The sequence below is a fragment of the Sphingobacterium ginsenosidimutans genome (assembly GCF_039536865.1).
Taxonomy (GTDB): domain Bacteria; phylum Bacteroidota; class Bacteroidia; order Sphingobacteriales; family Sphingobacteriaceae; genus Sphingobacterium; species Sphingobacterium detergens.
Window position 1 is genome coordinate 589,686 of record NZ_BAAAZK010000002.1, and the last position, 57,671, is coordinate 647,356.

The window sequence follows — 57,671 nt, forward strand, 5'->3', positions numbered from 1 at the left end:
ACAAAAGCGGAAAAATTGGCCTGCTCTTCCTGTTGATATAAAGCAAAGTTCACGCTGGCGGGGATTTTACCCGTTGCTGTAACACCAGGATATTTTGATGCTGGGCTACCATTGACTTTGTGTATATAATAGAATTTTGGATGGTTATTCTCATCTACGGGTACTGCATATCCTGAAGGTTTGACAACAAAAATGATATTATCATTTCCAACTGGTAATTTATAGTTACCTTCTTTATCTGTGGCAACAACTTCGCGACCGTTACTAACCGAAACAGATGGTATCCCCTTCTCATTCTTATCTAGTTTTCCATTTCTGTTTACATCTAGAAAAACTTTTCCCTTTGCAAATTCTTGTGCTTGTACTGTCTGGGCCAGCGCCAAAGAAATGGTCAATGCCATAAATGTTTTCATATCGAACGTTAGTTTTGCCGCTAAAGTACCCTATTAGCATTAAGACAATATCAATTGAATATAAAGGATTCGTAAATATAAACGCGTATCAAAGAGTGATCAACTTGACAAATAATACCTAATTAGTTTTTATATAATAGGGATTTAAATCGGGCTTTATACGTGTTTATACGAATGAGGTCCGAGTGAGGTCCGTATCAAGTCCCTGTTAGTCTACTATTTATTATGAATTTGTCACCCACTTGATATAAGGTTTTCCGACATCATTTCATTCCAATTTTAGGATTATAATGGCACGAAATTATTTGATTAGTTTGGCTTATCGATAAAGGACCCCATTAAATCGGAAAAAGCGTTGAAAAAAGAAGGAGAAACCAAATGCTTGGTCTCTCCTTCTTTCAATAAATATAATTATTGTTATTATCTTGCTTGGGCAGTCGCTAACATACGATTTACTTCGTCTATCATCGATTTGGCGGCATCATGCATTCGTGGATTGCCTGCAAAGTCCGCATCTAAAGTGACTCGTTTTGATTTATCTTTGTAATTATATTCCAGATAAAAACGAGGTACTTTAGAATTTGTGGAGTCCTTTTTCCATTCTGGACCTGTCATATCGGTATCTAAATTCCAAAACCCTAATTCCATTGCTTTGCGGTGCAAATACAATAAATCATCTTTTGTGAACTTTACAGTATCCGTAATTAATGAATCTTGTTTGTCTAAATATTTATAGATACGCGTTTTCGAATTGTATTCATTGACCATATGATTCGGTTCACCATATTTGAATTCAATGGATTCAAAATCAGCAAAACGGAAGGGTGCGTTTTTAATCATATTGCTATAATAATAAACACAATACATTAAAAATGGCACAATAATACAAAGGCCTAAAAAAATCTTTTTACTCTTTATTGTCATTTCTATAAAATTTTGACAAAAATAAGGATTTATATAGGGTATAAAAGTTTATGTCAAGATATGACATAAAACCTACATGGATTTCACCTGCTTAGATCTTTGGGGAACCAGCATCAACGAAAGTTTTGGCGTACCAGCTATCCGTCAGATCTGATATAATAACCCCTTTGCGCGTTGAGACATGAACAAATTTATTGTTGTGTAAGTATACGCCCACATGGTCAATTCCTTTTTTACCGAAAGAAAAAAACACCAAATCACCTTCTTCCAATTTCTCAGGCTTCTTTCTTTTCACAATGCCTTCCATATCTCGTGATGTCCGCGGAAGATTGCCTTTGTAGACTTCGATATATAACAGATTAACGAAACCCGAACAGTCCACTCCGCTTTTGGTCTGTCCACCCATTCGATGCGGTATCCCCATCCAGTCATCGATAAATGAATAGAGCTGTGCGTTTAGCTTCTTCGTACTTACATTCAGTAAGGAAGCATAATTATCAAGACGAGATCCCGAAAAGGTTTTTCCCCGCGCCGAACTTGCATCTGTCAATACCGAACCACTGGATGAACGTGAACCGGAGGTAAGTACCTTTTTCTTCGTTGAACAACTGCTCAAGAATAGTAGTGCGCTTAAACAGAAGATAAAATAAGACTTAGCAATCATTATGTTCGATTTACTTTCCTGTAAGACAAACTTAAATAAATTGCCCCTGATATACAACCTATTTACCCCCTTCCTAAAAAACAATTTATTCATTCTCCTTATTTTATTGATAAGCTATTCGTCATAAAGGATTATTTCCACGCACTGAGTAGTTAGGATTGATTGATCTTCATTGAAGCTTTTAGTTCAACTATCCCCAACAGCCGCGGATCTATCCTTTTTCCCTACCAAGAACGAAGGATCGGAAAAAGAATTGTCCAGAAATCGTAACTTTGCCGCCTAATTTATTTGAGAATGGAAAAATTAAAAGGTGCATTAGCCGTCTTTTTAGGTGCGAGTAGTTTTGGGATACTATCAACGTTTGTAAAAAAAGCATATGGTCAGGGGCTTACTTTGGGAGAGGTAACAGGGATTCAGGTATTATTTGGCATGCTTATGCTTTGGCTTATCTTTATCGTGATCAAACTATTTTCTGGAAAATCCTTTCAATCTTCAACTAAAAAATCATCTTGGGTCAAAATATTGATCAGTGGTACATCAACGGGGCTCGTGAGTGTCTTATACTATAAATGTGTGCAGCTGGTTCCGGCATCTCTTGCTATTGTCCTACTGATGCAATATATATGGATCGGTGTGGTCATTGAATTTATCTTTTTCAAAACAAAACCATCAAAAAACAACTTGATCGGTATTGGTATCGTATTGATTGCAACATTATTGGCAACAGGGCTCATTGAGAAGGGATTGGAGGATCTCAACTTAACAGGTCTATTATTTGGGTTCTTGGCAGCTACCGCTTATTCGGTTTTTATGATCGTGAATGGCCGTGTGGGCAATGATTACCATCCAATACAAAAAAGTGCAATCATGGTAACAGGTTCCTGCATTTTGATTTTCACGTTATTTCCACCGAACTATTTATTTAATGGCCAATTTGATGCTAATTTTCTCCATTTTGGACTGATCCTATCTTTATTTGGCACCGTCATTCCACCATTGCTATTCGCTTATGGTTTACCAAAAACGGGCTTCTCTTTAGGTGGAATATTAAGTTCTGCAGAATTACCTGTAGCTACTTGTATGTCTTATTTTATATTACATGAATCCGTTTCGTTGGTACAATGGATCGGTGTTCTTTTGATTTTAGGTACAGTGATCTGGTTAAATGCCGCAAAAAGCAGTGCGCACTAATCAAAAGCATACACTTAGGATCGAAAGATCTCGAAATGAAACTTTTCTTTAGTAAAAAAGGGCAATCTTATAGAAGATTGCCCTTTTTATGAATGTATAATTCTTAAAAAATTAATGCGCTAATGTTTCAGGAACCTCCTCGACTTCTACTTCACACGTATCTGTTACTTCCATAAATTTGACTGGTACAACCTCGTTCACCAATAACGGATCATACAAAGTCCTCACCTTGACATAATTCTTGGAGAAACCATGCATATAACCGTCTTTTTCATCTGCTTCGAACAGGACATCACCTTGGGCTCCAAGCTGTGATTCATAAAAAGCGCGACGTTTCTTCTCTGAAAGAATATGCAACATCTTACTTCTATCACTACGTTGTGCTCCGGGTACAGCTCCTTCCATTTGGGCAGCAATGGTATTTTCACGTTCTGAATAGGTAAAAACGTGCAAATAGGAAATATCCATATCGTTCAGAAAATTATAGGTGTCTATAAAGTCTTCACGCTTTTCTCCAGGAAATCCAACAATCACGTCAACACCTATACAACAGTTCGGCATTAATGACTTGATGAATTCCACACGTTCTGTATACAATTCCCGTTTATACCTCCGGCGCATCAGACCCAAAATCTTGTTGCTTCCTGACTGTAATGGCATATGAAAATGCGGAACAAATCTTTTGGATTGTGCGACAAACTCGATGATGTCATTGGAGAGTAAATTAGGTTCAATTGAAGATATACGTATTCGGTCAATACCATCCACCTCATCCAGTGCTTTTACCAAATCCAGGAAGCGGTCTTCACGCTTACCATCCCGAATACCAAAATCCCCAATATTCACCCCGGTCAGTACGATTTCTTTTACACCCGAAGCAGCAATTTCTTCCGCTTGCTTGACAATTTCTTCAATCTTTCCTGAGCGGCTTCCACCACGTGCCAAAGGGATTGTACAGAAAGTACATGAATAGTCACATCCATCCTGTACTTTTAAAAAGGTACGCGTACGGTCGCCTATGGAATAAGCCGACACAAATTGATTGGTTTCATCAATCGGGCCGTTATAAACAATTGTTTTTTCCTGTTTGGTCAGGTCATTGATATGTTCAATGATATTAAATTTCTCAGCAGCTCCCAATACCATATCTACACCAGGAATCTCCGCGATCTCCTTTGGTTTTAGTTGAGCATAACAACCAACAATGGTAATATAGGCATTCGGAGAGTGCTTTAAAGCTTCTTTGACCACTTTTCTACACTTCTTGTCAGCATTGTCCGTTACAGAACATGTATTGATTACATAGACGTCCGCACGGCTATTGAACGCTGTTGTATCATAGCCCGCATCCTTAAATAAACGTCCTATGGATGATGTCTCCGAATAATTCAGTTTACATCCAAGTGTATAAAAAGCTACTTTTTTATTCTCCATAATATTTTGCAAAATTACATTTTTTTTCAGTAACCCCTCTTATCATTTTAAGTTTTGACTTTCTCGTTATAAGGATTTTCCTTAGTTTTGACTATCTTGAAAGGTTGGATGCACTAGAGAATTTAAATTTTATAGCTAAAGGCAGATACAGCATCCATTGGCTATGGTTTAATGCAATTTTGATATAGGAGGCTATGTAAAAAAGCACACACCTATCATATAAGCAGCAGAACATACATATTCAAACCTCAAATATTAAGCGTTTAATAAATAAATTACAGATGAAACAATATTTAGATTTACTCAGACACGTATATACGAATGGTGTTGTAAAAACGGATCGTACCGGGACAGGTACCAAAAGTGTCTTTGGATATCAGATGCGTTTCAACCTTCAGGAAGGATTTCCGCTAGTAACAACAAAAAAATTGCACTTGCGATCAATTCTTCACGAGTTAATCTGGTTTTTAAAAGGTGAAACCAATATTCAGTATTTAAAAGAAAATGGGGTGAGTATCTGGGACGAATGGGCTGACGAACAGGGAAACCTAGGCCCTGTCTATGGTTCGCAATGGCGCTCTTGGCCAACACCTGATGGTCGTCATATCGATCAGATCACACAGGTTATCAACCAGTTGAAAAATTCACCTGATTCCCGTCGCATTATTGTATCGGCATGGAATGTTGCTGAAATCGAAAACATGGCCTTGCCCCCTTGTCATGCTTTTTTTCAATTTTATGTAGCACCAGCACAGCCTGAGAAGGGGATTATGAAGCCGCAATTATCCTGTCAGCTTTATCAACGTAGCGCCGACATATTTTTAGGTGTTCCTTTCAATATTGCCTCTTATGCGCTGTTGACGATGATGGTGGCACAAGTCTGTGATATGGAAGCCGCTGAATTTATCCATACATTGGGCGATGCACATATCTATAGCAATCACTTTGAACAAACGGAACTACAGTTGAGCCGTGATCCAAAGCCATTGCCACAAATGAAGATAAACCCAGAGGTGAAAGATATTTTTGATTTCAAATTCGAAGACTTCGAATTGCTGAATTATGAATCTCATGCTCATATAAAAGCCCCTGTTGCAGTTTAGGAAAACCTTTAAGAAGCTGTCCTAATACGCAACATCATTTTACACAACAGAACTAATCTACACAACACAAAAATGAGTAACCCAACGATCACATTAATCGTAGCTGCCTCGGAAAACAATGCGATCGGCATCAATAATCAGATGCCTTGGCATTTACCAAATGACTTTAAATATTTTAAAAGAAACACCATTGAGCATTCTGTCCTGATGGGCAGAAAGACCTTTGAAGCCATCGGTAAGGCATTGCCCGATCGAAGAAATATCGTCATCACGCGTAATGCTAATTTTCAGGGAGAGGATATTGATGTTGCCAACAGTATCCAGGAGGCTCTTTTATATTGCCGTGACGAGCGTGAAATATTTATCATCGGTGGAGCAAATATCTATCAACAGGCTTTACCATTGGCAAACAAGATACTTTTGACACGTGTACACACAACGATTCAAGGAGATGCTTTCTTTCCCGAACTATCATCGGACGAATGGGAACTGGTTTCCGCAGAACCGCATCAGGCAGATGATAAACATGCATTCAACTATACCTTTGAAGTGTATACAAGAAAATAATCATTGAAATGTTAAAATATTTATCTCTTGTTTTTATTTTACTTATGTCCAAGACATACGCTCAAAAGATAGATACCATATACTTGGAAAAATTACTTCAGAGTCGTCCTGATCTATTCCAACAAATATTAAATCATCCGACAAAGAATGAAGTACAGATCCTCTACACTCAAATTGATCGTGATAAATCCAATATCCCACACTTCAGGTCTTATAGTTATCGACTGAATCCCAATTGGTATTTCTATCCGGCGAGTACCGTGAAACTGCCGACTGCGATTTTGGCTCTGGAAAAAATCAATGATTTACATATTAAGGGCCTTACAAAAGAAACACCTCTACGCATTGACTCTGCTTTTGAAAAACAAACCAAAGTATCCGTGGACGAATCTGCCGTTAATGGTCTTCCGTCAATTGCTCAGTATGTAAAAAAAATATTATTGACCAGTGACAATGATGCCCAAAACAGGCTGTTCGAATTTATTGGCCGTGCTGAACTAAATGCAAAACTCAAAAAATATGGCACCAAGTACAGTCGAATTGTCAACCGCCTTGCTATAGGTGACAAGGGAATCTGGGCTAAACATACCAATCCCTTCACCTTCTATAACGGTGACCATATTATCTATCAGCAAAAAGAACAATTCGATCCCAAAGACTATGATATCAAGTTAGCCAATATACTTCAAGGGAAAGGTTACATGAATGATAAAGATGAACTCATCCACGAACCATGGAGTTTTGAAGGGCTAAACGTTTATGCACTAGCGGATCAACAGCTGATCTTGAAGAAATTACTTTTTCCAGAAGCATTCAAAAGCAAAGACAGGTTTAATTTACAAAAAGAGGATTATACCCTACTCTATGATTATATGTCACGTTATCCATTTGAATCGGATTTCCCAAAATATGATTCGACAGAATTTTGGCCAACATATAGCAAATTACTTTTCTATGGACGCGAAAAAAGTGCAAAGCTAAACCCCAATATCCGTATTTTCAATAAGTATGGTGACTCCTATGGTTATAATATTGATAACGCTTATATTGTAGATTTTGAACATGGCGTAGAGTTTCTCCTTGCCGTCGTTGTCCAGTCTAATGAAAACGGTATTTATAATGACGGTATTTATGAATATGAGGCGGTCACCTATCCATTTTTGAAAAACATTGGACAGCTTATCTATCAGGAAGAATTAAAGAGAACAAAGAAAATCAAACCTGATTTATCCAAGTTTGATTTCAGAAAATAACAAAGGGGCTTTCAAAAAATTGAAAGCCCCTTTGTGTTAGAAATGATCTATTTTATTTAGCGGATAATAAAGCGCTTTCGATCAATTCACCATAGAAATCACCTTCTTTCATACCAAAGGCACGCACCTGCTGCGGGATAAAACTCTGTGCTGTCTGCCCAGGAATTGTATTGATCTCTATAAAGTAAAACTTATCGGTATCATTTTCGAGGAAAAAGTCCACGCGTACCATACCTTTGCAATTCAACCTAACATAAATTTCCTTCAGAATACGGGCAGCACGTTCTTGTTGCTCTGTCGTCAGGTCTGCGGGTGTAATTTCCTCAGTCAAGCCAGGGATATATTTCGCTTCAAAATCAAAAAATTCACGTGTTGTACGAACCTCTGTTGCGGGCAACACGACCAACTCGCCTTTCGCATTACGGAAAATCCCTTCGGAAAACTCACGTCCGGTAACAAATTCTTCAACGATCACTTGCTTCCCCGTATTCTCGGCATCGAACGCTTTGTCAATAGCCTCCTGCAGTTGAGCCGATTCTTTCACCTTTGTCATTCCGATACTACTTCCACCAGCGTTAGGCTTCACAAAATACGGAAGGGAAAGGTTACTTTCTACGGTATTGATTGCTTCCGCTCGTTGTGATTCAAATAATAAAACAGACTTGGCCAGATACAATTCAGGAATATCACTTAATATCGCCTTTGTATAGCCCTTGTTCATCGTCAAAGCTGAAGTCAGTGCATCGCATGAAGTATAAGGAATATCCAGCAAATCAAAGTAGCTCTGTAGTCTTCCATCCTCTCCGGGTACGCCATGAACCATAATAAAGGCTAAGTCAAAACTTATTGTTTCTCCATTTAATGGTAAGGTAAAGCTTTCGCGCAGGATCGGATACTGCCGTCCATCTTTATCTGTATAAAACCATGTGTCTTTTGATATGGTAATCAGGTACACATCGTATTTGTCATGATCGAGTTGGGAATTGACAAAGGCAGAACTTTTAAAAGAAACTTCGGCCTCCCCTGTATAACCTCCAGTTATTAATGCTATTTTTGCTTTCATAAATTTTAGCGATTCGAATAGCAAATATAATTTGCTATACACGGAAAAACGAATAATTTTGTGAGGAATAATTTTATTTAACCATTCTGCAAAATTGGCTTCAATATTGCGGTTCTATGCAGAATTCATTTTTATCAAACACAGTAATGTCCAAAGTCGTACAATATCTTCAGACACCCACGTTCAGAAAAAATCTCATTGCCGCATTCATCGCGATAGTCTGCCTATTTCTTGCCGTATATGTGGGGCTGAAAATATATACTAAGCATGATGAATCTATTGCGGTTCCGAAAATAAAGGGACTTCATATCAACGCAGCCATCCAAGCCTTGGAGGATGCCGGATTAGAATATCAAATTGACTCCGTTTATCAGATGGATGCCAAACCCGGTCTGGTGATCGAACAAGATCCCGAGCAGGGATTTCACGTGAAATCTGCCCGAACAATTTATCTGACCATTATCACACAGGTGGCTCCAGAAGTCTCTTTCCCAAATATTAAAGATAAGACCCTGATCGAAGCAACAGCTATCCTGAAAAATCATAATCTTAAAATAGGAGACACTTCTTATGTTGCTGATATTGCTAGAGATATTGTTCTGGATGCCCAATTTGCGGGTCAGTCCATCCGAAATGGCCGAATGATTCCAAAAGGTTCACGGATAGATCTTGTCCTCGGTAATGGTCTTGGGGCGAATGAAGTTGAAATCCCCAATCTGATCGGACTGCCTTTGAACGAAGCTAAATTTGCGCTCTCTGGTGCCGGACTTGGCTTGGGAACAGTAACCTACGATCCCAACGTAACCGATACAACAACAGCGGTGATCAGTGTGCAATCTCCGGGGGTAGAAAAGGGATTAACGAGCTTAGGCGCCAAAATAGACGTGACACTTTCGTTGACAGCGCCTTCACCGACAACAGGTACACCGGGATCTACAACTGTACCCAAACCCCAGGTAACTCCGACGCAGTCGAACCCACCTGCCGCAAAGCCCGTTGCGCCGAAGCCCGCTACTACGACAAAAACGACAACAAACACCCCTCCCGCCAAGTCTTCAAATACAGCGCCTACAGCGGGGCAAAAAAAGGAAAATAAAGCAAATAGTCTAGGCTTTTAAAGCTATTATGAAACCTTCATGAGCCATAGATCATTTGTATAAAAGATGAGTCATAGGTTCATGAAGGTTTCATCACAGATATAAAAAAGTAATTCTGATGGAAAATAAAAAAGGAATACCAAGTTGGTTAAAAATTATTGCATTAATCGTCATCCTCGTCGGTGGGTATTTTGCATGGACATTTTATAAGGCTTTCTTTGCCTCAAACGTTTCTGGAGAGAAGAAGTACCTCTATATCCATGAGGGCGCAAAGTATGAAGATGTCCTCAAATCAATTCAAGACTCTAGTCTTTTGGATGATATCGCTTCATTCGAACGTGCTGCCCAATATAAGAAATACGAACAAAGTGTAAAACCGGGTCGCTACCTATTAACTCCCGGAATGAACAACCGACGTTTGATCGGTAACTTAATCGGTGGCTATCAGGAACCTGTGAAATTTAGATTTGCCAATGTAAGGCTAAAAGAAAATATGGCTGCATTATTGGGCAAAAGCTTTGAGGCTGATTCAGCACAATTTATTGCAGTACTGAATGATGAAGCTACAGCCCAAAAGTTTGGATTTACCAAAGAAAACCTGATTTCAATTTTCATTCCAAATACCTATGAAATTTACTGGAACACGAGTCCAGAAAAGGTTATTGCCCGCTTTGATGATGAGTGGAAAAAATTCTGGAATGCAGATCGTATTGCTAAAGCAAAAGCACTGAACCTAAGCCCACAACAGGTGAGTACATTGGCTTCCATCGTTAAAGGCGAGGCTTTGCACCAAGACGAAATGCCCATGATCGCTGGCTTATATTTAAATCGTCTAAAAAAAGGCATGCTCCTACAAGCTGATCCAACAGTAATCTTTGCGAACAATGATTTTACGATCAGAAGGGTCTTAAATAAGCATTTAAGAATGGATAACCCTTACAATACCTACATCTATAGAGGCTTGCCTCCGGGACCTATTTCTATCCCGAGTATTGCTGCTATTGATGCGGTTCTGAATTTTAAGCAACATGATTATATCTATATGTGTGCAAAAGATGATTTCTCAGGTTATCATAATTTTGCAAAAACAGAAGTAGAACATCTAGTGAATGCGCGAAAATTCCAACAAGCCCTAGACGCCAGAAATATCAAGAAATAATGTTTGTATTTGACCATCAGATTCGTGTTCGCTATGCAGAAACAGACCAAATGGGTTATGTCTATTATGGCAATTACGCTGCCTTTTATGAGATAGCAAGGACTGAGATGCTGAGAAGTACAGGGATATCTTATAAAGAACTGGAAGAAATGGGCGTTATGCTCCCTGTCACAGAGTTGAAAACAAAATATCTCAAACCAGGTAAATATGATGATCTGATAACGATCCGGGTAACGATTCGTAAGAAACCTGCGATCCGTATTATTTTTGAATATGAACTTTTTAACGAAAGTGGTGAGTTACTCAATCAAGGAGAGACAACGTTGGTATTTGTCAATATGGAAAAGAACAAACCATGTATGCCGCCACAGATCTTTCAGGATAAGATGAGTAAATATTTTAATTGATATGGGGAAATTCCACCAATGGCTATTAAATTTTGAACCTTATTTTAGATTAATCGAATGGAGTAAACGGGTTGTGTTACCAGGATTTGGTTCACTTCCCCTTTATACTGTAGCGGTGTTTTTCTTTCAGGAGCTCGCCAGAGATTCAATCGTCAGCAAGGCCTCATCATTATCATATAGTTTTTTATTGGCTATATTTCCTGGCATCATCTTTCTATTTACATTAATTCCCTATATTCCAATCAACAACTTTCAGGAGCAATTATTGGATTTTTTAGCGGTTGTCATTCCTAAAAATGCATTCCTTGTCGTTGAAACCACCCTCGAGGATATTATTAAAAACCAGAATGGAGGGCTCCTTTCCTTCGGTTTTCTTTTCGCAGCATATTTTGCGACAAATGGCATGGCCTCATTAATGAATGCTTTCAATAAAGCTTCCTTAATGACAGAGAAAAGACCTTGGATAAGAAAAAGGTTCGTTGCACTGACGTTAGCCTTTCTTATTATTTTTGCCCTCACCGTCGGGATGACTGTATTTACAATTGCTGGTGTAACGATTGATTATCTAAAGGAAACTACGGGCATTAAATCCAGTATGTGGGCGACTTTGTTAAAGCTCTCTCGATGGATTATTATTTTCGCAATTTATTTCTTTACAGTGAGCTGTATTTATAAGTTTGGTCCATCTACATCAAACAAGTGGAAGTTATTTAGCCCCGGAGCCTCCATGGCCACTATATTAGCGATTTTGACTTTCTCGATTTTCACATTCTATATTAACCATTTTGGTGCATATAATAAATTATATGGTTCGATCGGAACGCTGATCGTCATTATGCTCTGGATCTACCTCAATACCCTAATATTATTATTGGGCTATGAGTTAAATGCTGCAATAGCATTATCCAAGCAAACTATTGTGATCGCCAAGCCGCGGATCTTCAACTCCTTTAAAAAAGATAACGAATAGCACGACAAGTCACAACGAACAGTCAAAAAGAATACAATAAGGGTTGCCCCGCTCCTATTCTGACCATTGAAAGATCCTGTCCTGAGCCCACTCAGAACAAAGTTGTTCGGCAGCAACCTATGCCTAGGGGATAACTGAAAGTCTTTCAATAAAATAAGAAAAATAAAATTTTGCATTAAAAGTTTTTTTGTACCTTTGCAACTCCTACAACGTAGGAAAAAGGAGAAAATTAATTAATGGCAAAAAAACAAGAAGCAGAAAAAGAATTAGCAGCGAAAAACGCAGAGCTACAAGGTGCTGACACTAAAGTAGTGAAAGACACTGAAAAAATTGAATCAGAAGCTGATTCAAACTTAATCGACGAAATCAAATCAAACACTTGGATCACACCAGAAGGTGAATTTGACTGGGATGCAAATGATAAAGGTTTCGGAAATTATAGCGAAGCTGAACGCGCTAAACTTGAAGCACAATACGCAGATACTTTCAACCAAGTTAACCAAGGTGAAATTATTGAAGGTACTGTCGTTTCTATCAACAACAAAGACGTTGTCTTAAATGTTGGTTTCAAATCTGACGGTTTAGTTTCTTTATCCGAATTCCGTGACTTACCAGAATTAAAAATTGGTGACAAAGTTGACGTATTCGTTGAATCTCAAGAAGATGCTAACGGTCAATTAGTACTTTCTCGCAAACGTGCTAAAACTCAAAAATCTTGGGAAGCTATCAATGAGGCATTGGAAAATGATGCAATCATTACTGGTTTCGTTAAGAGCCGTACTAAAGGTGGTCTTATCGTTGACATCAAAGGTGTTGAAGCTTTCTTACCTGGATCTCAAATCGATATCAAACCGATCCGTGATTACGATGTATACGTAGGTAAAACAATGGAATTCAAAGTTGTAAAAATCAACCACGAATTCAAAAACGTTGTCGTATCACACAAAGTGTTAATTGAGAACGACTTAGAAAACCAAAAATCTGAGATCGTTGCTAAATTAGAAAAAGGTCAAGTATTAGAAGGAACTGTTAAAAATATCACTGACTTCGGTGTATTCATCGACTTAGGTGGTGTTGACGGTTTGTTGCATATCACAGATATCTCTTGGGGTCGTATCGAGCATCCAAAAGAAGTTTTAGCTTTAGATCAAACAATCAACGTTGTTGTATTAGACTTTGACGATGAGAAAAAACGTATCGCTTTAGGCTTGAAACAATTATCTGAACACCCTTGGGAATCTTTAGATACAGCATTAGAAGTTGGTTCTAAAGTTAAAGGTAAAATCGTAACAGTTGCTGATTACGGTGCTTTCTTAGAAATCATCCCAGGTGTTGAAGGTTTGATCCACGTTTCTGAAATGTCTTGGTCTCAAAACTTACGTTCTCCACAAGAGTTCTTAAAAGTTGGTGACGAGATCGAAGCTCAAATCTTAACTTTAGATCGTGATGAGCGTAAAATGAGCTTAGGTATCAAACAATTGACTCCAGATCCTTGGAAAAACATCACTGAGCGTTACCCTGTTGGTTCTAAACAATCAGCTGTTGTTAAAAACATGACTAACTTCGGTGTATTTGTTGAGTTAGAAGAAGGTATCGACGGTTTGATCCACATCTCTGATTTATCTTGGTCTAAAAAAATCAACCACCCTAACGAATTCACTAAAGTTGGTGAGACATTAGAAGTAGTTGTATTAGAATTAGATGAAGAAAACCGTAAATTATCTTTAGGTCACAAACAATTGGAAGAAAATCCTTGGGATACTTTCGAGACAATCTTCACTGAAGGTTCTATCCACGAAGGTACTGTGATCAAAGTTGGTGATAAAGGTGATATCGTTGCGCTACAATATGGTGTTGAAGGTTTCTGTCCTTCTAAACACTCTGTTAAAGAAGACGGTTCTTCATTGAAAGTTGATGAAGTAACTTCATTCAAAATCATCGAGTTCAACAAAGAGAACAAACGTTTGGTAATTTCTCACTCTCGTATTTGGGAAGAAGAGAAAGAAGAAGCTCGCAAAGAAGAGTCTAGCAACCGTAAAAAAGACGCTAAAGCTGAGTCTTCAGCTGTTAAAAAAGTAAAAGATTCTGTTGAAAAATCTACTTTAGGCGACTTAGACGTGTTAGCTCAATTGAAAGAGCAAATGGAAAATGACAAAAACGCTAAGTAATTAGCATTTTCAATCCATAAAAAGAGGCTGTTCCCAAAGAACAGCCTCTTTGTTTTTAAAGGTCTGCTTTGTAATTTTGTATACATAAGATCATTGTTATGTTATTCAAATCAGCCTTAATTAGTCCATCCGAACTTCAGGATACATTGGTCCAAAATGGAAATGTAATCCTACTAGACTGCACCATCGATAAGGTCGGTCAATCTTTAAAAGACGCAAAGTTAGAATTACTTCCAAATTCATTATTTTTTGATATCGAAGGGAAATTCTCTGACCACGCTGCTAAATTGCCACATACTTTAGTATCTGAACAGGTGTTTGAAACAGAAGCTCAAGCATTGGGAATTGATCAGAACAGTATTGTTGTTTTATATGACAGATGGGGAGTTTATTCCAGTCCACGCGCTTGGTGGATGTTTAAAGTAATGGGGTTTGATCAGGTCTATATTTTAAATGGAGGAGTTCCTGCCTGGAAAAAAAATAAATTTGAACTAACAGACAGTTACAAGCAGCAGCACAATACGGGAAATTATAAAGCACATTTTCAAAAAAACCTTTACGCTGACAAAGAGTATATCTTAGCACATTATAAGGCGCCAGAAGTAAGTATTTTTGACGCTAGAAGTAAAGGAAGATTTATCGGCTTAGTTGCGGAGCCCCGAAAAGGCCTTAATGGTGGACATATTCCCCATTCTAAAAACCTGCCTTTCGAAGATTTGCTTGATGGTATTTATTATAAACAAGTTGATGAACTTAAGCAGCAGTTTGATCAATTTAAAACACCAGGAAATGAATACATATTTTCCTGTGGTTCAGGGGTAACAGCCTCTATCCTCGCCTTTGCATCGTATATCTCAGGTCACACCAACATACGTGTATACGATGGTTCCTGGTCTGAATGGGGCAGAGAAGAACTTAACCTCCCAATAGAAAAATAATCAAAATAAAGTATTCCAGGAATAGAGCTTGTCCTCCAGACGAATTACTTCGGCATCCAGTAGGTCACGGACAATCTCTATTCTTCTTTTTTCAGTTCCAAGAGTCAAACTGTCAATCAGATCGTGAAGACTTTTAGGTCCCAACAACAGGCTGTTTTTTATCTCTTCCTTAATTTTAGCCCGCTGGCTTTCTTTATGGATACGCATTAAACAGAGATCACATACCTGACAAAAGCCCGCATTCTTTTCGCCAAAATAAAGCAGCAGGGACTGGCTGCGACAATGGGATTTTTCGATATAATCTATCATTCCATTGACTTGTTCCCCTTTGACTTGATGGCGGTCGCGAATAAAGATATGATCGATGTACAGGTGTTTGTAGTCAACACGATTTTGCAAAAACGTCAGCTGTGGTGCATCCGTAGAAGGAAGGTAACTCGCAATTTCCAATGTTTCCAATGATTTTAGCAGTTCTACCACCCGACCGTATGGAACGCCAAGCTTGTTTGCAAATTCATATTCATTAATTAGTATATAATTCTCAAAAACACCACCATAGGTACGTAAAATCGCCTTAATCAATTTATCATATTTCACATATTGCACTTGAACCTTGTACAATTCTGTACTATCAATTTCAAATTTGAAACGTGAGGGTATCGTTAACGCTTCTGACAATGTCAACCAACCATCGCGTTCCAAAAATTTCAATGCATTCATGACCGGTACCAAAGGCAATTGATATTTTTTGGCAAACGTAACCACATCAAAATCTATCGTAAGACCTTCGCCCGCTCCATAGGGAATCTGGAAATGATTACAGAGATAATGATAAGTCTGTTGGATGAAAGTGACATCCGGAAAACTGGCTTCCAAGCTATCAACAAGTTTCTTTTCATCATTCTTTTGATAAAGAATAACTGGATAAGCTTTTTTACCATCACGTCCGGCCCTACCAGCTTCCTGGTAATAAGCTTCCAGCGAATCAGGCAGATCCAGGTGAATGACAAAACGAACATCAGGTTTATCGATTCCCATACCAAAAGCATTTGTAGCAACGATAACACGAACAGCATTAGTCATCCAGCCATTCTGCTTCTGATCACGCTCCTGTCCAGGCAGCCCCGCATGATAGTAGTCTGATGCTATTCCATTGTTAATTAAAATACGTGCTATCTCCTGCGTTTCTCTCCGATTTCGAACATACACGATACCTGATCCACCCAGTTTATGAATAATACGCACCATCCGCCCCATTTTGTCTTCCTCCTCAATCGCCATATAGGCTAAGTTATCTCGAAGAAAACTTTTGACAAATACATTCTCCTGCGGAAAATTGAGTTTCTTCTGTATATCGACAATAACCCGTTCAGTGGCGGTTGCTGTCAGCGCCAAAAATGGCACTTTAGGATGGAGCTCCTTCAGTTTCGCTAACTCCAGATAAGGTGGCCTAAAATCATAACCCCATTGAGAAATACAATGCGCTTCATCGATAGCGAATAGATTGACGTTCATAAATCGGATCCGCTCCCTGACAAGATCATTATACAATCGCTCAGGAGATAAGTAAAGAAACTTTATTTTTCCATAGACACAATTATCCAAGGTAATATCCACTTCCCGCTTTTTCATTCCCGAATAAATAGCGACTGCCTGGATCCCATTTTTCCTCAAATGTTCTACCTGATCTTTCATCAGCGCGATCAACGGTGTCACCACAATGCAGATTCCCTCCATCATCAATGCCGGTACCTGAAAACAAATGGATTTCCCCCCTCCTGTTGGTAGTAAGGCAAGTGTATCTTTACCAGAAATAACTGACTGAATAATTTCCTCCTGTAATGGTCGAAATGATTCAAAACCCCAATATTGCCTTAAGATTGATATGCTATCTAAAGTCATAAGCTCTCCTTATCCCAAACATACGCAAAATTATCTTTTATGATATAATTCTTTATACGCAAGCTGTCCAGTATGACTTCAGCTTGTAACGATTTTTTCAGTGAATTGGAACCATCAAGGATAACCTCTTTGGGTGAAATTATATGTACTGCAGCAGATAGTTTATGAATAGCATTCTTCCTAATGACCAATAGATCTGCTTGTGGTAGTGTGTCTTCAAAATGCTCCATAACGACTACTTTTCCTATGGGTAGTTCTATTAAATAATTATTCCTTATAGCTTTACCATTTAATGGAATAAATTGAATATTGTCATCAGTAGTCAATACCTGAATTTCCCGACCGCAAGCATATTGCAGGGCTTTATGATTTAATGAATCAAAAGTGCTATAAATTACAGCCCGTCTATTCTTAAAATAAGCTATTGTTAGTTCACTTCTCGTATTGTATACCCGAAATCGCTCCATATTTTTATTTATCATCTGTTGGTTGATATCTATGATCATGATCCCAGTCACGCAAAGGAGCCCCAAATAGTGATACTTTTTGTCTTTCCATTGATAGGCATATAAAAACGAAAAAATAGCCGCATATGAAAGGAAAAGGAGGCCATTGTCAATGATATTGATTTTGATAGTTGAAAAGGCCAAATGATCAATGGAATCCAGGCAATAAAGCATAAATCTGATTAAATTTTCCAAGAGGATTCCCAAAATTTCATTTAACCAATCAATAGGATTGATCGTCATCACAAAACCCAGATACATTGCTAATGTTGAAGGGAAGTCGACCAATAGATTAGCCAGTAAAAAATAGGTAGGAAATTGTCCAAAATAATAGAGCGTCAGTGGTGTTGTCAAAATTTGTGCAGCTACAGAGATACCAACGGTATCCCTAAAAAAACGCAGTACCGAATTTTTTGCAACAATCATTTTTTCAAAAATTGGCAAAAATAATATCATGCCTAAAACCGCCAAAAATGAGAGCTGAAATCCTACATTCATAATCGCTTTCGGGGCACAGAGCAATATTACTGTTGCGGCAGCTACTAGCGCATTTAAAGTCGAACTATTTCGTTTAAAATATTGTGCGGATAAAACAAAACTTATCATAATAGCTGCACGGGTAATAGGTGGATCTAACCCTGTAATAAAAGCATAAATCCAAATAACGGAAAATGTTATTGCAACAGGCAACCACTTCAACATTAACGGCCAGGGAATATATCTAAACACAAGTGATAAAAAACTGAAAAGCACTGCCACATGCATTCCAGAAACGCTCAAAATATGTACCGTTCCTGTGTTTGTAAATGCTCTTATGGTATCTTCATCAAGATTATTACGAAAACCATAAATCAAAGCAGCTACAATGGAGAAGTGTTCCTCTTTTTCAAAATAATTCCGCATTTTTTTTAAAAAATACCGCCGTGTTTCTAGCGCCATACCAGTAACATCAGCGGATTGATAAGTTCCTTTTTCGATTATGGTATAGCTATCCGTCCGTAAGAAAATTTGATGATAGATATCGGCTCTTTCCAGGTGTTCTTTATAGTCAAACTCGAGTGGATTCAATGGCGGAGGTACACTTACCATTTTACCTTCCAACCAAATGCGATCGGCAAATTGAAACTGGCTTTTTGCTGTAGATTTTAAAGAGATCATAATCTTGCCGGTGGTTGCTATAAAACGTCCCGGGCTATAACCGCCTATTACTTCAGCTGAGAATCGAATGACACCGGACTTAGCTTTAGGCTCCTCGGTAATTTCCACAACATAGTTATCCAACTCAAAATGTGAAAAATGATTTCTAAGATAAAGTGGGTCATTACGCCAAAATTGCCACAAAGCAAATAACAGGACCAGCATATAATATCCGATAAGATAGCTATATTTAAAGACCTTTCCTTTGAGTATATAGCAGCAAAGGGTTATTCCTGTCAACAAGAACAAACTATATTGCAGGTATTGAAACCATACAGGTGAGAGCTTTAACGCTGGAGCTGTAAAGAGTCCAATAGCGTAAACCGACGCAATTTTTAGTATAGGAATTCGTTCCAGCTTTTGATAAAAACTCAATCCCTTCATAATTGCCATCTCAATTGCAGCTTGATTTCGGACTTTTTATTACGGCTGATCTCATCCAATCCTGTACCGATGACTTCTTTATCAGGGTAATAATAAACACCATACTTTGCCCATATATCAAGATTATGGTTTATTCTATACCTTAAGTTCAAATATGTACGCCAGCCTTTCATATTATACATTCCAAATCCTGAAGCATATAACACATCGTTCTCATAAGCATAGATCCGATTATCATAAGTATCAGCTTGAAAATAGGCTATCCGTGAATTCAATTGAATTTTTCCAACATCGGGTTTCCAAAAGAAATCCTGATAAAATAGATAGCCTAGACTATTATCCTCATATTCTTTCTGGAATAAATTAGCTTCAACTCGAGAACGAATAGTCCAGATACGATTCAATTTATATTGAAACTCTAAGCGTACCTGTTGTTTTGAGCTATTCACCAGTCCTGATTCAGTTTGCCCCTCTCCTAAATAATCTGTCTGTTTTAGTCGATTTCTGTACCTCAACGTGAGTTGTCCTTTCTTATACCATATATAACTGAGTTGACTAAAAATGTCTGCACCTACAGATCCGGTATCGGCCTGATATTTAGCTTCTGGGAATCTAAATATATCAATGTAACTGGACCAAACTAACTTTCTTGCCAACTGATAGGTAAGCCCGGCATAAATTCCCTCTTCATTTGAGGTGTTACTCGATTCACCAAAACCCTGTCCATAAAAAGTATGGTAGTTTTTTCTATAATTCCGAACAAGAACAACTGTGGATACCTGTGGGTGTAAGCTGACAATTGACCCCAATAACATAGCCGATCCACCATCTAGACTACTGGCATATTCTCCAAATAGATGAGCATTTCGGAACGTATAGTTTGTATATAGACTTATATTTTGCAGCATGTCGCCTTCGAAATCATACTGCTGTCGTTTACTCGTCCCTTTGAGCTTAATCGCATCTAATTGAGATCGATTGAAATTGACTCCGATTTTGAAACGATTATATCGCCATAAGATATTCACCCCATAAGTCATTTGATGTGCGGCATTTCTATAGCGTTGCTCAGTTGGCGTTCGGTGTAATCCTGATTTCGCAGTCGACTTAATGACCCTAGATTCTATATTATCGGATACATTCGCGTCGATGTTCTGGTATGAAAAATATGGTGTGATCTCAAATCGCTGCAGCTGTAATGTTCCAGTAATTCCACGCATAAAATTAACCTCATTTAATGAGGTGTATTGCCTCACTCCGATTCCCTGTCTGGCGGTATTCTGTATCAGCCCACCTTTGCCAAAGCTCAAACCATTCCACATGTTAAGTCCCTGACCAAATTGCAATGCATAATCTCCAATGACAAGGTTGCGAACTGGACCAATAGACTTAACAAATAAACTTATTCCATAAAAATCAAATCCCAATTTTTGCTTATCCTTAAAAAATGGCTCACCAGCATCCTTTTCCATATTAATTGCTAAGCGAATTTTATCTTTTAGATTAGCCCGATATCGAATGGCATATCGGTTGGGATCTCCCAGATACCGGGATCTTGTGGTATCTATAATTTGGTATCCTTTTGTTTTCTCCAGGGTCCGTCCATATCGCAACATAACTTCGTGTGATAAATCATTGAATTTGCTTCCCGTAAATGGACTAGCCTCTCCGACTTTAACGAAAGGCAACAATAAGCTCACGATCCGTGGATTAAAACCTTCAATGGACTGGATCTCCAAGGCATTGATAAAGTTGCCAGAAACCTGACGATGCTCAATCAACCGTTGTAACAGTAAAGGATCTATAAATTGTAATTCGATTAGTTCTGTCCCATCAGTCTTATTCAGATCAATCGGATTTTTTAGATAATAGGTCCATTTTTCACTTAAATCACTTAAATCGGTGTCTTCGGGTAGTTCCTCCGATAAGCTTTCAAATAGCTCCTCAAGGTTCATTTTTTCATTTGTTTGCGCCATACAGGTTATTCCAATAAAACAACCTATAAAGAGCAAAATTTTGCTGCAATATTTCATAATAGGTTCTATTAAATATTGGCTATCCGTTGGTTTAAGAAGCATTTATCCCGGCAGAAAAATGATTCCTCTATATTAAGTTAGAAAATAAATTGAAATAAAAAAAAGGTCTGATGAAAATTTCATCAGACCTTCTTTTTACGTTATAAAATTGTGCTTAGATATCAATTTTTGCGTAACGTGCATTTTTCTCAATAAATTCACGACGAGGAGCAACTTCGTCTCCCATTAACATCGAGAAAATACGGTCACATTCAGCAGCATTTTCAATAGTTACCTGACGCAAAGTACGCGTTTCAGGATTCATTGTTGTATCCCATAGTTGTTCCGCATTCATCTCACCGAGACCTTTATAGCGCTGTACGTGTACACTATCTTCTTTACCTGTTCCTTTTAGGCGTTGGATCGCATTAATACGTTGGTCTTCATTCCATGCATACTCATGTTCCTTACCTTTTTTCACGAGGTACAAAGGAGGAGTAGCGATATATACATATCCTCTTTCGATCAATTCTTTCATGTATCTGAAATAGAATGTCAGAATCAAAGTCGTAATGTGGGAACCATCCACATCGGCATCGGTCATGATAATGATACGGTGGTAACGCAGTTTCTCAAGGTTGAGTGCTTTGGCATCTTCAGCAGTACCAACGCTTACCCCTAAAGCAGTAAACATATTTTTGATCTCTTCATTTTCATAGATCTTATGTTCCATTGCTTTTTCAACGTTCAGGATCTTACCCCGTAACGGCATAATGGCTTGGTGCTTACGGTCTCGACCAGACTTCGCTGTACCGCCCGCAGAATCCCCCTCGACAAAATAAATCTCACATTTGGTAGGGTCATTATCTTGACAATCGGCCAATTTACCAGGAAGCCCTGAACCGCCCATTACAGTTTTACGTTGTACCAGGTCACGCGCTTTACGTGCTGCTGCACGCGCTTGAGCAGCGATGACAACCTTCTGAACAATCGCTTTTGCTTCACGTGGATTTTCTTCAAGGTAAACACCTAAAATCTCACCAACAGCCACATCTACCGCTCCCATTACCTCGGAGTTACCTAACTTGGTTTTTGTCTGTCCTTCAAATTGAGGCTCAGCAACCTTCACTGAAATGACAGCAGTCAATCCCTCACGGAAATCATCGCCTGTAATTTCGACTTTTAGGTTTTTAAGCAACCCTGATTTATCTGCATATGCTTTCAAGGTACGTGTCAAACCTCTGCGGAAACCCGCTACGTGTGAACCACCCTCGATCGTATTGATATTATTGACATAAGAATGTACATTCTCAGAATAAGTATCGTTATATTGTAAAGCCAGCTCCACAGGAATACCTTGTTTGATTCCCTCGACATAGATTGGCTCAGGAATCAATGCTTGACGCGTACCATCCAAGAATTTGACAAATTCTTTCAAACCACCTTCAGAATGAAAAGTTTCTTTCTTTTCTGAACCGTCTTCGTTAGTTTCGCGCTCGTCCTCCAAAGTTAAGCTTACCCCTTTATTTAAGAATGCAAGCTCACGAAGTCTATTGGCCAAAGTATCGTAATTATATACCGTGGTTTGTGTAAATATGGTTGCATCCGGATGGAATGTTACAATTGTACCTGTCTTATCAGAGACACCAACTTCTTTAACATCGTATAAAGGTTTACCGATTTGATACTCCTGTTGGTATATTTTTCCATCGCGATGTACCTCAGCTTTCAAAAGTGTAGACAATGCGTTCACACAAGATACCCCCACACCATGTAGACCACCAGATACTTTGTATGTATCTTTGTCAAACTTACCACCAGCATGTAATACCGTCATAACGAGTTCCAACGCTGATTTATTCTCTTTTTTGTTGATTCCGGTAGGGATACCACGACCGTTATCCCGAACAGAAATTGAATTGTCTTTATGGATAGTAACAAAGATATCTGTACAGTACCCTGCTACAGCTTCGTCGATTGAATTGTCTACAACCTCGTATACCAAGTGGTGTAATCCTTTTACACCGGTATCACCAATATACATGGATGGACGCTTACGAACCGCCTCTAAACCCTCTAATACCTGAATATTATCGGCCGAGTAGGTGGATGCATTTTTCTTTTCTTCGCTCATTGAAAAACTGTTAAATGTAATATTCAAAAATACGAAATTTTGGCCGATTTATCAAGTCTACGGTGAAGTATTAAACGGATAATCCGAAACAATCAAATGGTCGATAATTTTACTTTTTTATGCTTAAAAATTAGAATTTCGATTTTTTTATGTTAGGTTTGTTTCAGTATTAATTTGCAAATAATAAAAAAATGAACACTATATTTTCAATTGTATCGAAAGTTTCCTTTGGTCTTTTATTGGCTGGGACAATCGTATCATGTAATCAAGGTGCAAAAACGCAAAATGAACCTTCCAAAAATGATTCAAATGCTGTAAGCAAAGAAAGCCAAAGCAGTAATAAGGATAAAATCGTTTATTTAAATTCTGATTCTCTTTCGGAAAAATATCAATATTTTAAAGACATCAAGTCAAAGCTTGAAAACAAAGTAAAAAAAGCACAAGCTGATCTTCAAGCTAAAAGTGCTGCTTTTCAACGTGAGGTTGCTGACTACCAAAAAAATGCTGCTACAATGTCTGCTGCAGATAGACAAGCTACCGAACAAAAATTAGCACGTAAACAAGATGAGTTGGCAAGATTGGATCAGACGGCTTCTTCATCCCTCGCTAAAGATGAGTCAGAAGAATTCAACAACGTGTATAATAAAATCACTGAGTTTTTGAAAAAACATGCTGCAGATAACGGCTATAAACTTGTACTGACTTACTCAAAATCCAACCCTACTGTATTGTATGCTGACCCTTCGCTGGAAATCACCAATGAAGTAATCAAACAGTTAAATGACGAATACAAATCTTCCAACAAATAAGAAGACTAAAATAATATCAGGAAAGCCATCATAACATTTGATGGCTTTTTTGATTTATTAAGCACCCAGACCTGCCAATTAAAAAGCAACCCCACTCCCCCCTCGTTCTGCAGATATTGGCAACAAACAAAATTGTTTAGTATCTTGTCTTTGTATAAATTAGATTTATGATCAGAACGATTGTTGAAAAAGAAATCGCAAATTATGAATGGATTGATATCTCCGAGCCTACCTCGGAAGATTTTACTTTCATCAAGGAAAGATATAATCTAAATGATGCCTCCATCAAGGATTCCAAGGAACCAGATCATCTCCCTAAAATTGAAGAATTTGAAAACTACACGTTTGTTATTCTCCGGGTCATGTCTGATAATTTCAAAGAGAATTCGGACAGTATAGGCGAAGTAACAGATCGCCTAACGATTTTCTATGGCAGCGATTTTGTAATCACTGTACATAAACGCCGTATTGAATTTTTAGAGAAGCTCAAAAACATTGAGTTTACGAGTATAAAGACTAAAAATAGTCGAAAACTGGCTGTATTTATTACCACAGCTGCGGTTTTCACTTTCAGTAAAACATTGGAACAACTGTCAACACGTATCGATTCTTATGAGGAACTGATTTTTCTGAAACGTATGAAGCAACAACCTGTACTGAAAAATCTATATTTCATCAAACGGCAAATAGATGTCGCCAGAAAGGTCATCTTTTTATATAAGGAGGTCATCGAACATTTCCATTCGTCCTCCAAAAAAGACGTATATACGCGGGACTTAAAAGATCTTCAAATACGCACCTCGACATTGTATGAAAACTTATCTGAGAATGTTGCGCAATTATTGAACGTATTCTTTAATATATCATCAAATCACACGAACGAAATCATGCGTATTTTGACGATTTTCTCAGTCTTTTTTATGCCGATTACATTTGTGGCGGGAGTATATGGAATGAATTTTAAAAATATGCCGGAACTGGAATGGTATTATGGTTACCCCATTGCTATGGCAATCATGATTGTTATTTCGATGGCCATTTACTTATGGTTCAAAAGAAAAGGTTGGCTATAAGCCAACCTTTTTCTTTGTCGTTACCACAAAGTCTTTCAGATAGAAAGGCTCAAAATAGGCAACATCCTCGAATTCTTTATTTTGAAATTTATCAAACGCCAATTGTGATAAAAACGCAGCAGAATCTCGAAACCCTAAATGCACATTCACCCGATCGTTTGTATCAAAAAATGTATCAAATTTATCAGCACCTGAACCAAATAGATTAACGCAATTGTATGTAGTCAACAGTTCTTCAAAATAATCAGCGTCAATGATCTCTGCTGAAGTAGGTTTTACAAGTTCACGCTTATGGTCATATACTGCAGAATATACTTCCATGCGACGCGCATCCAGCATGGGTATAAAAGCTTCTTTTTCCTTTAATCCAAATTGTTCGTGGTATCCAAAAAACAATGCTTCAAGCGTATTGATCGCAATCAAAGGTATATCTAAACCATAACAAAGGCCTTTTGCTGTAGACACCCCAATACGCAATCCTGTATAAGATCCGGGGCCCATGCTTACCGCTATCGCTGTAAGCTCTTTCATAGAACGTTCTGTTTCAGCCAAAACCTGTTCGATCAAAACAGTCAGTTTAGCAGCATGCGCGTTAGGTTCATCAAGATCCAGCACAGTTAATGTCTGTCCATTTTCACTTAAGGCTACCGAACAAACGCTGGTCGAGGTATCAATTTGTAAAATTAAATTATTCATCGTTTATATTGAAATCAAGGTACAGGATCATGACCATGGCCGCCCCAGGGATTACAACGTCCTATTCGCTTCAAGGCCATCCAGCCCCCCTTAAAAGGTCCATATTTTAGAATAGCCTCCTTGCCATATTGAGAACAAGTAGGTGTATACCGGCAATTAGCACCCAAGAATGGTGAAATAAATAGTTGATAGAAACGAATAATAGCTAAGAAAATAAAACTAAAGAAAGGTTTAATTCCCTTTTTCCAAATAAGCATCAGCACATTCATCCTGTAATTTTTTTAGCATTTTATTCATCGCGGTATGGAACACATCATATGCTAAGATCTGCTTGCCCACGTACTGAATAGCTAAATACAAAGTTACATTATGTCTAAGCAAAAAAGGAATCAAATCATTCGATTTTTGGAGACGATAGCTTTCACGCATCATACGCTTTATCGCATTGCGATCTATTGCTCTTTTGAACCTACGTTTGGAAACAGATATAATAGACTGACAGGGGGAGGAATTTTCAGTCTCATTGCTTTTTTCGAAAACAAAAACAATTCTAAAAGGGTACAAAACAAAAGAAGAACCGCTTTTAAAAAGCATATCAATACGCCTTTTCGCACATAACCGTTCTTCTTTTGTAAATGTATTTCTCATACGATGACTTAATCTTATCAGAAAAAGCTCTTATAAGCGGCCACCGATCCTTGTCAAAGATTAACCTTTGTGACGGTATTCGTCAGACACTGTAAGACGTTTTCTACCTTTAGCTCTACGTGAAGCTAATACTCTTCTACCGTTTGCAGAGCTCATGCGCTCTCTAAAACCGTGTTTGTTTCTTCTTTTTCTTTGCGATGGCTGAAATGTTCTTTTCATGACGCTATTATGCTAATTTGTTCTTACTTCAATTAATACAAAACTCCCCAAGAGGAATGCAAAAGTAAAGTTTATTTTAGACAAAAACAAACAATATTGAGAACATTTAGACTTTAAGTAAAAAGTCACCTCTAATTTATTCACTGACAGCCTAAAAAAACCAATTTACAAATTGCATAAGAATAAAAAACAGAGAAGTAGTACTCCTCTGTCTTATTCCAAATCAAATAAAAATTTGAAATTATTTAGTTTTCAGAATATCTCTGATCTCCGTCAACAATGTTTCTTCTTTTGTTGGTGCAGCTGGAGCGGCAGGAGCAGCCTCATCTTTGCGTTTTAGCGAATTTAATGCTTTAATAACAGTGAAAATACATAATGCAACAATTATAAACTGAATGACCACATTGATAAAATTCCCATAGTTGATAGAAACTTCAGCTTGTTTCGCAGCTTCATCAGCAGCTTTCAGTATAATTTTTTTCGAGGAGAAGTCAACCCCGCCTGTCAAATATCCTATGGGAGGCATGATAATATCGTCAACCAATGATGTAACAATTTTACCAAATGCCCCACCGATAACAACACCGACAGCCAAATCAACAACGCTACCGCGCATTGCGAACTCTTTAAATTCTTTTAAAAATCCCATATTAAAACCATTTAATCTTTTAAAATTTTACCAAAACTAGTAATTGTCACATAAATCTAATTAAAATAAACCAATTTTTTATCGCGAGTCTTCTATTGTCCTATATTTTTCTGTCTTAAATCCTATTTTTAAAATTATGACCTAAAACGATATGCTCAAGTTTTTTATTAACTTAATTTGCTATATTTGCTCGTTAACTAGGGCAAAATATCAAGATATATTGTATATTGATAGTACTTTAAATTTCGTACGGTAATTAAAGCCCAGAATAATATAAAGTATCTATGAAGAAGATTCTTATTGCAGACGACCACGGTATTGTACGACTCGGAGCTTCCGTTATTATTAAGGAAACCCTTAAAAAAGCGGAAATATTTCAGGCCGAAAATTTCGACGAGGTACTAGAAAAGATAAAACTGGAAGATTTCGATCTATTATTACTGGATATCAATATGCCAGGAGGAAATAATATTAGAGTTGTTGAAGAAATCCTGCAGATTCAACCATCTATCAAAATTCTAATTTTCTCATCTTATGATGAATCATTATATGCTTTACGCTATATTGAAGCTGGAGCAGTAGGTTATCTCAATAAAACTACCGCGATGGCAGAATTGAGCCACGCTATATTAGCTATCCAAGAGAGAGGTAAGTATATGTCGAGCAATGTACAGGATTTATATGTCCAAAAATTGACTCAGAGTAAATCCGAACTTACGAAATTAAATCCATTGGCACGCTTGTCAAACAGGGAGGTAGATGTAGCAAAACAACTGATCAAAGGTCTAGGAATCATTGAAGTATCGGGTCTACTTGAGCTGAGCCCATCCACTGTAAGTACTTATAAAAGCAGAATATTTGAGAAGCTAAATGTTTCCAATATTCCTGAGCTAATTGAACTTTTCAGAATACACTCCAACAATTAAAATGTTGTTGGAGTGTATCTTTTTTAGATTAGATCATCCATTGTTATAACTGGAATATCTTTCACATTGATATCTTTGAGGGGTTCAGATTTTTTATAAGCGTAACCCACCTCAGCTTCCAAATCCCATAACATAGGGGCCAAGAAATTAAGACAAGTCGTAAATCCTTGTACTGTTGCCGAAAAATCTCCTGTATCTTTTGAATTTTTTGCCTCGTTTTCAATTTCAAATGGCCCTTTGAATCCACGTTCCTGAAGTAGATCAACAAAACCGCGCCAATCCATGCTATCTGATCCACCAAATCCAGGAAGCATCGCCTCATAGTGATGTCTATCCCAGTCATGCCCCGGAATACTCACATTTGCTTTTTTTGCCAGTTCAGCATCGACATGTTGCATAGGATACATTCCACCCCAATCCACACGAGCAGCTGTCTGTAGGTTACGTGTGGTTTTCACATGTATACGCTGCAATCGACTGATATCAGTATTACGAATGACGTCAATTGGGTTTGTATTTTGCCAAACATCATGTGAAGGATCGTAAATTTCACCATGTGCTTTACTAGGCACCATTGCATACATCAATTTACGTGCTGCCAAGACTGCCGGTAAGTTGTTGTAGGTAGAACTGTATCTTGAAGAACGCCAGCCCTCCATAGGACAGTTTTCATAAAGTATTGTTACCCCAAGACTCTCTGCGTAATTAACAATTGGCGCAAATACACGTTTATATTCATCCAGGTTTTTCTGAAATCCATCGAGCTGATTTCCCAATTCGTGATTATAACCGACGAAAGTACCAACTTTGACATTGTTCTCATCACCACCCAGCAAATGGGCGATCCGGATCAATTTCAATAGGTGATTCTGATTTTTCACGCGTTGTTCGGGATCTCCTCCAATCATATTCTCAAAGGCTCCAAGTGAAAGCTTTAAATCGGCCTGATTAAACAATTCTAGCGTCTCTTTAGCTTTTACCGGTGTAAATCCCTCATAGTCCAAATGTGTAGCTGTATGGTCCTCACGCGTACCATCTTTTCTAAAAACACAAAGGTCAATTCCACCAGCGCCAATTCTTTTTGTCGTTTGAATCAATTCTGGTAGTGACAATTTATCAAAGGCAGAACTCATCACCCATACAGGGTTATTTAATTTTGTAGTCATAGCTTGTATAATTGTATTATATCGGTATTTAAAGATACTAAAAAAGCCATCCGAATGGATGGCTTTTTTAGTATTTTATGTCAATTCGATTAATCTACATTGTCGTGTAAAAATGAATTATTTGGTCGAATCTCGGTATTTCCATCCTCAAATGACAATGTAAAGCGAGAGACTTGTGACTGCGAAGAATGTGGTGTATCCTCCAATGACATCTGCTTTCTTTTGTAAGCTGGCTCATTTTCCAACTCATGAAGACCATTCGAAGATTTCAATTTCATGCTTAGTTCTTTCAATCGCAAGATACGCTCTTTGGTACGCACCAATTGATCCTCAAACGATACCTGCTCTTCTTCTACCTGCGGAACTTCTATTTGTTCGTTTGTTGTGCTTGAAGAAAACGTCGGTTTTTCCTCATAGTCTGATGCAGATGGAGTTGAATAGGAATCGAATACTGTTGGCATTTGAAACTGAAAAACAGAAGGTGATGTTTTCAATTGAAAATCACTTTCAGCAAATGGAGTTTCCTCTTCATAAGCGCCATCAAATCCCAAATCATGACGTATTACTTGTGGTTCTTCAATCGCTACTTGCTGTTGTTGCACAACATTTTTGGGAGAAGTAAATAAGTCAGACTGCAGATTATTTGGCGTCGAAGTATTTGTTGAAGGAGCTGGTGTATCCACACGTTGAACCGGAGTGACAAAACTATTGGCAACTGGCGCTTCCTTTGGGGCAACCTGCGAAACAGGTTTAACAAAAGAATTTACCGGTTCAGGTGTCAAGGGCATAGATACTTTTGTATTTTCGCGCTCTTTATCACGTTCTTCTGAAGTCTGAAAACCTGTTGCAATAATTGTTACTGACAATTCATCTTCAAAGTTTTCGTCAATACAATTACCCCAGATCAAATCAGCAGACAAGCCTGCTTTTTCTTGAATATAATCTGTGATGATTGCAACTTCATCCATCGTTACCTCTTTTGTTCCAGAAGTAATATTCAATAAAATATAACGAGCCCCTTCAATCTCATTGTCTTTCAACAATGGGGAAGCCAATGCACCTTCTACTGCGCGTAATGCACGATCTTCGCCTTCGGCAATTGCATTTCCCATAATCGCTACACCACTATCGTTCATTACAGTACGAACATCTTTAAAATCGACGTTTACATAACCAGGGATAGTGATAATTTCGGCGATACCTTTTGCGGCAGTAGTTAATATATCATCTGCCTTTGCAAAGGCAGCAGTCATCGTTAGGTTTCCAAAGATTTCGCGCAAGCGATCGTTGGAGATAACAAGATAAGAATCTACATATTTACGCAATTCCGAAAGTCCCTCTTCCGCTTGTGAACGACGACGTTTACCTTCGAATGTAAATGGTGTGGTAATGATCGCAACAGTAAGAATACCCAATTCCTTAGCGGCCTTAGCCAAAACCGGGCTTGCTCCAGTACCTGTACCACCACCCATACCAGCAGTAATAAACAACATTTTGGTATTGGTGCCCAACATGCGTTTGATATCTTCAATACTTTCGATAGCGGAATTTTCACCTACATCAGGATCTGCTCCAGCACCCATACCTTCGGTCAGACTTATTCCCAATTGAACTTTATTTGGGATCGGGCTTAACTCCAATGCCTGAGCATCAGTATTACACACGATAAAATCTACACCACTAATTCCTTGTTTATACATGTGGTTTACGGCATTGCCGCCACCACCACCAACCCCAATAACCTTGATTATTGAAGATTGCTCTTTTAACATTTCAAACTGTATTGACATAACTTATCCCTATTTAACTTATAATGAACACGATATCAAAATGAACCAAACCCACTATATGTAATGTAATAATAATATAATTTCAACAAAAGTTTTCCACATTTGTGAAATTGTGGAAAACTTCAACCATTGTGGAAAACTTACTTTTTATCTAAAAAACTTGCGTCATCAATTTCATTACCATCCTTAATAAATCGCTTGAACCATGACAACAATCCTTGCTCTTTTTGCTGTTGTTCCGAAACTTCTTTCGTCGTCGTGGTCGCCTGTACTTTTTTAGCTGGTGCATGCGCTTCTCTACGGCTATCCTCCTCTTCTTCATGCGATTGAATACCCTTGATCAACAAGCCAATACTTGTTGCGTATAATGGGCTTTTCAATTCCTCAAATAGCGGTTTCGGCAACACTTCATTCTTCGAAAGATACTCGTTAGGAAAACCGACACGACAATCTATTCCAGTGATGTACTCAACGAGTTGTACCAAATGCTTCAATTGAGCTCCACCTCCTGTGATAACGATACCACCGATCAGTTTATTTTCATAACCAGAAGATTTGATCTCATAATAAACATGTTCGATAATCTCTTCCATTCTGGCTTGAATAATATAAGCTAAGTTTTTAACCGAAATTTCTTTCGGCTCACGACCTTTCAATCCAGGCACACAGATCACCTCATTCTCTTTATTTTCATCCGCAAGAGCAGATCCAAATCGAGTTTTCAGCAATTCCGCCTGCGAACGCAATACAGAACAACCTTGGCGAATATCTTCAGTCACAATATTACCGCCCAATGGGATTACAGCAGTATGACGAATGATTCCTTCATGGAAGATTGCAACATCTGTCGTTCCACCACCAATATCAACTAATACAACACCAGCATTTTTTTCATCTTCATCCAATACAGCTTCTGAAGATGCCAAAGGCTCAAGGATCAGTTCAGCAACTTCCAGGTTGGAATTATCAATACATTTTTTAATATTTTTGATATCGGTAACTCTTCCCGAAATAATATGGAAATTTGCTTCTATACGACGTCCAGCCATGCCGATAGGTTCGCGGATACCCGGTTCATTATCTACCGTAAACTCCTGAGGTAAAACATGTATAATTTCTTCTCCTGGAGGCAGTACCAGTTTATACATATCCGAAATCAATCGTTCGATATCTCTGCGAATGATTTCATCATCACCATCTGTTTTGGTAAATATTCCACGGTGTTGGATGCTCTTAATGTGTTGACCAGCGATCCCCACATTGACAACCTTAATATCGACATTAGATTGTGCTTCGGCAATTTCTACCGCCTCCAAAATACTTCCCACAGTCTTTTGGATATTGGCAACCACTCCTCGGCTCACACCTGCAGAGTCGGCTTTGCCCACACCTAATAATTCGATTTTGTTCCCTGAGCTACGTCTCCCAACCGTAACACAAATTTTGGTAGTACCAATATCGAGTCCCACGATAATTGGATTCTCTCTTTCAATTTCTGCTGCCTTTGAGTTCATAATTTCCTGTATTGTTGCTGTATTACTATAATGTATTATTTGCTATTTTTTTTGTTTGATCATCTGAGAAGCTCCAATTTCCTCGCTTTTCACAGATGATCTGTCCTCCGTATTTTACATTCACCACACCATAGGCATTGATACCTACTTTTGGCATGATCTGCGTATAAAATGTTTTTAATAATTCAAACTTTTGTTCCAACGAATCGGCAGATCCAACAATCAATTGTTGTGTTCCGACCCGGGGTACAAGTTCTATGTCATGATCTGCATTCACATAGATCTGTACAACCTGGTTACTCCACAATTCATCCTTTCCAATAAATTCCGCCACCTTCACTAAATCTTTCACCAATGGAGTTGATATTGTATCCAATGCCTCGTTATATCCTTCAGCTATATTACCGTTTGCCACCATGATGTGCGGGATATACTTTAACGTAGTCGGTATCTTTAAACCTTTGGGATCAACATAGAACTCGCGTCCGTTTTTATTGATAATCCGCATGACAGCTTCGCGCTGATCGATATTAATCCGTATGGTTCCGTCCATATCAGCATGAATACTAGCATTCGATACATAGGGCAACTTTTTCAAGGTCTTTTCCACCCGCTGAAAAGGAATACCATTGACCTTCTTACCTACAAAACTTCCATAGTTTTGCTCAATCAGTTTTGAAATATCTGCTTGGTCAATAAAAGCCTCTGTTCCTTCAATGACTATTTTCACATCCTTACAGAGCTGTTGTTCATCACGCTTCCCCACAATGGCCATGATCACAACCACCACAATAACCCCAATAAAAAATAGGGTAAAGTAGAGTACACGGTTCCATTGTATGTCACGTAATTTTTTAAGCATGTTCAAAGATCGCTTGTAATGGTTTTACCAATTTATCTATATCTCCTGCTCCTACTGTCACGATCAAATCCGGTCTTTCATTTCGTGCAAAATCTAATACCTCTTCGGCTGTAACAATCTGTTTATGCTGCGCTGTAATTTTATCCAACAACCAACTTGAGTTAACGCCTTCTATCGGAAGTTCCCGTGCTGGATATATTTCCATTAAGAGTAGATTATCCGCCGTAGATAACACTTCAGCAAACCCATCCACAAAATCTCTGGTACGCGTAAACAAATGTGGCTGAAATACAACATTTAGTTTCTTTGTTGGATATAATTTCCGCATGGATGTCAAAAAAGCTCGTAACTCTTCAGGATGATGCGCATAATCGTCAATATAAACCACCTCTGGTGTACGGACAATATATTCAAAACGTCTTTTGACTCCTTTGAATGTTGTCAAAGCGGTCTTAATTGCCTCCGTCGAAATCCCCAGTAGACGAGCTACTGTAATTGCTGCAACAGCATTTTCAACATTGTGAATCCCTGGAATACCCAAATGAATATCTTCAATTTTCCCATTGGCATCCTGATAATCGAAAAAGAACTCCCCTTCTCTTACGTGAACATTGGATGCATAGGCATCTGCCACTTCCTGACCAGAATAACTAATCTGACCTTTAAATTCCAGTCCTTTCCTTATAATACGCGTGCCGCCATCAACGACCTTGTCCAAAAACAGCTGGAAAGATTCAAGCAAATGGCTCTTATCACCGTAGATATCCAAATGATCTGCATCCGAAGAAGTTACGATCGCGATATTCGGATGAAGTGTCAAAAATGAACGATCAAATTCGTCAGCTTCAACCACTACGGTATTATTGTTTCCGTAAAGTACATTCGTATCGTAATTAGAGCTGATACCCCCTAAAAAAGCGGAGCAATCGTAGCCCGAATCTTTCAATAGGTGTGCGACCATCGTTGAAGTAGTCGTTTTGCCATGGGTTCCAGCTACCGCAATTGTAAACCTACTTTCACTAATGATACCGAGTACTTGTGATCTTTTATACAATACATGACCCTGAGATTCAAAAAAAGCTTTAATCTTGGAATCTTTAGGAATCGCAGGTGTAAATATCACCAATGTAGCAGCAGCAGGCTGATGGAAAATAGAATCAATAGAATTCACATCATCCAGATATGTGATCGAAATACCTTCTTTGACCAATGTCTTGGTCAATTCGGTTTCCGTACGGTCATATCCATTCACCTCACAGCCCAAATGCTTAAAATAGCGTGCAAGGCCACTCATGCCGATTCCGCCGATTCCGATCAAGTAAACTTGTTTTATTGCATCTAGATTCATACGCATTATCTATTTCTTATTTGCCAATTTATACACTTGCTCTGCAATCTGAATATCAGCATCCAGCTTACCAAGTACTTTTATATTTTCACTCAACTGTGCCACTTGATCCGGATTCCTGAATAAATCCAACGCTGTTGGAATCAAAGTCTTTGTGGCATCTATATCTTTCACCAACAGTGCTGCATGCTTATTGACCAATGCCATTGCATTTTTAGTCTGATGATCTTCCGCAACATTTGGCGAAGGAACCAGAATAACAGGTTTCCCGACAACACACAGTTCCGAGATCGTACCTGCTCCTGCCCGGCTAATAATCAAATCAGCAGCGGCATAGGCATAATCCATTTTTTGAAGAAATGCCATCATCTTCACATTCGCTGGAAGTTTCCCTTCCAGGTCTGTCCGAAGTGTGTCGATATAAAAGCTACCACATTGCCAAATCACCTGTACATCCTCTTTGGATAGCAAATCCAAATAGGCGACAACACTTTCATTCAATGTTCTGGCACCTAAACTCCCACCTAATACCAAGATTGTCTTTTTGTGTTGTTCCAATCCAAAGAACTCCAAAGCCTCAGCCTTTTTTCCTTCGATCGAAACAGACTCCCTTCGTATCGGATTTCCAGTCAACAACACTTTATCAGCTGGGAAGAATTGTTCCATCCCCTCGTAGGCTACACAAATCTTTGCCGCTTTTGCACCAACCTTTTTATTTGTTACACCAGCGTAAGAATTCTGCTCCTGAACTACAGTAGGAACACCCAATTTATTTGCCATCATCAATAAAGGTCCAGAAGCAAAACCACCAACCCCTACTGCAACATCGGGTTTAAAGTCGCGGATTACCTTTTTTGCCTTACGGAGGCTCTTCATTAATTTAAATGGTAATAGGATATTCTTCCAAAGCTGCTTTCTATTGATTCCCTGAATATCAAGTCCAACAATGGTGTAACCTGCAGCAGGCACCTTATCCATTTCCATCCGACCATTAGCACCTACAAACAAAATTTCATTTGCAGGATCCATCGTCTTCAACGCATTTGCAATTGAAATCGCCGGAAAGATATGTCCTCCGGTACCACCCCCACTTATTATTACTCGGATTGCCATGCTCAATATATCTTTTAAGCTGGAATGGAGCCGATAACCACCTTTTTGGGTTTCGGTTTTTCATCCAACTGTTCTTTTCCTTTTAATTCCTCAATATTTCTACTCACACTCAGAATAATCCCTAAGGCGACGCTCGTAAACAAAATCGATGTCCCCCCCATACTCACTAAGGGTAATGGCACCCCAGTTACTGGCCCTAGCCCTACTGCCACCGCCATATTTGCCAGAGCTTGTATGGTTAAACTGAAACCTAAACCCGCCGCCAAGAACGTCCCAAACGCCTTGGGACTCATCGTGACAATACGTATACATCGATACATAAAAGCCAAGTATAGAAATAGCAGGATCACCCCACCAACTGTACCATACTCCTCAATAATAATTGCATAAATAAAATCGGAATATGGATGCGGCAATACATTTCGCTGAACGCTATTTCCCGGGCCTTTACCAAAGAGTCCTCCTGTAGCAATTGCGATCTTTGCATTATTTGCTTGATAGTTCTTATCATCCTGGAATGAAACTGGTGTTGCATCATCTTTCTTTTCTACTCCAAAGAAAGACTTAACACGACTATAATACGTCGCACGCCTAGGACCAACAGACACCACTATAATCCCCAATAAAACAACTCCCGCCGAAACAATAGCGATCTGTTTAAACGATATCCGACCAATCAAAAGCAATAAAACACTCACCCCAAACAACATAACCGCAGTAGACATATTCGCCCAAGCGATCAGAACGAAAACACCACATACCGACCCCATTATGGGTAAAAATGCCTTTTTAACGTCCTTGATTTCCTCCTGTTTTCGAGATAACATCCGCGCAAGAAAAACAATCAACGATAATTTTGCCAAATCCGATGTCTGGAATGTCATTCCTGTACCAGGAATAGTTAACCAGCGGCTCGCCTGATTTACACTACTTCCAAATAATAAAGTAAATAGTAATAAAGGTATCGTGATCCCCATTAAAATTTTAGAAATACCCGCATAATATCGATAATCCAGCTTATGCGAGAGATACATCAAAACAAATCCAATGGCAATGATCGAAAAATGCTTCAGCAGATACATTTCTGTCCCCTTACCCTCTTTATAGGCTAGGGTTCCGACCGAACTGTATACAGCCAAAAGTGACCATCCTGATAGAATAATCACAATGATCCATATCCATCGATCACCTTTTAATTTAGACATTATGTTCTGTAACATATCCTTCTCCCTTTATGGTTGTACCATCTATTTATAATTCCATTACAGCAGCTTTAAACTTATCGCCACGATCTTCATAATTTTTAAACCAATCAAAACTTGCACAAGCTGGAGACAATAATACCGTATCACCCTTTTTAGCTAAATGTGAAGACAATACAACGGCATCCTGCATCGATGTACTATTAACGATAATTTCTACATCCTGCTCAAAGGCCTTATGAATTGCCGCCGTATCCTTTCCTAAACACACGATAGCGCGTACTTTGTCTTTCACCAAATCAGCAAGCATTGTATAGTCATTTCCTTTATCTACACCTCCCAATAACAACACGATCGGTGTTGAAAAACTTTCCAAAGCGTACCATACCGAATTAACATTCGTCGCCTTTGAATCATTGATGTAGTTTATGCCACCGATACAAGCAACATGTTCAAGACGATGTGGAATATTCACATACGATCCCATACTCTCTTTCATCGCTTGATTTCTCAACTCCTGCACTTTTGCAATCAATCCAGAAGCCATACTATTATAAATATTATGCTTCCCCTGCAATGACAATTCCTCAGTTCTCATAGTGAATGTATCGTTATTTGGTGTATTAATAATCATTGTTGAATTGGCAGTCAAATAGGCTCCCAATTCAACAAGCTGTTCTTGTGTAAAAGGTAAATAAGTCCCCTTACTATGGTGTCTCTCCAATCCTTTTATTGTCTCAGGATCGTCTAGACAGTATATAAAATAATCTTTCTCCGTCTGATTTTGAATCATTCTGAATTTGGAATCCACATAATTCTCCATTTTATGGTCGTAACGATCCAAATGATCTGGCGTGATATTTAGAATTACAGCAATATCTGCTCTAAAATGGTACATATCATCCAGCATAAAGCTTGAAATTTCCAATACGTAACAGTCAAAATTTTCACGCGCGACCTGAAGTGCAAAGCTTTTTCCAATATTACCTGCCAAACCAACATTAAGGCCACCATGCTTTAGCATTTCGTATGTCAACATGGTTGTCGTAGACTTACCATTTGATCCTGTGATGCAGATTAATTTAGCAGCAGTATATTGGGCAGCAAATTCTATTTCGGCAATAACCGGAATATTTTTTTCCTTTAAGGCGATCACCAAGGGTACTGTTTCCGGAATTCCGGGGCTCTTGACAACAAGAGCAGCATTCAATATCCGAGATTCATCATGATTCCCTTCCTCGAAAGCAATGCCTTCTGCTTTCAATTGCTCCTTATAATGATCTGCTATCAATCCTTTATCCGATACAAAAACATCATAGCCCTTTTCCTTCCCCAGGATTGCAGTACCCACACCACTTTCACCTGCGCCTAAAATGACCAAGCTTCCGGATTGAGGGTAATATGCTGTTGATATATTTGACATCGTTATCTAATTTTTAATGTTACTATTGTCAGAATGGCTAAAATTATTCCCACAATGACAAAACGCGTTACAATTTTTGCTTCATGATACCCCTTCTTTTGGAAGTGGTGATGCAAAGGGGACATTAAAAATATCCTTCTTCCTTCACCGTATTTCTTTTTGGTGTATTTAAAATAGGAAACCTGTAGGATCACCGAGAGATTTTCCAATAAAAACACACCACATAAAATCGGAATCAACAATTCTTTACGGATCAAAATCGCAAATGCCGCAATGATACCTCCAATTGCCAAGCTCCCCGTATCCCCCATAAAAACCTGTGCTGGATAGGTATTATACCATAGAAAACCGACACAAGCTCCCACAAATGCACCTGCAAAAATCACAAGCTCACCAGAGTTGGGGATATACATAATATTGAGATAGTCTGAAAAAATCACGTTACCAGACACATAAGCCAAAATTGCCAAGGTAACCCCAATTATTGCGGACGTACTCGTGGCCAGACCATCGATACCATCGGTAATATTAGCACCGTTGGATACTGCAGTAACGATAAAAATGACAACAATTAAAAAGACTACAAAAGTCAGATAGTCACTTTGCAAGCCAAACATCTTGAATACCTTGGCGTAGTCAAATTCATTATTCTTATAAAAAGGGATATTTGTTTTAGAAGATTTTACATTTTCAGCATATGTTTTTTCTCCTGTCCCCTCATTAATAACCACTTCCACCGGTTTTGTCGAAGTTGGTTTATCCACCCCTTTACGCACCACAATATCTGGATGAAAATACATCGTGCAGGCAATAATAGCCCCTAAGCCCACTTGCCCCACAACTTTAAACTTCCCGGCTAACCCTTCTTTATTATGTCTAAAAACTTTAATATAATCATCCAGAAAACCTATTGCCCCCATCCAAAGTGTCGTTACAATCATGATGATCACATAGATATTTGTCAACTTGGCAAATAATAAGGTAGGAATCAAGATCCCCGCAATGATAATTATTCCTCCCATTGTGGGCGTACCAGCTTTCTTTTTTTCACCTTCTAGCCCTAAATCACGAATTGTTTCCCCAACTTGTTTATTATGCAAGAACTGGATCAATTTCCCCCCAAAAACCGTGGTAATAATTAATGAAGCGATTACTGCCATAGATGTTCTAAAGGAGATGTATTGAAACAAACCTCCTCCTGGTATATGGATATATTCGCTAAGCCACGTAAATAGATGGTACAACATATTCTATTTTTCGTTAAATGTATTCTCTAAAATTTCCTTATCATCAAAATGATGCTTGACACCATTCACATCTTGATATTTTTCATGTCCTTTTCCGGCGACCAGGATAATATCTCCAGGTTTTGCCAACTGATACGCTGTACGTATCGCCTCTTTACGGTCGGCTATAGAAAGCGTTTTTGCCTTTTGATCAGCCCCTACACCAGCTTCAATATCTTTAATAATCTGATAGGGATCCTCTGTACGTGGATTATCCGATGTAATCAAGAAACGATCGCTGTAGCGTAATGCCGCTTCTGCCATCTCAGGTCTTTTGGTTTTGTCGCGATCACCTCCACAGCCCAAAACAGTAATAATCTTTTGCTCCGGGCGTCTCAAAGAACTAATGGTTTTTAAGACATTTTCAACAGCATCTGGTGTATGTGCATAGTCCACAATACCAAAAACACCTGAGGTGGATTTCATCGTTTCAAAGCGTCCTTCTGCCCCTTTCAAGGTACTTAAGGCCGTCAACACCTTTACGGTCTCTTGCTCCAATAGGATTGCTGCGGTATACACCGCTAAAAGATTATAAGCATTAAAATCACCGATCAATTTGACCCATACTTCCTGCCCATCAATACTCATTAACATCCCATCAAAATGGCTTTCGATAACTTTAGCTTTAAAATCAGCCCCAGAACGCAAGCCATAGCTTTTTTTATGGGCAACTGTATTTTGCAACATGATCTGACCATTTCGATCATCCGCATTTGTTAAAGCAAACGCATGTACATCCAAATCATCAAAGAACTTCTTCTTTGCTTTGATATAGTTGTCAAAAGTTTTGTGGAAATCCAAATGATCGTGTGTAATATTCGTAAATATTGCACCTGCAAACACTAACCCCGCAATACGCTCCTGTACCACGGCATGTGAACTGACTTCCATAAAAGCGTAATCACAACCATCGTCTACCATATCCCGTAGGAGTTGGTTCAACTGGATCGGATCCGGTGTAGTGTGTGTTGCGGGAATTATCTTTGGACCAATTTGATTCTGCACTGTTGACAACAAACCAACATGATATCCCAACTCAGTAAACAATTGGAATAACAATGTCGCTACAGTCGTTTTTCCATTGGTTCCCGTCACTCCAACCAACTTGAGTTGCTCGGATGGATTACCATAGAAATTAGCAGAAGCGACTCCCAAGGCATATGCCGAATCTGCCACTAAAATGTAAGCCACAGAGTCCAATGTCTCCACAGGAAGTTCTTCAACAATAACTGCTCTTGCTCCAGAGGCAATTGCCTTATCGACAAATAAATGTCCATCTGTCTGAACACCACGCACAGCGATAAACAAACTTCCCAGCTCCACCTTTCTGGAATCAAAGCACAAAGAGTGCACATCGACCTCTTCGAGGTTTCCCACCACCTGTTGAACAGGGATAGCATGCAATACTTTTTTTAAATCCATCATTACTTAAGTTCTAAATTTATCGCTGTTCCAAATGGGAGTTTTTGACCCGCAGTCAAAGATTGTGCTCCCACTCTTCCCTTTCCAAATACATGTGTTTTAAATCCCGCATTCTCCATCACATACAATGCATCCATCAATCCCATTCCCACTACATTTGGTACAATTCCTTCTTTATATTTCAAATCCACAAATGGCACACCTCTATTCGATGTATCTACTTCGCCTCTGGCTACCATATCCCAATTCACTGTATTAATTCCCAACTTATCGTATACTTTCTTACTCGCTTCTCTTGACCCTTGCAAAGTCAATGGCATTCTTCCGCCAACATTAACTGCTTTAAATGATTTTTTTCCCTGCATCTCCATATCGTTAGCATAAACCATATCTGCAAGTTCTTTAAAAACAGGTCCGGCCACCGATCCACCATAATAACCATTTCTCGGATTTCGGATCACCACAATAATCGAATATTTCGGATCTTCAGCAGGAAAATAGCCTGCAAAAGAAGACTGGTATCTCCTAGCTCCATAACCTCTTGAGCCATCAGCCATCTGCGCTGTTCCCGTCTTACCTCCCGATGTATACAATGGGCTAGCAACACTTCTTCCTGTACCCTCCGTCATGACACCTTCCATCATTCCCCTCACCTCTGCCAAGGCATGATCCGAAGCGATCTTTTCATTAATTACCTTCGCCTGAAAAGTTTGGATCGTGTTACCTAAATGCCTAATCTCTTTGACAAATAGAGGTGCAATCAATTTACCGTTATTTGCAACAGCGTTATAAAATGTCAAGGTCTGTAATGGCGTAATCTTCATCTCATAACCATAAGCCATCTGAACCAATGACAATCCACTCCAAGATTTACTTTTCGATGTTTTCACCAATGGAACCCCCTCTCCCGGAATCTGCAGATCTAACGTCTTACCGAATCCAAAAGAATGCAGTTTCGACGTAAACTGGTCTGGGTTATCTTTATAAGCCTGATAGACAAATTTTGTAACCCCAACATTCGAAGATTCTTCAAAAGCTCTTTTAGCCGAAACTATAGATTTTTTTGGTGCATGCGAATCACGAATTGTATGCTTGTAAATCGGCCAGTTACCATTTCCAATATTTATAGTTGTACTTGAATCGATTTTCTTATCATCAATCAACGCTAGATAAGAGGCAAGTTTAAAAGTTGAGCCCGGATCGGCACTTTGCGCAATGGCAAGATTGAACTTCTCCCGATAAACACCATCTTTATCCCGCATAAAATTTGCAACGGCCCGCACTTCACCTGTTTTCACTTCCATCATCACAACACAACCTTCATCAGCATTGCTCACAATCATCTGTTTCTCCAGCGCTCTTTGAGCCATATCCTGCATATTAACATCAATTGTGGATATGATGTCCGAACCATCGACAGGTGCTACCTCAATATCTCTATTGACAGGTATCCAGACACCACCAGCAATACGCTGCATCAATCTCTTTCCACTCTTTCCATCAATATACTCACCGTATGCTCCCTCTAAGCCGACATGAATATTTTCCTTTACGTTTTTATATCCAATAGTTCTTGCTGCCAGATTAACGAACGGCAAAATCCGTTTATTCTGTCTATCGGTAATCAAACCGCTAGGAAAACGTTCTTTTTCAACACGAGCTGATTTAAATAAAGGAAATTGCTTCACCTTCTTTAAATCCTGATGTGACACATTCCGCTTAATTAGTAGATAGCGTTGTTTTTTATTCCGCGCCTGTTTTAGTAATGTCAAATATTGCCGGGATGATTTATCCTTAAAAAAATCAGCCAGTTTAATCGCGAGAGAATCAACTTTGAGATTGAAATATTCATTTTCTTCTTCGGGAATAGCCATCGCATCAAAACGAAGTTCATACTCAGGAACAGAAGTTGCCAATAAGCTTCCGTCGTTGGAATAGATATTCCCCCGTGCAGCTTCAACCTCACGTTCTTGAATAGAAAGACTATCCGCCAAAGCCTTCCAATGTTGCCCATCCACATATTGCAACTTCAGCATTTTCCCAAATACCATAAATGCAAGAAGCACAATAAGTCCAAAGGCAAAATAGACGCGAATAAGAATCGTGTTTCTGATACTCATAACTCTCTCTATTTATCTTCTTTTTTCTCTACAACTTCAATCTTGATCGGCGGCTCCACCCGCTCTTTCAAACCCAATGAATCCACACGCTTTGCGATCTCCGTTTGCGTGGACATTTTCATCAGCTCAGCAGATAACGACTTATGATCCCAGCCTAATTCTTTGACTTCCTTGCTTACTTTATCGATACTACGAATAGTTCGCTCAGCGAAGTGACGGTTAGAGATATACAACAACATCAAAAAGGCGATGAAAGCCCCAAAAGGGAGATACTCCAATATTTTGTTTAAGGAAAGGTCTCCAACGGTAAAAAGCGTTTTAATAAACGCTTCTGTTTCTTCCGCCTTTTCCTCGACAGTTTCTTGTAGTTCTTCCTGAACTTCTTCACTCAATTCTTTCTGTCTTATTGTATTCCTGCTCATCTTTTCGCTCCATTTTTAAGACAAATCCAACCTTTCAGCAATACGCAGTTTCGCACTGCGCGATCTATTATTTACAGCCAGTTCATGCGGCGATGCTGTAATTGCCTTACGGCTCAACACATGGAACGGCTTGATTTCATTTCCAAAAAAATCTTTCTCAACACCTCCTTTAAATTTCCCTTTGGCCATGAAGTTTTTAACCAAACGATCTTCTAAGGAATGATAAGACATCACCACCAATCTTCCTTCACTTTTCAACACATCAACAGTTTGCAACAAAAACTCCTGCAAAGCCTCCAATTCACGGTTAACCTCAATACGTAAGGCCTGAAAAACCTGCGCATGATATTTATGTTCTTTTCCCTTTGGAACCATTCGCTGAATAACTTCTTTTAATTCAGCAACCGTATGTATCGGCTGTGCCAAACGAGCTGTCACAATTGTTTTCGCCAATGACTTTGCATTCATAATCTCGCCATACATACCAAAAATCCGATGGAGATCTTCTTCAGCATAAGTCGCTAGTACGGCTTTTGCATCCAAATCTCCCACCTGATCCATACGCATATCCAAATCAGCATCAAATCGGATTGAAAAGCCACGATCTGCTGCATCAAACTGATGCGATGAAACACCCAGATCAGCTAAAATACCATCCACTGTACGCACACCGTGCAGACGAAGACTATTCTTTAAAAACCTGAAATTTTGATGAATCAATGTAAAACGAGGATCATCAATCACATTTCCCAAAGCATCTGGATCCTGATCGAAAGCAAACAGCTTTCCCTCTGGCCCCAATCTCTTCAGTATTTCACGAGAGTGACCACCTCCACCGAAAGTCACATCCACATAAATACCATTCGGCTTGATCGCCAAAGCATCCATGCATTCTTGCAACATTACCGGAACATGATACACATTCTCCATATTACTATATTCCAAAATTAATATCCCCCATTACCTCTGCCGCTAAAGACGATATATCCTCCACACCTCCGTCACCCATTAAATCATCATACCCTTCTTTAGACCAAACTTCTATCTTGTTAAACTGACAAGCCAAAACCAATTCTGTTGTTATCCCTGCAAATTCAAGCAAGCTTTTTGGCAACAAAACACGACCAGCCGCATCCAAAGTCAGCTCTGTAGCTCCACGAGTAAAAGCACGCACAAAAGCCCGTACTTTCGGATCAAATTGATTTAATTTAGCCAGTTTAGCTGTCATCAGATCCCACTCCTCGCGTGGATAAAAAACCAGATGCTTCTCAAAACCGCGATTCACAACAAGCCCATCACGCTCAACATGAGGCATCTGCCTCTTGAGCGCCGCCGGCAACACCATCCTTCCTTTGGCGTCTAGCTTGCATTCGAATTCTCCGATCAACTGAGTCATACCGTCAATTATCCTATTCTAATTTAAATGTAAAAGTATACACTTTCTCCCACTTTCCCCCACTTTACAACATAAAAAAGTTTTCCACATCGAAAAATAGCTACAAGAAAAAATAACATCCATTTTCACCACAACGCATAAAACCTTATTTACAAACAGTTAAAGGGGCATTTCAATCAATTATATCTTCAAAACAAGGACAGATATTTTTCGGTTTTTTTTCAAAAAAATGGAAATGAATTGTAAAAATTTCCTCTTTAGAAATTTAATTTTACTTCTTTTTTTGGGAAAAATGGGAGAAAGTGGAGGACTGAAAAACAGATAATCTCTCGCGTGGTTGAAAGTGGGAGAATAGCATTCAAATAAGAACAGTAGAATTCGTTATTGTCGAGTAAAACCAATAATTTTGCATAAATTTTATTTTTATTAAGATATGCACAGAACACACACTTGTGGAGAATTAACATTAGCTGACTTAGGGAAAACGGTTACCCTAAGTGGATGGGTTCAAAAATCCCGCGATTTGGGCGGTATGACTTTCATCGATGTTAGAGACCGATATGGTATCACACAATTAACGTTCAATGCAGATGATGACGCGTCTTTACGTGCTAGTGCCCGCGAACTGGGAAGAGAATATGTCATAAAAGTAACCGGAGAGGTTATTGAACGTTCCAATAAGAATGCTAAAATCTCCACTGGAGATATCGAAATCAAGGTTTCAAATCTTGAAATATTAAATGCTGCGAAATTACCGCCTTTTACAATAGAAGATGAAACGGATGGTGGGGATGATATCAGAATGAAATTCAGATATCTGGATTTACGTCGTAATCCGGTACGTGAGAACCTTATTTTACGACATAAAACTTCTCAGGAAGTACGTCGTTACCTTGACTCTCAGAATTTCTTAGAAGTAGAGACACCATATCTCATCAAATCTACTCCGGAGGGAGCACGAGATTTTGTGGTTCCTTCCCGCATGAATCCAGGTGAATTTTATGCATTGCCTCAGTCACCACAGACCTTCAAACAACTATTGATGGTATCAGGTTTTGATCGTTATTTTCAAATTGTCAAATGTTTCCGCGATGAGGACTTACGTGCTGACCGCCAGCCAGAGTTTACACAAATCGACTGTGAAATGTCCTTCGTAGAACAGGAAGATGTACTAAATATTTTTGAAGGATTAGCAAAACACATCTTCAAAACGATTAAGGGCATAGACCTTGGAGCTGTACCACGTATGACTTATGCTGATGCCATGCGTCTATATGGATCCGACAAGCCGGATATCCGTTTTGGAATGCAGTTTGTTGAATTAAATGATGTAGTCAAAGAAAAAGGGTTCCCTGTATTTGACGCTGCGGAGCTGGTTGTTGGTATCAATGCCGAGAATTGCGCGGATTATACCAGAAAACAACTGGATGCCTTAACAGATTTTATTAAACGTCCTCAAATCGGCGCTACAGGTTTAGTCTATGCCCGTGTGAATGAAGATGGCTCAGTTAAATCTTCTGTTGATAAATTTTTTACGCCAGAACAACTAACAGCTATTGCCGCTAAGTTCCACGCGAAACCAGGCGACCTTTTATTAATTATGGCAAGTGGCAAGGATAAAGTTCGTAAACAATTAAACGAATTGCGCCTGGAAGTTGCCTCACAGCTTGGTCTTCGCGACAAAAACACCTTTGCTCCGTTATGGGTTATCGATTTCCCTTTATTGGAATGGGATGAGGACAACGCACGCTACCATGCCATGCACCATCCTTTCACCTCTCCAAAACCGGAAGATATTCCGCTACTGGATACAAACCCTGGTGAAGTAAGAGCAAATGCTTATGACTTTGTATTAAACGGTGTCGAAGTGGGCGGTGGATCTATCCGTATTCATGACAGAGACCTACAGTCACTCATGTTTAAACACCTCGGATTTAGTCCGGAAGAAGCACAGAAACAATTTGGTTTCTTGATGGAAGCGTTCACCTATGGAGCTCCTCCACATGGTGGTTTAGCGTTTGGCTTTGACAGACTTGTATCGCTATTAGCTGGTCTAGATTCTATCCGTGATGTGATTGCCTTTCCAAAAAACAATTCAGGAAGAGATATCATGATTGATGCTCCATCAACAATTCACCAGGAACAATTGGATGAATTAAGCTTAAATATTAATATAAAAGAATAAATTTCAAGCTCGATTTTCGTGAAACAATTTATTAACACTATATTTAAAAGTTGGTAGGAAACGACCAACTTTTTTTGTGAAAAATCAGCAGATTAGATGTCAGAGAGTACGGCAAATACGTTTTTAAAAGAAAGTGCACAGAAAGCATTTGACACCAAACATCGCGATATTATAAATTACAATATCGACAAATACAGTATTGCTTTCGAAAAGGGGAAAAGCAAATTTGCAAATCTCGAAAACTCCAAAATAAAAGCAAATTTGATCAAATGGAAAGTAATGGAAAACCTCGATCGATATCTATTACAATTTGAGGCAAATTTTACTGCACGTGGTGGAAAAGTAATCTGGGCTAATGATGCCGATGAGGCGCGGGAGGAGATTTATAAAATCATCGAACGAAAAAGAACACGATCGATTGTAAAATCTAAATCTATGGCTACCGAAGAAATTGAATTAAATCATTTTCTGGAATCCAAAAACATAGAAGCCATCGAGACTGATCTTGGAGAATATATTATTCAGCTGCTAGACCAGAAACCCTACCACTTTGTCACTCCTGCTATGCATTTAAGCTTGGAAGATATCGCTAAGCTCTTTCATGAAAAATTTGACACACCCCTGGATGCATCTGCTGAACAATTAACACTAAAGGCGCGCGAATTATTAAGAGACAAATATTTAGCAGCAGAAGTCGGTATTACCGGAGCTAATTTCTTAGTTGCTGAAACTGGGAGTATAGCAATTACAGAAAACGAAGGAAATGCACGTCTGACTTCTACTTTTCCAAAAACACATATTGCTGTTGTGGGCATTGAGAAGATCATTCCCACACTACAAGATCTGGAAGTATTTTGGCCACTTTTATCCACACATGGTACAGGTCAAAACTTAACAGTCTACAACACATTACTCACAGGACCAAAACAGCCTTACGAGTCTGATGGACCTGAAGAAATGTATGTTATCCTGCTTGACAATGGACGTAGTAATCTCCTTGCTCAAAAAGAACAACGCCAGGGCCTATATTGTATTCGCTGTGGAGCTTGCTTAAATGTATGTCCTATTTATCAAAATATAGGCGGGCATACGTATGAAACAACCTATCAAGGACCAATCGGATCTCTCATTTCTCCCCATTTAAATGGGATGAAGGAGTTTAAGCACTTAAGCTATGCATCTACCCTTTGCGGTAAATGTACAGAAGTGTGCCCTGTAGGCATCGATATTCAACGTATGCTTCTTGTCAACAGAAAAGACTCCGTAGAGCAGGGGTTATCCACTAAAACAGAACAAAAAGTCTGGAGTTGGTTTACATACGGAATACAACGTCGAAAATTGATTGATTTCTTTGGTGGGAAATTCAAGAACTTCTTCCTTCGGAAGTTTTTTAAAAAAACATGGGGCGATCAACGGGAATTACCCAAGCTAGCGGAAAAATCCTTTTCCAAACAATGGAAAGAGCAGCAGAAAAACAAAGAATAACAAAAAAGTGGCATTAGCTTATCAAACTAATGCCACTTTTTTTATTAGTTTCGCTCCAAACCTACTGTTAATGACTTCAAAAAATATAAAAACGTATCTTCCTTGGATAGATTTTCTCCGCATTTTAGCTTGCTTTATGGTCTTAATATCACACAGCTGCGACGCCTTTGTTGGTACATTTGACAATAGCAGCACATTTCATCAAGGCGTATTTTGGGGTAGCATTGTTCGTGCCTGTGTACCGCTATTTGCAATGATGTCGGGTATACTACTATTTCCCGTACAAACCGATGTGGCTACTTTCTACAAAAAGAGAATAGGTCGAATACTTGTTCCTTTATTATTTTGGTCAATCGTCTTACCGCTCACTTTTTTTATCTATCTGAACTTTATTAAGAGCAGTTTGAGTGCTTTGATAGATATGAATAATTTTACGGCACAGGCAACCTTAACAAAAATCTATACTGCAGTCTTTAACTTCAATTATGATACAACACCTTTATGGTACATGTATATGTTAATCGGTTTATATCTTATCATTCCAATTATCGGAAGCTGGCTAAATCAAGCCAGTAAAAAAGATATTCAATATTTTCTCGGCTTTTGGGGAATTACACTTCTAGCACCTTACATCAAAATGATTGCCCCAACTTTGGGTTACACGGGCAATTATGGACAAATGGGACTATGGGGAGTCTGCAATTGGAATGAATTTGGCACATTCTATTATTTCTCAGGTTTCCTAGGTTATATCATATTAGCGTACTATCTGGTAAAATACCCTTTTCAATGGTCCCTGACTAAGACTATTTCAATTGCAATTCCACTTTTTGTAATAGGCTTTATCATTACCTTTTCAGGCTTCCTGCTAACCCAAAAACATTATCCAGGAAATTACGCAAATTTGGAGATTGTTTGGTATTTCTGTAATATCAATGTCGCAATGATGACTGTCGCAATATTTCTCATCGTGCAAAAATTAAATATTCGCGAATCCAAGTGGATAAAAAATATAGCAGGAGCCACATTTGGCATTTATTTATGTCATTTTGTTATTGTACAGGCGATGACAGATACGTTTCTGAATATTGATTATCTTCCCGCTTCCCTAAAAATTCTGTCAATTGCCCTTCTAAGTTTTGGTTTAAGCTATTTGGTGACGAAGCTTTTTGATACAAACTCAATTACACGACGGTTTATTCGCTAAAACAACGGGTCAAAAACAGCACATCGGATATGTGCACACTATAAAAAATAAAAAGGGGATCAATGATCCCCTTTTCAACTAACACTCACCAATTATTAATATGAAAACTACTCTTTCTTTTAACCTTAAGTTGTTTTTGCCTCAGCATCAACTGCCTTTTCACCCTCGCCTTTCTTAAAATCACCCCTTCGCATTTGTCGATGTTTTTTCCAATTTTCTTTGTGCATTTTATGGTTCTCTGCGTAAGAATCTTTTAATGTCTTTTGCTGTTCTGGAGTCAATAATCCCATCATTTTTTCATGATCCGCAGCACGTTGTTTTCTCATCTTTTCACGATACAATTTGCGCTCCGCTGCAATTTTTTTATGATCCTGCGCTTGCTTCAAATGAAATGCATATACCTCTTTGCGCTGTTGATCTGTAAACTTCAACTTTTGGTCCATGCGATCTGTTTTGATCTTAGCCAACTCCTCAGGATTTTTATTTTTTAAGCCATCGTGCTTTTTATCCTTTGAACGCTTGTGCAAGGGAGCCGTCATTTCTTTGGTATCTGATTTAAGATCCTTTTTCTCCTGCGCGAAACCTGTTAACATTAATCCGGATAACGCCAAACTTAACATCAATTTTTTCATCTCTCTGTTTTTTAAATCAACAATCTTTCAATTTTAATAGATTGACTTTCCAACCTATTTATCTATAAGAGTATTATTGACCATCAAAAGTTTAAAACCTCATCTGTTAAATAAAGTTAAGATCGGTTTTATTGAGATGCCGCGCTTAAACGGATAGGCAAGGTATAAGCCACCCGCACAGTACGTCCATTCTGAACACCAGCTTTCCATTTTTTTGCCTTTTTTAATAAATTAATTGCGGCTTCACCAGTTCCAAAATTCATATCCCGTTTTACCACAATATCAGTCAAAGATCCATCTCGCTCCACTACGAAAGATACTTCGATAACCCCAGACACGCCTTGATCCAAAGCGGATTGCGGAAAATTATAGTTTTCCGACACCCATTTCATGAAAGAAGGCATTCCCCCTTCCGGACGTGGCATTACCTCAACCGCCCGAAACACTGTACCTGCGTCGCTATCAGTACCTCCCTCCGACTCCGGTCCCACTGTATGGCCTGTAATACCACCATCTTTCTTAGAGGGGCCAAATTCACCTCTTGCAATATGCGTTCCAGCGGCATTTGCTTTTAATGTAATACGCGCGGTCATTGTATTTGGTTTACTCAGTTCATCCTGTGTAGCAACATCCTCAGTTACTTCTTTTGCCTTCGTAATCTTAGGCTCCGGCAGACGCACCAAATCAAACTTCGAAACATCCTGTGCGATCTGCTGTGGTGCTTTTTCCTGCATTAGAATAGGTTCTTCTTTAACCTCCTCTTTTTTCTCGACCTCTTTCTGGAGTTCTTCCAAATCATTAGGAAAATCCACAATCGTAGTAGTTGTTATTGGCATGGCTTTCTTAAAATATTTATTATACCCGTAAGAACCCACGATCAAAAGGAAAGCAAAGGAAACAACAATAGCGAGCCCCACATTTGTTGCTTTATTTGACAAATTCCGCAATTCATATGCACCATACATCTTGTTGCGACCTGCAAAGATAACATCCAGCCATTCCTTGCGATAGATATTCAATTTTGAGTTCATCATAACATTAAAGTTTAAATCTTTTCATTATGATGCGCGAAAGCCTTATATTTCATAAAAATTTTACACACTCTTATGAAATCACTTTTTTTAGCTATTCTTCTACTTACATTATACGGTTGTGAAAACAGTCAAAATCAATCCAAACCTCCGGTTAAGAGTGAAAATAAAGAGCAATTAATTTCACCTTATTTTGGCTTTTTGAATCAGCAAAAAGATTCATTAATTGCCCTTCCAATGGATCAGGCCATGGAGAGTCCCGAAAAATACAACTATGTCATTATAGAAAATCAAGTTAGCCCATTGGGATTTATACAGAATAAAACGGACAATAAGGAAAGCAATGGAAGGCAGACAGCACAAAACTTTGCCAATAGCGAAGGCTCATTGTTCACGATAAAGAACGAAATTAAATCCGGTGATTTTGGAATGTTGGTCAATCAAGCTTTCTTGAGTCAATACAAAATAGAACCTTTTACAAAGGTTCAGCGTGAGACAACTCCAGAGATAAAGGAAATACTGGAAAAAAAATATAAAAGGAAAATAAACAAAAGTACTACAGTTGCGGTCCTGAAAGATCAAGCTGAATTCAATCTCACAGTCTTTGAAAACCAACAAGATTCAGCATTAGCAGTTTTTTCTTATATCAAAGAAGACCAATTAATTAATTTGGATTTTCCGGCCACCTACGATGATATTAGTACTTGGCGAGTCGACGATGGTGGTCAATTTGATAATGAAGCATTCCAGGTTCTCACTGTACTACGTTCGGAAGCAGGAATTAGTTTTGTTAGCATTTTTTGGGGAGCAGAAGGTTATGAATTGAACTTCTATCAACCTAAAAAAGATAAGTTTACTTCAGCAGCACAAGCCTACGGTTACAGTTCTCCTTTATAAGGAAATTATCGTTTCCCTAGTTATATAATTAGGGAAACGTTCTTTAATAATATTTTATAATTGCATTCTCGCCATCGGAGCTACATCCTGACCAACAAAGTCCCCTTTTAAATATTTATGATATCCAGCAATGGCGATCATCGCTGCATTATCTGTACAATATTCGAATTTAGGAATAAAGACATTCCAATGGTATTGCTCCCCCATTTCAATCAATCCCTTTCTTAGTCCAGAATTAGCAGAAACACCGCCCGCAATCGCGATATCTTTCACACCCGTTTGCTTTGCGGCTTTCTTCAATTTATTTAATAAGATAGAGACAATACGGGATTGCACACTAGCACAGAGATCTGCGATATTTTCGGTCAAGAAATCAGGATTCTGTTTTAACTGATCTTGAACAAGGTAGAGTATTGCTGTCTTTAACCCCGAAAAGCTAAAATTAAGTCCAGGAATTTGAGGTTCTGGTAATTTGTACATATTGGAATTACCCTGACTTGCATATTTATCAATAAGCGGTCCACCGGGGTAAGGCAGATTGAGGATCTTAGCCGTCTTATCAAAGGCTTCCCCTGCAGCATCGTCCAGAGTTTCACCCAATAATTCCATTTCGAAGTAATCTTTTACCAGGACAATTTGTGTATGCCCACCTGAAACAGTTAGGCATAAAAAAGGAAAACTCGGTTTCGGTTCTTCAATAAAATGGGCCAAAATATGCGCCTGCATATGATTTATATCTATTAATGGAATATTCTGAGCAAGTGCAAATGATTTTGCAAAAGAAGTTCCGACCAAAAGAGCACCTAATAATCCAGGTCCGCGCGTAAAACTCACTGCATCTATTTGATTTTTGCTTATTTTTGCTTGACGAATGGCTTCGTCCACCGTAGGAATAATATTTTGTTGATGGGCACGTGAGGCTAACTCGGGAACAACTCCACCATATTTTGCGTGGATTGCTTGAGTAGCAATAACATTTGAATGAATTTCACCGTTAATACAAATAGAAGCGGAGGTTTCATCACAAGAGGATTCAATCCCTAAAATAATAGCCATAGCTGGAGTTATAAATTAGAATACAAAAGTATCAAAAAAATAATAAAAATAATGTCAATAGTCCTGGGTAGTATATTCATTATACTGCTTGCATTGGCATTATCGCTACAGCTGAAACCTGTACAAAATTTTGTTGCACAAAAGACCATCAAGTATTTATCCAAGGAGCTGGACACTAAAATCAGTTTAAAAAGTATTTATTTTAAACCCTTTAAATCAGTTGTGATAGAGGGCTTCGAAATTTATACCCCAGAAGGTCAAAAAATCATAAAATCCGAAAAAATAGAGGCAATTGTAAATCTATCCCAACTCATAGAATTGAACAGGGTTGTCATTAATAAGTTGAAGATTGAAAATACGGAAAGCAATTTCGAACAATTTAAGGATAGCAGCAATATCTCATTTTTAATCCGATATTTCAACCCGCCAAAGAAAGAGAAAAAGAAAAGTTCAAAAAAAATAATCTTTGATATTAAAGAACTTATTATCAACAACAACTCATTCAACTATGTTAACCACAGGCAAAAACACTATAATAAAGTTGTTGATTTTGGCGATTTAGGCATATCAAAATTAAATGCACACTTTAGTAATATTAAAATTGACTCCAATCGTATCTCAGCGGACATCAAAGGTTTCAATCTTAATGAAAAAAAAGGATTGGTTATTAAGGGACTCCTCGCCCATGCTTCAGTAAGTAACAAAAGCATTGAACTGACAGATCTCATGCTCACAACCAATCGTTCCACCGTCAAAAATTACATAAAATTAAGCTACAATAATTTCTCAGATTTTTCAGACTTTATCCATAAAGTCAATGTCGAGATACGTGCACGCGATTCGCGCATACACTCCGAAGATATTGCCCTCTTTTCATCCCCAATGCACCAGGTCAAGTTTGATGTAAAGATCAAAAAATCGAACCTGAAGGGCACTGTAGCAGCCATCAATGCCTCACAAGTAGATCTGACCATTGGAAAAAACACCAAATTAGCGGGCGACCTAAAAATTATAGGCCTACCTGATATAGACAAGACAGATTTTATTGTTCCCCATGTTTTTATTTCCTCTGAACATAGTGATCTCAAAAATATTATTAGTGAACTCGGTAATTTAAAAAACTTCAAACTTCCTGAGATTGTCACACTTTTCAATAAATTCACATTCAAAGGCAGCTTACTTGGAAAGTACAATAAGTTTAAAACCATTGGTGCCTTCGCTACTGACATTGGTAATGTAGAAGCTGATGGAGCACTAGACCTACGAAAAGAAATAAAATATGCCGGCAAATTTCAGTCTAAAAAATTTGATCTTGGTAAAGCTACCAAATTAAAAGATTTAGGCAGTTCTGGCTTCGATCTACAGCTCGATGGAACAGGTACCGATCCCAAGTATTTAAAACTTAATATAGCAGGTAATCTAACTAATTTCAGTTTTAAACAATATACCTATCAACAGATTCAGGTTAAAGGCGATATAGACAAACAATTATTTCTCGGTTCGGGAACAATACATGACCCACATCTTAGGTTACAGTTTACGACAGATATAGACTGGTCCGCCCAGCCTAACTATCACTTGGATGCGGATATACAACAGGCAAATTTAAAAAAGCTCAATTTCTTTCAAGGGGACTCAATTAATATTGTAGACACCAAATTACATACGAGCTTAATTGGGGATAACATCAATAATATTACCGGGGAATTTAAATCCGATAGTGTAAGTTTTACTTCCTCCAAGGGAAAGTTTGTGATCAAAAACATCAATTTCCTCGCAGAGGGAGATCAAGAAGCGCGGTCGTTAACACTGCAGTCCGCTATTGGCCATATAGACCTCAAAGGAAGAATTGATCTAAACACGATTGTCCCCTATTTTAAGGCATTAGCGATGCGTTACGCCCCTGCAATTGGATTTGAAAAGAATGACTTTAACCGTCAGGATTTTGACCTCAATATCAATATAAAATCTTTCAGACCTATTGCAACCTTCTTTAGAAAAGACATCGCCCTGGATAGTGGAGCAACATTGAATGCAAAATTTGCCAGCGAAAAGCAGACCGCAAATTTTAATTTTTATGCACCTGAATTTAAATACAATGGCATACGTCTCACCCATTTGATTATTGACCAAAATGCCAATCTTAAAAATATGGAACTACAGACTTCCATAGACCAGATCAATTTTACGGATAGCACTTACATCAAGAATGTAAATATCTCAAACACCTTAGTCAATGACAGTCTACAGTTCAACATAAAAATGTCAGAACTGGAAGCTAGCAATAGCTTAGATCTCAATGGCGTTATCCGTTTTGCCCATGCAAAACCAGCTTTCATCAATTTTTACCCATCCAATATACTTATCAACAAAGAACAGTGGCTTGTCAACAATGATGCACAATTAAAAATTTCAAAAGGCAAATGGTATTTTGAAAAACTCACATTGAGTCATGCTGAGCAGAAAGTGCATATTGATGGCATATTATCAAATGACGTTTCAGATCAAATCAATTTAAGATTCGAGGATTTTAATCTCAGTTCGCTCAATGGTATCACAAAACCACACGGTATCAATTTGTTAGGAAATTTAAATGGAAAGATTGAGGTTAATTCTGTTTTTAAGTCTCCATTTATCGTTGCCAACATCAAGACATCCCCCATCCTTTACAACAATATCCCAATAGGAGCATTAGCACTTAGTGCTAATTATGACCCTGAAAACCAATTGGTAAAACTAGATAGTAAAATAGAAGAAGGTGATAAATTAATTCAGTTAAGAGGTTCCTACAACCACCTAAGTGAAAATAACAAACTCAACCTTAAAGCAACGTTGGTTAATACAGATGTATTTGTTTTTCAACCGTTTCTGCGAAGTCTAGTTTCCAACATTAAAGGTAAGATAAATGCAGACCTTGACATAGAAGGTGATATCCTAAATCCAAAAATTAGTGGATCGGGAAAGCTTGACAATGCTTCGATGGTTATCAATTACCTCAAAACCCCCTATCGTCTTTCCGAAGAAATCAATGTGACCAACAATAGAATTTTCCTTACTGGTCTCAAAATATACGATCAAAAAAACAATATAGCGACAATCGACGGCATTGTTGATCTTAACAAATTAAGTGACCCGGATATAGATGTGACAGCCGAGGCAAAGAATTTCATGGTATTGAATACAACAATAAAAGATAACAATACTTACTATGGCACCGCTTATGCTTCCGGAACCTTCCAGTTTAAGGGATTGACATCAGCAATGAATATCAATATACGTGCTAAATCAGAAGAAAACACAGTCATCAATATACCTTTTAATAGCGCAAGTACAATTTCCGATAGTGATTTCATCTACTTTATAGAAAAAGACTCTACCAAAATCAAGAAAAATCAAAAGAAACGGGATTTTAATGGTTTGACGATGAATATGGATCTACTGATCACACCAAATGCTGAAATCAACCTTTTTTCAAGTATGGGGGAACTATCGGGCAAAGGAAATAGTAACCTGAATATGCGAATATCTTCACTGGGAGATTTTGAAATGTTCGGTGATTTCATCGTAAACAGTGGTAAGTTTAATTTCACCGCACAGGATTATAT

At 38.4% G+C, this 57,671-nt stretch carries 49 protein-coding genes (2 of these 49 cut by a window edge); 18 read left to right on the forward strand and 31 right to left on the reverse strand.

Going from position 1 to position 57,671, the window contains the following annotated elements; all coding sequences use genetic code 11:
• From ABFX33_RS02340 to ABFX33_RS02350, 3 genes are all read right to left on the reverse strand, one after another.
• Positions 1–413: the 5' end (the start) of a calcineurin-like phosphoesterase C-terminal domain-containing protein gene (locus ABFX33_RS02340; RefSeq protein ID WP_346084059.1), read on the reverse strand. The gene continues 1,147 nt to the left of window position 1, outside the view; the window shows 413 of its 1,560 coding nt (coding positions 1–413); its start codon is at positions 411–413; its stop codon lies off the left edge, out of view.
• A 420-nt stretch (positions 414–833) separates the two neighbouring features.
• Positions 834–1,253 (reverse strand): hypothetical protein, encoded by a 420-nt coding sequence (locus ABFX33_RS02345; RefSeq protein WP_120260009.1) that lies wholly within the window; start codon positions 1,251–1,253, stop codon positions 834–836.
• A 175-nt stretch (positions 1,254–1,428) separates the two neighbouring features.
• Positions 1,429–2,094: a C40 family peptidase gene (locus ABFX33_RS02350; RefSeq protein WP_346084061.1), complete on the reverse strand. Its 666-nt coding sequence runs from the start codon at positions 2,092–2,094 to the stop codon at positions 1,429–1,431.
• Between the two features lie 201 nt (positions 2,095–2,295).
• On the opposite strand from ABFX33_RS02350, the gene ABFX33_RS02355 reads away from it, so the two are divergent.
• Positions 2,296–3,192, forward strand: coding sequence for an EamA family transporter (locus ABFX33_RS02355; protein ID WP_346084062.1), 897 nt, complete (start codon positions 2,296–2,298; stop codon positions 3,190–3,192).
• A 111-nt stretch (positions 3,193–3,303) separates the two neighbouring features.
• On the opposite strand, the gene mtaB is transcribed toward ABFX33_RS02355, so the two are convergent.
• On the reverse strand, positions 3,304–4,626 hold the full coding sequence (gene mtaB, locus ABFX33_RS02360; protein WP_346084063.1) for a tRNA (N(6)-L-threonylcarbamoyladenosine(37)-C(2))-methylthiotransferase MtaB: 1,323 nt from the start codon (positions 4,624–4,626) through the stop codon (positions 3,304–3,306).
• Positions 4,627–4,907: 281 nt separating this feature from the next.
• Between mtaB and ABFX33_RS02365 the strand changes: the two genes are divergently transcribed.
• The 3 genes from ABFX33_RS02365 (at position 4,908) to ABFX33_RS02375 (ending at position 7,549) form a co-directional block, all read left to right on the forward strand.
• Positions 4,908–5,729: a thymidylate synthase gene (locus tag ABFX33_RS02365; RefSeq protein ID WP_120259609.1), complete on the forward strand. Its 822-nt coding sequence runs from the start codon at positions 4,908–4,910 to the stop codon at positions 5,727–5,729.
• A gap of 72 nt (positions 5,730–5,801) precedes the next feature.
• Complete coding sequence (locus tag ABFX33_RS02370; protein WP_346084064.1) at positions 5,802–6,296, forward strand: dihydrofolate reductase; 495 nt, start codon at positions 5,802–5,804, stop codon at positions 6,294–6,296.
• A gap of 44 nt (positions 6,297–6,340) precedes the next feature.
• Positions 6,341–7,549, forward strand: a complete 1,209-nt coding sequence (locus tag ABFX33_RS02375) for a serine hydrolase (RefSeq protein WP_346084066.1) — start codon at positions 6,341–6,343, stop codon at positions 7,547–7,549.
• Positions 7,550–7,601: 52 nt separating this feature from the next.
• Here the strand turns inward: ABFX33_RS02375 and ABFX33_RS02380 are convergent, their stop codons facing one another.
• Positions 7,602–8,612: a D-alanine--D-alanine ligase gene (locus tag ABFX33_RS02380; protein ID WP_346084068.1), complete on the reverse strand. Its 1,011-nt coding sequence runs from the start codon at positions 8,610–8,612 to the stop codon at positions 7,602–7,604.
• A gap of 116 nt (positions 8,613–8,728) precedes the next feature.
• Between ABFX33_RS02380 and ABFX33_RS02385 the strand changes: the two genes are divergently transcribed.
• The 6 genes from ABFX33_RS02385 to ABFX33_RS02410 all read left to right on the forward strand — a co-directional run bounded on the left by ABFX33_RS02385 (position 8,729) and on the right by ABFX33_RS02410 (position 15,351).
• Complete coding sequence (locus tag ABFX33_RS02385; protein ID WP_346084070.1) at positions 8,729–9,730, forward strand: PASTA domain-containing protein; 1,002 nt, start codon at positions 8,729–8,731, stop codon at positions 9,728–9,730.
• Positions 9,731–9,827: 97 nt separating this feature from the next.
• Complete coding sequence (gene mltG / locus ABFX33_RS02390) at positions 9,828–10,868, forward strand: endolytic transglycosylase MltG (RefSeq protein WP_346084072.1); 1,041 nt, start codon at positions 9,828–9,830, stop codon at positions 10,866–10,868.
• Positions 10,868–11,275, forward strand: coding sequence for an acyl-CoA thioesterase (locus ABFX33_RS02395; protein WP_257093057.1), 408 nt, complete (start codon positions 10,868–10,870; stop codon positions 11,273–11,275). The genes mltG and ABFX33_RS02395 overlap by 1 nt, the downstream gene beginning before the upstream one ends.
• Position 11,276: 1 nt before the next feature.
• Complete coding sequence (locus ABFX33_RS02400) at positions 11,277–12,245, forward strand: YihY/virulence factor BrkB family protein (RefSeq protein ID WP_120259602.1); 969 nt, start codon at positions 11,277–11,279, stop codon at positions 12,243–12,245.
• 236 nt (positions 12,246–12,481) lie between these two features.
• Positions 12,482–14,413 (forward strand): 30S ribosomal protein S1, encoded by a 1,932-nt coding sequence (gene rpsA, locus ABFX33_RS02405; RefSeq protein ID WP_120259601.1) that lies wholly within the window; start codon positions 12,482–12,484, stop codon positions 14,411–14,413.
• Positions 14,414–14,511: 98 nt separating this feature from the next.
• Positions 14,512–15,351: a sulfurtransferase gene (locus ABFX33_RS02410; RefSeq protein WP_346084075.1), complete on the forward strand. Its 840-nt coding sequence runs from the start codon at positions 14,512–14,514 to the stop codon at positions 15,349–15,351.
• On the opposite strand, the gene ABFX33_RS02415 is transcribed toward ABFX33_RS02410, so the two are convergent.
• From ABFX33_RS02415 to gyrB, 4 genes are all read right to left on the reverse strand, one after another.
• Positions 15,352–17,253: a RecQ family ATP-dependent DNA helicase gene (locus ABFX33_RS02415; protein WP_346084076.1), complete on the reverse strand. Its 1,902-nt coding sequence runs from the start codon at positions 17,251–17,253 to the stop codon at positions 15,352–15,354. It lies immediately after the preceding gene.
• A complete protein-coding gene (locus tag ABFX33_RS02420) occupies positions 17,250–19,349 on the reverse strand; it encodes a ComEC/Rec2 family competence protein (protein WP_346084078.1) in 2,100 nt (699 codons plus the stop codon). The genes ABFX33_RS02415 and ABFX33_RS02420 overlap by 4 nt, the downstream gene beginning before the upstream one ends.
• On the reverse strand, positions 19,337–21,316 hold the full coding sequence (locus tag ABFX33_RS02425; RefSeq protein WP_346084079.1) for a ComEA family DNA-binding protein: 1,980 nt from the start codon (positions 21,314–21,316) through the stop codon (positions 19,337–19,339). The genes ABFX33_RS02420 and ABFX33_RS02425 overlap by 13 nt, the downstream gene beginning before the upstream one ends.
• A gap of 214 nt (positions 21,317–21,530) precedes the next feature.
• Positions 21,531–23,489 carry a DNA topoisomerase (ATP-hydrolyzing) subunit B gene (gene gyrB, locus ABFX33_RS02430; RefSeq protein WP_346084081.1) on the reverse strand — a complete coding sequence of 653 codons (1,959 nt, stop codon included), beginning with the start codon at positions 23,487–23,489 and terminating at the stop codon, positions 21,531–21,533.
• A gap of 191 nt (positions 23,490–23,680) precedes the next feature.
• Between gyrB and ABFX33_RS02435 the strand changes: the two genes are divergently transcribed.
• Complete coding sequence (locus ABFX33_RS02435; protein ID WP_259187027.1) at positions 23,681–24,298, forward strand: OmpH/Skp family outer membrane protein; 618 nt, start codon at positions 23,681–23,683, stop codon at positions 24,296–24,298.
• A gap of 167 nt (positions 24,299–24,465) precedes the next feature.
• Entirely contained in the window at positions 24,466–25,371 is a 906-nt protein-coding gene (locus tag ABFX33_RS02440) for a CorA family divalent cation transporter (protein WP_346084083.1), read from the forward strand.
• Here ABFX33_RS02440 and tsaB read toward each other — a convergent pair.
• From tsaB to mscL, 5 genes are all read right to left on the reverse strand, one after another.
• Positions 25,366–26,067 (reverse strand): tRNA (adenosine(37)-N6)-threonylcarbamoyltransferase complex dimerization subunit type 1 TsaB, encoded by a 702-nt coding sequence (tsaB, locus tag ABFX33_RS02445; RefSeq protein WP_346084085.1) that lies wholly within the window; start codon positions 26,065–26,067, stop codon positions 25,366–25,368. The two genes, ABFX33_RS02440 and tsaB, sit on opposite strands and share 6 nt — an antisense overlap.
• Before the next feature lie 14 nt (positions 26,068–26,081).
• Positions 26,082–26,336: a membrane protein insertion efficiency factor YidD gene (yidD, locus tag ABFX33_RS02450; protein WP_120259592.1), complete on the reverse strand. Its 255-nt coding sequence runs from the start codon at positions 26,334–26,336 to the stop codon at positions 26,082–26,084.
• Positions 26,299–26,715 (reverse strand): ribonuclease P protein component, encoded by a 417-nt coding sequence (locus ABFX33_RS02455; RefSeq protein WP_346084087.1) that lies wholly within the window; start codon positions 26,713–26,715, stop codon positions 26,299–26,301. The genes yidD and ABFX33_RS02455 overlap by 38 nt, the downstream gene beginning before the upstream one ends.
• Before the next feature lie 60 nt (positions 26,716–26,775).
• A complete protein-coding gene (gene rpmH / locus ABFX33_RS02460) occupies positions 26,776–26,934 on the reverse strand; it encodes a 50S ribosomal protein L34 (RefSeq protein WP_075991291.1) in 159 nt (52 codons plus the stop codon).
• 241 nt (positions 26,935–27,175) lie between these two features.
• Positions 27,176–27,583: a large-conductance mechanosensitive channel protein MscL gene (gene mscL, locus ABFX33_RS02465; RefSeq protein WP_257093076.1), complete on the reverse strand. Its 408-nt coding sequence runs from the start codon at positions 27,581–27,583 to the stop codon at positions 27,176–27,178.
• 284 nt (positions 27,584–27,867) lie between these two features.
• Here mscL and ABFX33_RS02470 point away from each other — a divergent pair, with 284 nt between their 5' ends.
• On the forward strand, positions 27,868–28,509 hold the full coding sequence (locus ABFX33_RS02470; RefSeq protein ID WP_346084089.1) for a response regulator: 642 nt from the start codon (positions 27,868–27,870) through the stop codon (positions 28,507–28,509).
• 23 nt (positions 28,510–28,532) lie between these two features.
• Here the strand turns inward: ABFX33_RS02470 and ABFX33_RS02475 are convergent, their stop codons facing one another.
• The 14 genes from ABFX33_RS02475 to mraZ form a co-directional block, all read right to left on the reverse strand.
• A complete protein-coding gene (locus ABFX33_RS02475) occupies positions 28,533–29,675 on the reverse strand; it encodes a sugar phosphate isomerase/epimerase family protein (protein WP_346084091.1) in 1,143 nt (380 codons plus the stop codon).
• A gap of 89 nt (positions 29,676–29,764) precedes the next feature.
• Positions 29,765–31,465: a cell division protein FtsZ gene (ftsZ, locus tag ABFX33_RS02480; RefSeq protein ID WP_120259587.1), complete on the reverse strand. Its 1,701-nt coding sequence runs from the start codon at positions 31,463–31,465 to the stop codon at positions 29,765–29,767.
• A gap of 140 nt (positions 31,466–31,605) precedes the next feature.
• On the reverse strand, positions 31,606–32,979 hold the full coding sequence (gene ftsA / locus ABFX33_RS02485) for a cell division protein FtsA (RefSeq protein ID WP_104384261.1): 1,374 nt from the start codon (positions 32,977–32,979) through the stop codon (positions 31,606–31,608).
• Between the two features lie 25 nt (positions 32,980–33,004).
• Positions 33,005–33,841, reverse strand: coding sequence for a cell division protein FtsQ/DivIB (locus tag ABFX33_RS02490; RefSeq protein ID WP_346084092.1), 837 nt, complete (start codon positions 33,839–33,841; stop codon positions 33,005–33,007).
• The gene (murC, locus tag ABFX33_RS02495) at positions 33,834–35,189 is read right to left on the reverse strand and encodes a UDP-N-acetylmuramate--L-alanine ligase (RefSeq protein WP_346084093.1); all 1,356 of its coding nucleotides are present in this window, start codon (positions 35,187–35,189) and stop codon (positions 33,834–33,836) included. Before murC ends, ABFX33_RS02490 begins: the two co-directional genes overlap by 8 nt.
• 9 nt (positions 35,190–35,198) lie before the next feature.
• Positions 35,199–36,302, reverse strand: a complete 1,104-nt coding sequence (gene murG / locus ABFX33_RS02500; protein WP_346084095.1) for an undecaprenyldiphospho-muramoylpentapeptide beta-N-acetylglucosaminyltransferase — start codon at positions 36,300–36,302, stop codon at positions 35,199–35,201.
• 14 nt (positions 36,303–36,316) lie between these two features.
• Positions 36,317–37,522 (reverse strand): FtsW/RodA/SpoVE family cell cycle protein, encoded by a 1,206-nt coding sequence (locus ABFX33_RS02505; RefSeq protein ID WP_346084096.1) that lies wholly within the window; start codon positions 37,520–37,522, stop codon positions 36,317–36,319.
• Between the two features lie 31 nt (positions 37,523–37,553).
• A complete protein-coding gene (murD, locus tag ABFX33_RS02510) occupies positions 37,554–38,927 on the reverse strand; it encodes a UDP-N-acetylmuramoyl-L-alanine--D-glutamate ligase (protein ID WP_257093083.1) in 1,374 nt (457 codons plus the stop codon).
• A gap of 2 nt (positions 38,928–38,929) precedes the next feature.
• The gene (gene mraY, locus ABFX33_RS02515; RefSeq protein WP_259187015.1) at positions 38,930–40,174 is read right to left on the reverse strand and encodes a phospho-N-acetylmuramoyl-pentapeptide-transferase; all 1,245 of its coding nucleotides are present in this window, start codon (positions 40,172–40,174) and stop codon (positions 38,930–38,932) included.
• Between the two features lie 3 nt (positions 40,175–40,177).
• Positions 40,178–41,638: a UDP-N-acetylmuramoyl-L-alanyl-D-glutamate--2,6-diaminopimelate ligase gene (locus tag ABFX33_RS02520; protein ID WP_346084097.1), complete on the reverse strand. Its 1,461-nt coding sequence runs from the start codon at positions 41,636–41,638 to the stop codon at positions 40,178–40,180.
• Positions 41,638–43,755 (reverse strand): penicillin-binding protein, encoded by a 2,118-nt coding sequence (locus ABFX33_RS02525; protein WP_346084098.1) that lies wholly within the window; start codon positions 43,753–43,755, stop codon positions 41,638–41,640. Before ABFX33_RS02525 ends, ABFX33_RS02520 begins: the two co-directional genes overlap by 1 nt.
• An 8-nt stretch (positions 43,756–43,763) precedes the next feature.
• Complete coding sequence (locus ABFX33_RS02530) at positions 43,764–44,177, reverse strand: FtsL-like putative cell division protein (RefSeq protein WP_172396749.1); 414 nt, start codon at positions 44,175–44,177, stop codon at positions 43,764–43,766.
• A gap of 15 nt (positions 44,178–44,192) precedes the next feature.
• Complete coding sequence (gene rsmH / locus ABFX33_RS02535) at positions 44,193–45,107, reverse strand: 16S rRNA (cytosine(1402)-N(4))-methyltransferase RsmH (RefSeq protein WP_257096881.1); 915 nt, start codon at positions 45,105–45,107, stop codon at positions 44,193–44,195.
• A gap of 4 nt (positions 45,108–45,111) precedes the next feature.
• Positions 45,112–45,573: a division/cell wall cluster transcriptional repressor MraZ gene (gene mraZ, locus ABFX33_RS02540; RefSeq protein WP_223580611.1), complete on the reverse strand. Its 462-nt coding sequence runs from the start codon at positions 45,571–45,573 to the stop codon at positions 45,112–45,114.
• 433 nt (positions 45,574–46,006) lie between these two features.
• Between mraZ and aspS the strand changes: the two genes are divergently transcribed.
• The 3 genes from aspS to ABFX33_RS02555 all read left to right on the forward strand — a co-directional run bounded on the left by aspS (position 46,007) and on the right by ABFX33_RS02555 (position 50,450).
• The gene (gene aspS / locus ABFX33_RS02545; RefSeq protein ID WP_346084101.1) at positions 46,007–47,758 is read left to right on the forward strand and encodes an aspartate--tRNA ligase; all 1,752 of its coding nucleotides are present in this window, start codon (positions 46,007–46,009) and stop codon (positions 47,756–47,758) included.
• Between the two features lie 96 nt (positions 47,759–47,854).
• A complete protein-coding gene (locus tag ABFX33_RS02550; protein ID WP_346084102.1) occupies positions 47,855–49,243 on the forward strand; it encodes a LutB/LldF family L-lactate oxidation iron-sulfur protein in 1,389 nt (462 codons plus the stop codon).
• A 70-nt stretch (positions 49,244–49,313) separates the two neighbouring features.
• On the forward strand, positions 49,314–50,450 hold the full coding sequence (locus ABFX33_RS02555; RefSeq protein WP_346084103.1) for an acyltransferase: 1,137 nt from the start codon (positions 49,314–49,316) through the stop codon (positions 50,448–50,450).
• 125 nt (positions 50,451–50,575) lie between these two features.
• Here the strand turns inward: ABFX33_RS02555 and ABFX33_RS02560 are convergent, their stop codons facing one another.
• Both ABFX33_RS02560 and ABFX33_RS02565 read right to left on the reverse strand, forming a co-directional pair.
• Complete coding sequence (locus ABFX33_RS02560; RefSeq protein WP_346084105.1) at positions 50,576–51,082, reverse strand: hypothetical protein; 507 nt, start codon at positions 51,080–51,082, stop codon at positions 50,576–50,578.
• 128 nt (positions 51,083–51,210) lie between these two features.
• Positions 51,211–52,116, reverse strand: a complete 906-nt coding sequence (locus tag ABFX33_RS02565) for an energy transducer TonB (RefSeq protein ID WP_346084106.1) — start codon at positions 52,114–52,116, stop codon at positions 51,211–51,213.
• Between the two features lie 72 nt (positions 52,117–52,188).
• Here ABFX33_RS02565 and ABFX33_RS02570 point away from each other — a divergent pair, with 72 nt between their 5' ends.
• Positions 52,189–53,010 (forward strand): hypothetical protein, encoded by an 822-nt coding sequence (locus ABFX33_RS02570; RefSeq protein WP_346084107.1) that lies wholly within the window; start codon positions 52,189–52,191, stop codon positions 53,008–53,010.
• A 54-nt stretch (positions 53,011–53,064) separates the two neighbouring features.
• Here the strand turns inward: ABFX33_RS02570 and tsaD are convergent, their stop codons facing one another.
• Entirely contained in the window at positions 53,065–54,066 is a 1,002-nt protein-coding gene (tsaD, locus tag ABFX33_RS02575; RefSeq protein ID WP_346084108.1) for a tRNA (adenosine(37)-N6)-threonylcarbamoyltransferase complex transferase subunit TsaD, read from the reverse strand.
• Positions 54,067–54,117: 51 nt separating this feature from the next.
• Between tsaD and ABFX33_RS02580 the strand changes: the two genes are divergently transcribed.
• Positions 54,118–57,671, forward strand: partial view of a translocation/assembly module TamB domain-containing protein gene (locus ABFX33_RS02580; protein ID WP_346084109.1) — the 5' portion only. 832 nt of this gene lie beyond the right edge of the window; only the first 3,554 of its 4,386 coding nucleotides appear in the window; the start codon lies at positions 54,118–54,120; its stop codon lies off the right edge, out of view.

What these genes read in the sequence shown, in the direction of transcription:
- ABFX33_RS02345 (WP_120260009.1), bottom strand. Translation starts at nt 1,253, where the DNA reads ATGATTAAAAACGCACCCTTCCGTTTTGCTGATTTTGAATCCATTGAA.
- ABFX33_RS02350 (WP_346084061.1), bottom strand. Translation starts at nt 2,094, where the DNA reads ATGAATAAATTGTTTTTTAGGAAGGGGGTAAATAGGTTGTATATCAGG.
- ABFX33_RS02355 (WP_346084062.1), top strand. Translation starts at nt 2,296, where the DNA reads ATGGAAAAATTAAAAGGTGCATTAGCCGTCTTTTTAGGTGCGAGTAGT.
- mtaB (WP_346084063.1), bottom strand. Translation starts at nt 4,626, where the DNA reads ATGGAGAATAAAAAAGTAGCTTTTTATACACTTGGATGTAAACTGAAT.
- ABFX33_RS02365 (WP_120259609.1), top strand. Translation starts at nt 4,908, where the DNA reads ATGAAACAATATTTAGATTTACTCAGACACGTATATACGAATGGTGTT.
- ABFX33_RS02370 (WP_346084064.1), top strand. Translation starts at nt 5,802, where the DNA reads ATGAGTAACCCAACGATCACATTAATCGTAGCTGCCTCGGAAAACAAT.
- ABFX33_RS02375 (WP_346084066.1), top strand. Translation starts at nt 6,341, where the DNA reads ATGTCCAAGACATACGCTCAAAAGATAGATACCATATACTTGGAAAAA.
- ABFX33_RS02380 (WP_346084068.1), bottom strand. Translation starts at nt 8,612, where the DNA reads ATGAAAGCAAAAATAGCATTAATAACTGGAGGTTATACAGGGGAGGCC.
- ABFX33_RS02385 (WP_346084070.1), top strand. Translation starts at nt 8,729, where the DNA reads ATGCAGAATTCATTTTTATCAAACACAGTAATGTCCAAAGTCGTACAA.
- mltG (WP_346084072.1), top strand. Translation starts at nt 9,828, where the DNA reads ATGGAAAATAAAAAAGGAATACCAAGTTGGTTAAAAATTATTGCATTA.
- ABFX33_RS02395 (WP_257093057.1), top strand. Translation starts at nt 10,868, where the DNA reads ATGTTTGTATTTGACCATCAGATTCGTGTTCGCTATGCAGAAACAGAC.
- ABFX33_RS02400 (WP_120259602.1), top strand. Translation starts at nt 11,277, where the DNA reads ATGGGGAAATTCCACCAATGGCTATTAAATTTTGAACCTTATTTTAGA.
- rpsA (WP_120259601.1), top strand. Translation starts at nt 12,482, where the DNA reads ATGGCAAAAAAACAAGAAGCAGAAAAAGAATTAGCAGCGAAAAACGCA.
- ABFX33_RS02410 (WP_346084075.1), top strand. Translation starts at nt 14,512, where the DNA reads ATGTTATTCAAATCAGCCTTAATTAGTCCATCCGAACTTCAGGATACA.
- ABFX33_RS02415 (WP_346084076.1), bottom strand. Translation starts at nt 17,253, where the DNA reads ATGACTTTAGATAGCATATCAATCTTAAGGCAATATTGGGGTTTTGAA.
- ABFX33_RS02420 (WP_346084078.1), bottom strand. Translation starts at nt 19,349, where the DNA reads ATGGCAATTATGAAGGGATTGAGTTTTTATCAAAAGCTGGAACGAATT.
- ABFX33_RS02425 (WP_346084079.1), bottom strand. Translation starts at nt 21,316, where the DNA reads ATGGCGCAAACAAATGAAAAAATGAACCTTGAGGAGCTATTTGAAAGC.
- gyrB (WP_346084081.1), bottom strand. Translation starts at nt 23,489, where the DNA reads ATGAGCGAAGAAAAGAAAAATGCATCCACCTACTCGGCCGATAATATT.
- ABFX33_RS02435 (WP_259187027.1), top strand. Translation starts at nt 23,681, where the DNA reads ATGAACACTATATTTTCAATTGTATCGAAAGTTTCCTTTGGTCTTTTA.
- ABFX33_RS02440 (WP_346084083.1), top strand. Translation starts at nt 24,466, where the DNA reads ATGATCAGAACGATTGTTGAAAAAGAAATCGCAAATTATGAATGGATT.
- tsaB (WP_346084085.1), bottom strand. Translation starts at nt 26,067, where the DNA reads ATGAATAATTTAATTTTACAAATTGATACCTCGACCAGCGTTTGTTCG.
- yidD (WP_120259592.1), bottom strand. Translation starts at nt 26,336, where the DNA reads ATGAATGTGCTGATGCTTATTTGGAAAAAGGGAATTAAACCTTTCTTT.
- ABFX33_RS02455 (WP_346084087.1), bottom strand. Translation starts at nt 26,715, where the DNA reads ATGAGAAATACATTTACAAAAGAAGAACGGTTATGTGCGAAAAGGCGT.
- rpmH (WP_075991291.1), bottom strand. Translation starts at nt 26,934, where the DNA reads ATGAAAAGAACATTTCAGCCATCGCAAAGAAAAAGAAGAAACAAACAC.
- mscL (WP_257093076.1), bottom strand. Translation starts at nt 27,583, where the DNA reads ATGGGATTTTTAAAAGAATTTAAAGAGTTCGCAATGCGCGGTAGCGTT.
- ABFX33_RS02470 (WP_346084089.1), top strand. Translation starts at nt 27,868, where the DNA reads ATGAAGAAGATTCTTATTGCAGACGACCACGGTATTGTACGACTCGGA.
- ABFX33_RS02475 (WP_346084091.1), bottom strand. Translation starts at nt 29,675, where the DNA reads ATGACTACAAAATTAAATAACCCTGTATGGGTGATGAGTTCTGCCTTT.
- ftsZ (WP_120259587.1), bottom strand. Translation starts at nt 31,465, where the DNA reads ATGTCAATACAGTTTGAAATGTTAAAAGAGCAATCTTCAATAATCAAG.
- ftsA (WP_104384261.1), bottom strand. Translation starts at nt 32,979, where the DNA reads ATGAACTCAAAGGCAGCAGAAATTGAAAGAGAGAATCCAATTATCGTG.
- ABFX33_RS02490 (WP_346084092.1), bottom strand. Translation starts at nt 33,841, where the DNA reads ATGCTTAAAAAATTACGTGACATACAATGGAACCGTGTACTCTACTTT.
- murC (WP_346084093.1), bottom strand. Translation starts at nt 35,189, where the DNA reads ATGAATCTAGATGCAATAAAACAAGTTTACTTGATCGGAATCGGCGGA.
- murG (WP_346084095.1), bottom strand. Translation starts at nt 36,302, where the DNA reads ATGGCAATCCGAGTAATAATAAGTGGGGGTGGTACCGGAGGACATATC.
- ABFX33_RS02505 (WP_346084096.1), bottom strand. Translation starts at nt 37,522, where the DNA reads ATGTTACAGAACATAATGTCTAAATTAAAAGGTGATCGATGGATATGG.
- murD (WP_257093083.1), bottom strand. Translation starts at nt 38,927, where the DNA reads ATGTCAAATATATCAACAGCATATTACCCTCAATCCGGAAGCTTGGTC.
- mraY (WP_259187015.1), bottom strand. Translation starts at nt 40,174, where the DNA reads ATGTTGTACCATCTATTTACGTGGCTTAGCGAATATATCCATATACCA.
- ABFX33_RS02520 (WP_346084097.1), bottom strand. Translation starts at nt 41,638, where the DNA reads ATGATGGATTTAAAAAAAGTATTGCATGCTATCCCTGTTCAACAGGTG.
- ABFX33_RS02525 (WP_346084098.1), bottom strand. Translation starts at nt 43,755, where the DNA reads ATGAGTATCAGAAACACGATTCTTATTCGCGTCTATTTTGCCTTTGGA.
- ABFX33_RS02530 (WP_172396749.1), bottom strand. Translation starts at nt 44,177, where the DNA reads ATGAGCAGGAATACAATAAGACAGAAAGAATTGAGTGAAGAAGTTCAG.
- rsmH (WP_257096881.1), bottom strand. Translation starts at nt 45,107, where the DNA reads ATGGAGAATGTGTATCATGTTCCGGTAATGTTGCAAGAATGCATGGAT.
- mraZ (WP_223580611.1), bottom strand. Translation starts at nt 45,573, where the DNA reads ATGACTCAGTTGATCGGAGAATTCGAATGCAAGCTAGACGCCAAAGGA.
- aspS (WP_346084101.1), top strand. Translation starts at nt 46,007, where the DNA reads ATGCACAGAACACACACTTGTGGAGAATTAACATTAGCTGACTTAGGG.
- ABFX33_RS02550 (WP_346084102.1), top strand. Translation starts at nt 47,855, where the DNA reads ATGTCAGAGAGTACGGCAAATACGTTTTTAAAAGAAAGTGCACAGAAA.
- ABFX33_RS02555 (WP_346084103.1), top strand. Translation starts at nt 49,314, where the DNA reads ATGACTTCAAAAAATATAAAAACGTATCTTCCTTGGATAGATTTTCTC.
- ABFX33_RS02560 (WP_346084105.1), bottom strand. Translation starts at nt 51,082, where the DNA reads ATGAAAAAATTGATGTTAAGTTTGGCGTTATCCGGATTAATGTTAACA.
- ABFX33_RS02565 (WP_346084106.1), bottom strand. Translation starts at nt 52,116, where the DNA reads ATGATGAACTCAAAATTGAATATCTATCGCAAGGAATGGCTGGATGTT.
- ABFX33_RS02570 (WP_346084107.1), top strand. Translation starts at nt 52,189, where the DNA reads ATGAAATCACTTTTTTTAGCTATTCTTCTACTTACATTATACGGTTGT.
- tsaD (WP_346084108.1), bottom strand. Translation starts at nt 54,066, where the DNA reads ATGGCTATTATTTTAGGGATTGAATCCTCTTGTGATGAAACCTCCGCT.